Annotated in this window: 40 protein-coding genes (1 of these 40 cut by a window edge); 31 read left to right on the top strand and 9 right to left on the bottom strand. The window is 59.0% G+C overall.

Annotation, left to right across the window (positions count from 1 at the left end):
• Positions 1-567: 567 nt before the first annotated feature.
• The 25 genes from rpmH (at position 568) to ACA049_RS30685 (ending at position 26,066) form a co-directional block, all read left to right on the top strand.
• Positions 568-702 carry a 50S ribosomal protein L34 gene (gene rpmH / locus ACA049_RS30805; protein ID WP_003213577.1) on the top strand — a complete coding sequence of 45 codons (135 nt, stop codon included), beginning with the start codon at positions 568-570 and terminating at the stop codon, positions 700-702.
• A gap of 16 nt (positions 703-718) precedes the next feature.
• The gene (rnpA, locus tag ACA049_RS30800) at positions 719-1,120 is read left to right on the top strand and encodes a ribonuclease P protein component (RefSeq protein WP_010465490.1); all 402 of its coding nucleotides are present in this window, start codon (positions 719-721) and stop codon (positions 1,118-1,120) included.
• Complete coding sequence (yidD, locus tag ACA049_RS30795) at positions 1,113-1,358, top strand: membrane protein insertion efficiency factor YidD (RefSeq protein ID WP_052966011.1); 246 nt, start codon at positions 1,113-1,115, stop codon at positions 1,356-1,358. The genes rnpA and yidD overlap by 8 nt, the downstream gene beginning before the upstream one ends.
• Positions 1,359-1,360: 2 nt before the next feature.
• Positions 1,361-3,046 (top strand): membrane protein insertase YidC, encoded by a 1,686-nt coding sequence (gene yidC / locus ACA049_RS30790; RefSeq protein WP_497332141.1) that lies wholly within the window; start codon positions 1,361-1,363, stop codon positions 3,044-3,046.
• Positions 3,047-3,125: 79 nt separating this feature from the next.
• Positions 3,126-4,496, top strand: coding sequence for a tRNA uridine-5-carboxymethylaminomethyl(34) synthesis GTPase MnmE (gene mnmE / locus ACA049_RS30785; RefSeq protein ID WP_497332139.1), 1,371 nt, complete (start codon positions 3,126-3,128; stop codon positions 4,494-4,496).
• Positions 4,497-5,047: 551 nt separating this feature from the next.
• On the top strand, positions 5,048-6,946 hold the full coding sequence (gene mnmG / locus ACA049_RS30780; protein WP_109626982.1) for a tRNA uridine-5-carboxymethylaminomethyl(34) synthesis enzyme MnmG: 1,899 nt from the start codon (positions 5,048-5,050) through the stop codon (positions 6,944-6,946).
• Positions 6,943-7,587 carry a 16S rRNA (guanine(527)-N(7))-methyltransferase RsmG gene (gene rsmG / locus ACA049_RS30775; protein ID WP_102594524.1) on the top strand — a complete coding sequence of 215 codons (645 nt, stop codon included), beginning with the start codon at positions 6,943-6,945 and terminating at the stop codon, positions 7,585-7,587. Before mnmG ends, rsmG begins: the two co-directional genes overlap by 4 nt.
• An 18-nt stretch (positions 7,588-7,605) precedes the next feature.
• On the top strand, positions 7,606-8,403 hold the full coding sequence (locus ACA049_RS30770) for a ParA family protein (RefSeq protein WP_090177596.1): 798 nt from the start codon (positions 7,606-7,608) through the stop codon (positions 8,401-8,403).
• A 9-nt stretch (positions 8,404-8,412) separates the two neighbouring features.
• Positions 8,413-9,285, top strand: coding sequence for a ParB/RepB/Spo0J family partition protein (locus ACA049_RS30765; protein ID WP_008027541.1), 873 nt, complete (start codon positions 8,413-8,415; stop codon positions 9,283-9,285).
• A 148-nt stretch (positions 9,286-9,433) separates the two neighbouring features.
• Positions 9,434-9,841, top strand: coding sequence for a F0F1 ATP synthase subunit I (locus ACA049_RS30760; protein ID WP_010465473.1), 408 nt, complete (start codon positions 9,434-9,436; stop codon positions 9,839-9,841).
• A gap of 16 nt (positions 9,842-9,857) precedes the next feature.
• On the top strand, positions 9,858-10,727 hold the full coding sequence (atpB, locus tag ACA049_RS30755) for a F0F1 ATP synthase subunit A (RefSeq protein WP_010465471.1): 870 nt from the start codon (positions 9,858-9,860) through the stop codon (positions 10,725-10,727).
• Positions 10,728-10,860: 133 nt separating this feature from the next.
• Positions 10,861-11,118, top strand: a complete 258-nt coding sequence (gene atpE / locus ACA049_RS30750) for a F0F1 ATP synthase subunit C (protein ID WP_002555987.1) — start codon at positions 10,861-10,863, stop codon at positions 11,116-11,118.
• Between the two features lie 56 nt (positions 11,119-11,174).
• Positions 11,175-11,645 carry a F0F1 ATP synthase subunit B gene (locus ACA049_RS30745; RefSeq protein WP_007948090.1) on the top strand — a complete coding sequence of 157 codons (471 nt, stop codon included), beginning with the start codon at positions 11,175-11,177 and terminating at the stop codon, positions 11,643-11,645.
• A gap of 12 nt (positions 11,646-11,657) precedes the next feature.
• Positions 11,658-12,194: a F0F1 ATP synthase subunit delta gene (locus tag ACA049_RS30740; protein WP_109626976.1), complete on the top strand. Its 537-nt coding sequence runs from the start codon at positions 11,658-11,660 to the stop codon at positions 12,192-12,194.
• A gap of 21 nt (positions 12,195-12,215) precedes the next feature.
• Positions 12,216-13,760 (top strand): F0F1 ATP synthase subunit alpha, encoded by a 1,545-nt coding sequence (atpA, locus tag ACA049_RS30735; protein WP_008007884.1) that lies wholly within the window; start codon positions 12,216-12,218, stop codon positions 13,758-13,760.
• Positions 13,761-13,810: 50 nt separating this feature from the next.
• The gene (atpG, locus tag ACA049_RS30730) at positions 13,811-14,671 is read left to right on the top strand and encodes a F0F1 ATP synthase subunit gamma (RefSeq protein WP_109626974.1); all 861 of its coding nucleotides are present in this window, start codon (positions 13,811-13,813) and stop codon (positions 14,669-14,671) included.
• A gap of 27 nt (positions 14,672-14,698) precedes the next feature.
• Positions 14,699-16,078: a F0F1 ATP synthase subunit beta gene (atpD, locus tag ACA049_RS30725; protein WP_008155715.1), complete on the top strand. Its 1,380-nt coding sequence runs from the start codon at positions 14,699-14,701 to the stop codon at positions 16,076-16,078.
• Between the two features lie 45 nt (positions 16,079-16,123).
• Positions 16,124-16,549, top strand: coding sequence for a F0F1 ATP synthase subunit epsilon (locus tag ACA049_RS30720; RefSeq protein ID WP_007969909.1), 426 nt, complete (start codon positions 16,124-16,126; stop codon positions 16,547-16,549).
• 116 nt (positions 16,550-16,665) lie between these two features.
• Positions 16,666-18,033 carry a bifunctional UDP-N-acetylglucosamine diphosphorylase/glucosamine-1-phosphate N-acetyltransferase GlmU gene (gene glmU, locus ACA049_RS30715; protein WP_497332137.1) on the top strand — a complete coding sequence of 456 codons (1,368 nt, stop codon included), beginning with the start codon at positions 16,666-16,668 and terminating at the stop codon, positions 18,031-18,033.
• 246 nt (positions 18,034-18,279) lie between these two features.
• Positions 18,280-19,056: a DeoR/GlpR family DNA-binding transcription regulator gene (locus tag ACA049_RS30710; protein WP_497332135.1), complete on the top strand. Its 777-nt coding sequence runs from the start codon at positions 18,280-18,282 to the stop codon at positions 19,054-19,056.
• A 1-nt stretch (position 19,057) separates the two neighbouring features.
• Positions 19,058-20,890: a glutamine--fructose-6-phosphate transaminase (isomerizing) gene (glmS, locus tag ACA049_RS30705; RefSeq protein ID WP_497332133.1), complete on the top strand. Its 1,833-nt coding sequence runs from the start codon at positions 19,058-19,060 to the stop codon at positions 20,888-20,890.
• A gap of 211 nt (positions 20,891-21,101) precedes the next feature.
• The gene (locus ACA049_RS30700) at positions 21,102-22,301 is read left to right on the top strand and encodes a Fic family protein (protein WP_497332131.1); all 1,200 of its coding nucleotides are present in this window, start codon (positions 21,102-21,104) and stop codon (positions 22,299-22,301) included.
• Between the two features lie 10 nt (positions 22,302-22,311).
• Positions 22,312-23,214 (top strand): LysR family transcriptional regulator, encoded by a 903-nt coding sequence (locus ACA049_RS30695; protein ID WP_497332129.1) that lies wholly within the window; start codon positions 22,312-22,314, stop codon positions 23,212-23,214.
• 131 nt (positions 23,215-23,345) lie between these two features.
• Positions 23,346-23,972, top strand: a complete 627-nt coding sequence (locus ACA049_RS30690; protein WP_497332127.1) for a glutathione S-transferase family protein — start codon at positions 23,346-23,348, stop codon at positions 23,970-23,972.
• A 63-nt stretch (positions 23,973-24,035) separates the two neighbouring features.
• On the top strand, positions 24,036-26,066 hold the full coding sequence (locus ACA049_RS30685; protein WP_497332125.1) for a pyridoxamine 5'-phosphate oxidase family protein: 2,031 nt from the start codon (positions 24,036-24,038) through the stop codon (positions 26,064-26,066).
• A gap of 123 nt (positions 26,067-26,189) precedes the next feature.
• On the opposite strand, the gene ACA049_RS30680 is transcribed toward ACA049_RS30685, so the two are convergent.
• Genes ACA049_RS30680 through ACA049_RS30645 form a run of 8 tightly spaced genes read right to left on the bottom strand, consistent with a single transcriptional unit; the run spans position 26,190 to position 35,176 of the window.
• Positions 26,190-27,320, bottom strand: a complete 1,131-nt coding sequence (locus ACA049_RS30680; RefSeq protein WP_497332123.1) for a glycosyltransferase family 4 protein — start codon at positions 27,318-27,320, stop codon at positions 26,190-26,192.
• Between the two features lies 1 nt (position 27,321).
• On the bottom strand, positions 27,322-28,452 hold the full coding sequence (locus ACA049_RS30675; RefSeq protein WP_497332121.1) for a glycosyltransferase family 4 protein: 1,131 nt from the start codon (positions 28,450-28,452) through the stop codon (positions 27,322-27,324).
• Positions 28,436-29,803, bottom strand: a complete 1,368-nt coding sequence (locus tag ACA049_RS30670; protein ID WP_497332119.1) for a glycosyltransferase family 4 protein — start codon at positions 29,801-29,803, stop codon at positions 28,436-28,438. Before ACA049_RS30670 ends, ACA049_RS30675 begins: the two co-directional genes overlap by 17 nt.
• Positions 29,800-31,050 carry an ABC transporter ATP-binding protein gene (locus ACA049_RS30665; protein WP_497332117.1) on the bottom strand — a complete coding sequence of 417 codons (1,251 nt, stop codon included), beginning with the start codon at positions 31,048-31,050 and terminating at the stop codon, positions 29,800-29,802. The genes ACA049_RS30670 and ACA049_RS30665 overlap by 4 nt, the downstream gene beginning before the upstream one ends.
• Positions 31,050-31,847, bottom strand: a complete 798-nt coding sequence (locus ACA049_RS30660) for an ABC transporter permease (RefSeq protein ID WP_497332115.1) — start codon at positions 31,845-31,847, stop codon at positions 31,050-31,052. Before ACA049_RS30660 ends, ACA049_RS30665 begins: the two co-directional genes overlap by 1 nt.
• Entirely contained in the window at positions 31,848-33,290 is a 1,443-nt protein-coding gene (locus tag ACA049_RS30655; RefSeq protein ID WP_497332113.1) for a mannose-1-phosphate guanylyltransferase/mannose-6-phosphate isomerase, read from the bottom strand. It abuts the gene before it with no gap.
• A gap of 3 nt (positions 33,291-33,293) precedes the next feature.
• Positions 33,294-34,265, bottom strand: coding sequence for a GDP-mannose 4,6-dehydratase (gene gmd, locus ACA049_RS30650; protein WP_090177662.1), 972 nt, complete (start codon positions 34,263-34,265; stop codon positions 33,294-33,296).
• Positions 34,262-35,176 (bottom strand): GDP-mannose 4,6-dehydratase, encoded by a 915-nt coding sequence (locus ACA049_RS30645; RefSeq protein WP_497332111.1) that lies wholly within the window; start codon positions 35,174-35,176, stop codon positions 34,262-34,264. The genes gmd and ACA049_RS30645 overlap by 4 nt, the downstream gene beginning before the upstream one ends.
• Positions 35,177-35,605: 429 nt before the next feature.
• Between ACA049_RS30645 and ACA049_RS30640 the strand changes: the two genes are divergently transcribed.
• From ACA049_RS30640 to ACA049_RS30615, 6 genes are all read left to right on the top strand, one after another.
• Positions 35,606-37,183, top strand: coding sequence for a glycosyltransferase (locus ACA049_RS30640; protein ID WP_497332109.1), 1,578 nt, complete (start codon positions 35,606-35,608; stop codon positions 37,181-37,183).
• Positions 37,177-38,475, top strand: a complete 1,299-nt coding sequence (locus ACA049_RS30635; protein WP_497332107.1) for a glycosyltransferase — start codon at positions 37,177-37,179, stop codon at positions 38,473-38,475. The genes ACA049_RS30640 and ACA049_RS30635 overlap by 7 nt, the downstream gene beginning before the upstream one ends.
• Positions 38,476-38,527: 52 nt before the next feature.
• Entirely contained in the window at positions 38,528-39,685 is a 1,158-nt protein-coding gene (locus ACA049_RS30630) for an acyltransferase family protein (RefSeq protein WP_497332105.1), read from the top strand.
• Positions 39,679-40,506 (top strand): class I SAM-dependent methyltransferase, encoded by an 828-nt coding sequence (locus ACA049_RS30625; protein WP_497332103.1) that lies wholly within the window; start codon positions 39,679-39,681, stop codon positions 40,504-40,506. The genes ACA049_RS30630 and ACA049_RS30625 overlap by 7 nt, the downstream gene beginning before the upstream one ends.
• A gap of 171 nt (positions 40,507-40,677) precedes the next feature.
• Positions 40,678-41,874 (top strand): DUF3142 domain-containing protein, encoded by a 1,197-nt coding sequence (locus tag ACA049_RS30620; RefSeq protein ID WP_497332101.1) that lies wholly within the window; start codon positions 40,678-40,680, stop codon positions 41,872-41,874.
• Positions 41,861-43,981, top strand: coding sequence for a hypothetical protein (locus ACA049_RS30615; RefSeq protein WP_497332099.1), 2,121 nt, complete (start codon positions 41,861-41,863; stop codon positions 43,979-43,981). The genes ACA049_RS30620 and ACA049_RS30615 overlap by 14 nt, the downstream gene beginning before the upstream one ends.
• A gap of 3 nt (positions 43,982-43,984) precedes the next feature.
• On the opposite strand, the gene ACA049_RS30610 is transcribed toward ACA049_RS30615, so the two are convergent.
• Positions 43,985-44,227, bottom strand: partial view of a LysE family translocator gene (locus ACA049_RS30610; RefSeq protein WP_497332097.1) — the 3' end only. Its footprint extends 387 nt past the window's final position; the window shows 243 of its 630 coding nt (coding positions 388-630); its start codon lies beyond the right edge, outside the window; it ends in the stop codon at positions 43,985-43,987.

Below are 44,227 nucleotides of genomic sequence, written 5' to 3'. Positions count from 1 at the left end.
GGATATCCCCTAAGTTGAAAGCCGGTGAGGCAAAAACAAGCGGCCATTGTAGCGGCCAGACGCCCACTTATCCACATGCAGGTTGCGCACAGACCATGATTTATCAACGCGTTAACCGCCAAAAAGACGACCAATGGTATGTGCATAAGCTCTGTGGATAACCGCCCATGAGGGCACTGGACAAGTGGGGGCGAAACTCGGTGGATAACCTGCCTGTGGATAACTGGTCATTCCACACACAGCTTATCCGACAGCACAGCACAGGCTGCCCCCTGTTTTCCACCGTAGTTGTCATTCTCTGTACAGCACGAGATAGAAGGGCCGAAGGCAGTTATCCACAGATGATCGCCTCCCTAGATTTTATAAGCTTTACAGAAAAGCTTTAAATAACTTCCTTCTTTATTTCTATATCTAGCGAAGGACCGTCGGACGAGAAAACCCCTGGAGATCTATTTATAAGGAAACGTTGGTTGGAAATTGACCTAGAGGCTTGCTTTCTCTAGAATCCCCGGTCTCTTAAAACGGGGGCCATTCCGGCCCGTTGTGGACGAACCAGGTAACACGACAATGAAACGTACTTTCCAACCAAGCACTATCAAACGCGCTCGTACCCACGGTTTCCGTGCTCGCATGGCTACCAAAAACGGTCGTGCCGTCCTGTCGCGTCGTCGCGCCAAAGGTCGTGCGCGTCTGGCAGTTTGATAATCCGGCACTGGAGGTGAGTCAGGACTTCAGTCGGGAAAAGCGTCTGCTTACCCCCCGGCATTTCAAGGCAGTCTTTGACTCCCCTACCGGCAAGGTTCCGGGGAAAAATCTCCTGCTCCTTGCGCGCAACAACGATCTCGATCACCCCCGTCTTGGGCTGGTTATCGGGAAAAAGAGCGTAAAGCTCTCCGTCGAGCGCAATCGCCTCAAACGTCTGATGCGCGAATCGTTTCGCCTGAACCAGGATTCACTGGTCGGATGGGACATCGTTATCGTCGCGCGCAAAGGTTTGGGTGACGTAGAAAACCCCGAATTGATTCAGCATTTCGGCAAACTCTGGAAGCGTCTGGCACGTAGCAAGCCGGTACCAGCAGTCAAAACCGAAACTGTAGGGGTAGACAGTCCCGATGCGTAAACTGGCACTCGTTCCGATCCAGTTTTATCGCTATGCCATTAGTCCCCTGATGGCCAGTCACTGTCGTTTCTACCCCAGTTGTTCCTGCTACGCGTATGAAGCCATAGAAAATCATGGCCTTCTGCGCGGTGGCTGGCTGACCTTTCGTCGTTTAGGTCGCTGTCATCCGTGGAATCCCGGTGGTTATGACCCGGTTCCATCTATCCCTACCTCCCGTTCTTCTTCGATGGCCGAGTAATCATGGATATCAAACGCACGATCCTGATCGTCGCCCTGGCAATCGTGTCCTACGTTATGGTTCTTAAATGGAACCAGGACTATGGCCAGGCTGCCCTGCCGACTCAGAATGTTGCTTCCAGTACTACCGCACCGGGCCTACCGGACACGGCGACTGGCAATAATGCTTCTGTCAGTGACGACATTCCACGCGCCGCAAGTGATACCAGTGCAACTGCACCTGCTGAAACACCAGTAGCTGTAAGCAAAGACCTCATCCAGATCAAAACGGATGTGCTCAACCTGGCTATCGATCCACAGGGTGGCGATGTTGCCCAGCTGACGTTGCCGCTGTATCCACGTCGCCAGGACCATCCGGAAATTCCATTCCAGTTGTTCGATAACGGCAACGAGCGGACTTATCTGGCCCAGAGCGGTTTGATCGGCACCGACGGTCCGGACGCAAGTCCAGCTGGTCGTCCGGTTTACTCCTCGGAGAAGAAGATTTACCAACTGGCTGACGGTCAGGACCAATTGGTCGTAGACCTCAAGTTCAGCAAGGACGGCGTCAACTACATCAAGCGTTTCACCGTGAAACGTGGCCTGTATGACGTAACCGTTTCCTACCTGATCGACAACGAAAGCGCCAAGCCTTGGTCGGGTGCGATGTTCGCCCAGCTGAAGCGTGACGCCAGCTCCGATCCTTCTTCCAGCACTGCCACCGGCACCGCGACTTACCTGGGCGCCGCCCTGTGGACAAGTAACGAGCCGTACAAGAAAGTGTCGATGAAGGACATGGACAAGGCTCAGCTGAAAGAAACCGTTAACGGTGGTTGGGTTGCCTGGTTGCAACACTACTTCGTGACCGCGTGGATTCCGGCGAAGGGCGAAAACAACGTCGTCCAGACCCGTAAAGACAGCAAAGGCAACTACATCATCGGCTACACCGCTCCGGCAGTGACCGTTGCACCAGGTGCAAAAGCTGAAGTCAGCGCTGTTCTGTACGCCGGTCCGAAAAGCCAGGCTGTGCTGAAAGAGTTGTCCCCAGGTCTGGAATTGACCGTCGACTACGGCATTCTGTGGTTCATTGCCCAGCCAATCTTCTGGCTGCTGCAACACATCCACGCGCTGGTCGGTAACTGGGGCTGGTCGATCATCTTCCTGACCATGCTGATCAAAGGGATTTTCTTCCCACTGTCGGCTGCCAGCTACAAATCCATGGCGCGCATGCGTGCAGTGGCACCGAAACTGGCCGCGCTGAAAGAGCAACATGGCGATGACCGGCAGAAAATGTCGCAAGCCATGATGGAGCTGTACAAGAAAGAGAAGATCAATCCGCTGGGTGGTTGCTTGCCAATCCTCGTGCAGATGCCGGTTTTCCTTTCGCTGTACTGGGTTCTGCTGGAAAGCGTTGAAATGCGCCAAGCGCCGTTCATGCTGTGGATTACTGACCTGTCGATCAAGGATCCGTTCTTCATTCTGCCGATCATCATGGGTGCAACCATGTTTATCCAGCAGCAGTTGAACCCTACTCCTCCGGATCCGATGCAGGCCAAGGTGATGAAGCTGATGCCAATCATCTTCACCTTCTTCTTCCTGTGGTTCCCGGCTGGTCTGGTGCTGTACTGGGTAGTCAACAACTGCCTGTCCATCGCCCAACAGTGGTACATCACTCGTAAAATCGAAGCGGCTACCAAAGCAGCTGCCTGATTTACACTGTGGATAACCACTCAAAACGCCCCCTAGTGGGGCGTTTTGCTATCTGTCACTTTTGTCTGGATACCGGTTTATGAGCGTTCCTCGGGAAACCATCGCAGCTGTCGCCACCGCTCAAGGTCGCGGTGGTGTGGGCATCGTCCGTATTTCCGGGCCGTTGGCGAGCATTGCGGCAAAAGCGATCAGCGGTCGCGAACTGAAGCCCCGATTTGCCCACTACGGCCCCTTTCTCAATGAAAACGAAAGGGTGCTGGACGAAGGCATCGCCTTGTATTTCCCGGGACCGAACTCTTTTACCGGCGAAGACGTGCTTGAACTGCAGGGGCATGGCGGGCCGATCGTTTTGGACATGTTGCTCAAACGTTGCCTGGAACTGGGCTGTCGTCTGGCACGACCAGGTGAATTCAGTGAGCGCGCCTTCCTCAATGACAAACTCGACCTGGCCCAGGCGGAAGCCATTGCCGACTTGATCGAGGCCAGTTCCGCACAGGCTGCCCGGAACGCGTTGCGCTCCTTGCAGGGCGCCTTCTCCCAGCGTGTGCATAACCTCACCGAGCAGTTGATCGGGCTACGCATCTACGTCGAGGCGGCCATCGATTTCCCGGAAGAAGAAATCGACTTCCTGGCTGACGGCCATGTACTGGCGATGCTCGATAAAGTGCGTGATGAATTATCCACAGTGCTTCGCGAAGCCGGGCAAGGTGCCTTGCTGCGCGATGGGATGACCGTGGTCATTGCCGGCCGGCCGAATGCCGGCAAGTCCAGCTTGCTGAATGCCTTGGCCGGTCGAGAAGCTGCGATCGTCACCGAGATTGCCGGTACTACCCGGGACATTCTTCGTGAACATATCCACATCGATGGCATGCCGTTGCATGTGGTCGACACCGCCGGCCTGCGGGATACCGATGACCAGGTGGAAAAAATCGGCGTCGAAAGGGCACTGAAAGCCATCGGCGAGGCTGATCGCGTGCTGTTGGTGGTCGATGCGACTGCTCCTGAGGCACTTGACCCATTCGCGTTATGGCCGGAATTCCTCGAAATCCGCCCGGATCCGGCCAAAGTCACGCTGATTCGTAACAAGGCTGACCTGACCGGTGAAGCGATTGCCCTGGAAGTCAGTGACGATGGCCACGTCACCATAAGCCTCAGTGCGAAATCCGCCGGCATGGGACTGGAACTGCTGCGCGAACATCTCAAGGCCTGCATGGGCTACGAGCAGACCTCGGAAAGCAGCTTCAGTGCTCGAAGGCGTCACCTTGAGGCACTGCGACATGCCAGCGCATCCCTTGAGCATGGCCGTGCACAGCTGACCTTGGCGGGGGCCGGTGAACTGCTGGCCGAAGATTTACGCCAGGCTCAGCACTCTTTGGGTGAAATTACCGGAGCGTTCAGTTCAGATGACCTGTTGGGACGCATCTTTTCCAGCTTCTGCATCGGTAAATAGTCCTTCCGTTGTACACAGACAGGCCATTCGCGCCTGTCTGTTCCCTCCCTTCTCTTGGATTTTCCTCCAGTGCTGAGCAGATTCTTTCTGCTTGAGCGGATTTTCCGTGTGCGGAACAGGCTCGTTCAACGCTTTTCTGTGGATTAAGCCCTGTGAGTAACTGCCACTAAGGGCAGTTGATAACAGGGCCTGAAAACTGAAGATAACCACCCCTGTGGATAACCACCCCTTTCATCCACAGGCTTAAACCGGTTATCCAAGGGCCTCCTTGGCACATGACCACAGGGTTTTGAATCTCTGTACATATTGAATATAAAGGCCTGTAGAGATCTATCCACAGAAAGTAGGCTCAGTAGAAATAAACATAAAAACAAAGATTTAATAAATTTCTCTCTTTTTAATTTCTATAACCCCGACTTCTCCACAGCTGGTTAAATTTTGTGCAAAGGGTTCTTTAGGAAGGGCGAAGTCCCTATACTTGCCGACCAGGTATAGAAACCTGAGCTCAAACTATTCCTGATTACCTGACTGAAGCAGGCACGAGGTGCGTGGTGGATTTCCCTTCCCGTTTTGAAGTGATCGTCATCGGCGGCGGTCATGCCGGTACCGAGGCAGCACTGGCCTCAGCACGTATGGGTGCGAAAACCCTGTTGCTGACGCATAACGTGGAAACCCTCGGTGCCATGAGTTGCAACCCTGCCATTGGCGGGATCGGCAAAAGCCATCTGGTTAAAGAAATCGATGCCCTCGGCGGCGCGATGGCCATGGCTACCGACAAAGGTGGTATTCAATTTCGCGTATTGAACAGCCGTAAAGGCCCGGCCGTGCGTGCTACTCGCGCTCAGGCAGACCGGGTTCTGTACAAGGCCGCTGTCCGCGAAGCACTGGAAAACCAGCCGAACCTGTGGATATTTCAACAAGCAGCTGATGACCTGATCGTCGAGCAGGAACAAGTGCGTGGTGTTGTCACCCAAATGGGCCTGCGTTTCCTCGCGGATTCCGTGGTGTTGACCACTGGCACCTTCCTCGGTGGACTTATCCACATAGGCATGCAGAATTATTCCGGCGGCCGCGCCGGCGATCCGCCATCGATCGCCCTGGCTCACCGCCTGCGTGAATTGCCACTGCGGGTTGGTCGTCTGAAAACCGGTACACCTCCGCGGATCGACGGTCGTTCTGTGGATTTCTCCGTGATGACCGAGCAAGCAGGCGATACACCGATCCCGGTGATGTCGTTCATGGGTTCCAAAGAGCAGCATCCGAAACAGGTGAGCTGCTGGATTACCCACACCAATGCCCGCACCCACGAAATCATTGCCGCGAACCTCGACCGTTCGCCGATGTATTCCGATGCAGGGCAGATCGAAGGCATCGGCCCGCGGTATTGCCCGTCGATCGAAGACAAGATCCACCGGTTTGCCGACAAGGAAAGCCACCAAGTCTTCATCGAACCGGAAGGTTTGACGACGCACGAGCTGTACCCGAACGGGATATCCACATCCCTGCCGTTCGATGTGCAATTGCAAATCGTGCAATCGATCCGCGGCATGGAAAACGCGCACATTGTTCGTCCGGGCTACGCCATCGAATACGATTACTTCGACCCGCGTGACCTGAAGTACAACCTCGAAACCAAGGTCATCGGCGGTCTGTTTTTCGCCGGACAAATCAACGGCACCACCGGTTACGAAGAAGCCGGTGCCCAGGGTTTGCTGGCCGGCGCCAACGCCGCACTGCGTGCGCAGGGCAAAGACGCCTGGTGCCCGCGTCGCGACGAGGCATACATCGGGGTGTTGGTCGACGACCTGATTACCCTCGGTACCCAAGAGCCATACCGGATGTTCACATCCCGTGCCGAATATCGCCTGATCCTGCGTGAAGACAATGCCGACCTGCGCCTGACCGAAAAAGGTCGGGAGCTGGGTCTGGTGGATGACGCGCGTTGGGCGGCGTTCTGCAAGAAGCGCGAAAGCATCGATCTCGAAGAGCAACGCCTGAAAAGTACCTGGGTTCGCCCGGGCACCGAGCAGGGCGATGCGATTTCCGAGAAATTCGGTACGCCGCTGACCCATGAATACAATTTGCTCAACCTGCTGAGCCGTCCGGAAATCGACTACGCTGGTCTGATCGCCGTCACCGGTGGGGGTGCAGAAGATCCACAGGTCGCCGAGCAGGTCGAAATCAAGACCAAATACGCCGGTTACATCGATCGTCAGCAGGATGAAATCGCTCGTCTGCGGGCTAGCGAAGATACAAAACTGCCTGTGGATATCGATTACACGAACATTTCCGGTCTCTCCAAAGAGATCCAGAGCAAGCTCGGCGCGACCCGTCCAGAGACATTGGGCCAGGCATCACGAATCCCGGGCGTCACGCCGGCAGCGATTTCGCTGTTGATGATTCATTTGAAAAAACGCGGCGCGGGCCGTCAGTTGGAGCAAAGCGCTTGAGTTCGTTGGTCACCTCGCAACATGCCGAAGAGTTATCCACAGGTGCCCGCCAGCTCGGTGTCACGCTGACAGAAGCCCAGCACGCCCAGCTGCTGGGTTATCTGGCCCTGTTGATCAAATGGAACAAGGCTTACAACCTGACTGCCGTGCGCGATCCGGACGAAATGGTCTCCCGTCACCTGCTCGATAGTTTGAGCGTGATGTCGTTCGTCGAGAACGGTCGTTGGCTGGACGTCGGCAGCGGCGGCGGCATGCCGGGTATTCCGTTGGCCATCCTGTTTCCAGAGTCGCAAGTGACCTGCCTGGACAGCAACGGCAAGAAAACCCGCTTCCTGACCCAGGTCAAACTCGAACTCAAACTGGATAACCTGCAAGTTATCCACAGCCGTGTCGAAGCGTTTCAGCCTGCCCAGCCATTCAACGGGATCATTTCCCGGGCGTTCAGCAGTATGGAAAACTTCAGTAACTGGACTCGCCACTTGGGCGACGCCGATACACGCTGGCTGGCAATGAAGGGCGTTCATCCGGCCGATGAGCTGGTAGCATTGCCGGCAGACTTCCACCTCGATAGCGAACACGCCCTGGCCGTACCTGGTTGCCAAGGCCAACGCCATCTGCTGATACTGCGCCGCACGGCATGATTGGGAACACAAGCAAGAATGGCTAAGGTATTCGCGATAGCGAACCAGAAAGGTGGTGTGGGTAAAACCACCACCTGCATCAACCTCGCAGCTTCCCTGGTCGCTACCAAGCGCCGGGTGCTGTTGATCGATCTCGATCCACAGGGCAACGCCACCATGGGTAGCGGTGTGGATAAACACGGGCTGGAAAACTCGGTCTACGACCTGCTGATCGGCGAGTGCGACCTGGCCCAGGCCATGCACTACTCCGAGCACGGCGGTTACCAGCTGTTGCCGGCCAACCGCGACCTGACGGCTGCGGAAGTGGTTTTGCTGGAAATGCAGATGAAGGAAAGTCGCCTGCGCAGTGCGCTGGCGCCGATCCGTGAAAACTACGATTACATTTTGATCGACTGCCCACCGTCGCTGTCGATGCTCACATTGAACGCTCTGGTCGCGGCTGACGGGGTGATTATCCCCATGCAGTGCGAATACTTTGCGCTAGAAGGCTTGAGCGACCTTGTGGATAACATCAAGCGCATCGCTGAATTGCTCAACCCGAACCTGAAAGTCGAAGGTCTGTTGCGGACCATGTATGACCCGCGCCTGAGCCTGATGAACGATGTGTCGGCGCAGCTCAAGGAACACTTCGGCGAGCAGCTGTACGACACCGTCATCCCGCGCAACATCCGCCTGGCCGAAGCACCCAGTTACGGCATGCCGGCACTGGCTTACGACAAAGCATCGCGTGGCGCTATCGCCTATCTGGCCTTGGCCGGCGAGCTGGTTCGTCGTCAACGCAAAAACTCACGCACCGCCGCCGCTCAGGCAACTTAAGGAATCCCCATGGCCGTCAAGAAACGAGGTCTCGGACGTGGACTGGATGCACTGCTGAGTGGTCCGACTGTCAGCTCGCTGGAAGAACAAGCGGTGCAGGCCGATCAGCGTGAGCTGCAGCACCTGCCCCTGGACCTGATCCAGCGCGGCAAGTACCAGCCGCGTCGGGACATGGACCCTCAGGCCCTGGAAGAGCTGGCGCAGTCGATCAAGGCCCAGGGCGTGATGCAACCGATCGTGGTTCGTCCGATCGGCAGCGGTCGCTTCGAAATCATCGCCGGTGAACGCCGCTGGCGCGCCAGTCAGCAGGCTGGCCAGGAAACCATCCCGGCGATGGTTCGCGATGTGCCGGATGAAACCGCGATCGCCATGGCGCTGATCGAAAACATCCAGCGTGAAGACCTCAATCCGATCGAAGAAGCCGTGGCCCTGCAGCGTTTGCAGCAGGAATTCCAGCTGACTCAGCAACAAGTGGCCGAAGCTGTGGGCAAATCCCGCGTGACCGTGGCCAACCTGCTACGCTTGATCGCGTTGCCGGAAGTTATCAAAACCATGCTGTCGCACGGCGACCTGGAAATGGGTCATGCGCGTGCTTTGCTCGGTTTGCCGGAGAATCAACAGGTTGAAGGGGCGCGACATGTTGTCGCACGGGGGCTGACTGTGCGCCAAACTGAGGCACTGGTTCGCCAGTGGTTGAGTGGCAAACAGGAGCCTGCCGAACCGGTGAAACCGGACCCGGATATCGCCCGACTCGAGCAGCGCCTGGCCGAACGCCTAGGCTCTGCGGTGCAGATCCGCCACGGAAAGAAGGGGAAAGGGCAGTTGGTCATTGGTTACAACTCCCTCGATGAGCTTCAGGGTGTGCTCGCGCACATTCGCTGAAACATTTCCTCATGTAGCGTGCAGTCGGAAATCACTACCTGACAGTTGAATAGGGGCTGAACCGCCCCTATACTCTGCGCGCATTTTGTCGGCACAAATTATGCCAAGTTATTGAATTCTGGCAGCCGACCATTGGGGAGTAATTGTGATGGAAAGCCGCACGCCAAACCGCTTGCCGTTCCATCGCCTGGCAGTTTTTCCGGTGTTAATGGCTCAGTTTGTCGTTTTGCTGATCGCCGCTTTGGCGCTCTGGCAATGGCACGGAGTCGTTGCCGGGTACTCAGGACTCTGCGGAGGCCTGATAGCCTTGCTGCCCAATGTTTATTTCGCTCACAGGGCATTTCGGTTTTCCGGCGCCCGAGCAGCCCAAGCCATCGTCCGGTCTTTTTATGCCGGTGAGGCGGGCAAACTGATTTTGACGGCAGTGCTCTTTGCATTGACGTTCGCAGGTGTGAAGCCATTGGCGCCGCTAGCTGTATTCGGCGTCTTCGTGTTGACCCAACTGGTCAGCTGGTTCGCGCCCCTGCTGATGAGAACAAGACTTTCGAGACCTTAGGGCGTTTGAGGCAACCATGGCAGAGACAACCGCTTCGGGCTATATCCAGCACCACTTGCAGAACCTGACCTTCGGTCAGCACCCAACTGGCGGGTGGGGTTTTGCCCACACCGCAGCAGAAGCCAAAGAAATGGGCTTCTGGGCTTTCCACGTCGATACCCTCGGCTGGTCGGTTGCGTTGGGTCTGATCTTCGTTCTTCTTTTCCGCATGGCGGCAAAGAAGGCGACTTCCGGTCAGCCTGGTGCTTTGCAGAACTTCGTTGAAGTATTGGTCGAATTCGTCGATGGCAGCGTGAAAGACAGCTTCCATGGCCGTAGCCCGGTGATTGCACCGCTGGCACTGACCATCTTCGTCTGGGTCTTCCTGATGAACGCCGTCGACCTTATCCCGGTCGACTGGATTCCTCAGCTGGCCATCCTGATCACTGGTGATGCGCACATTCCATTCCGTGCCGTATCGACCACTGACCCGAACGCTACCCTGGGCATGGCCCTGTCGGTGTTCGCGTTGATCATTTTCTACAGCATCAAGGTCAAGGGCATCGGCGGCTTCATCGGCGAACTGACCCTGCACCCTTTCGGCAGCAAGAACATCTTCGTTCAAGCCCTGCTGATTCCGGTGAACTTCCTGCTGGAGTTCGTGACACTGATCGCCAAGCCTATCTCGCTGGCACTGCGTCTGTTCGGCAACATGTACGCCGGCGAACTGGTCTTCATTCTGATTGCTGTGATGTTCGGCAGCGGTCTGCTCTGGCTTAGCGGCCTGGGCGTAGTTCTGCAGTGGGCGTGGGCTGTGTTCCACATCCTGATCATCACCCTGCAGGCGTTTATCTTCATGATGCTGACCATCGTTTACCTGTCGATGGCGCACGAAGAGAACCATTAAGACCAGTCTCGACTAGTCTGATGTCCCACCCGGTCAAACGGGTGGGTGCCCGAACAGGGCTATGAAACGATTTGTTTTACCGCTTTAAAATCTAAAAAACCTAAACCATACGACGTAAAAGTCGGGAGGAAAGATGGAAACTGTAGTTGGTCTAACCGCTATCGCTGTTGCACTGTTGATCGGCCTGGGCGCACTGGGTACCGCAATTGGTTTCGGCCTGTTGGGCGGCAAGTTCCTGGAAGGCGCAGCGCGTCAGCCAGAAATGGTTCCAATGCTGCAAGTTAAAATGTTCATCGTTGCCGGTCTGCTCGACGCCGTAACCATGATCGGTGTTGGTATCGCTCTGTTCTTCACTTTCGCGAACCCATTCGTTGGTCAACTCGCTGGCTAATTACTCGAACCTTCGAGTAATTGGTGTGATGTGCAACGAACGAGCGAGGTGTTGGCGTGAACATTAATGCAACCCTGATTGGCCAGTCCGTTGCGTTCTTCATTTTTGTACTGTTTTGCATGAAGTTCGTGTGGCCTCCGGTCATCGCGGCTTTGCACGAACGTCAGAAGAAGATCGCGGATGGACTGGACGCTGCCGCCCGAGCAGCTCGCGACCTGGAGCTGGCCCAAGATAAAGCGGGTCAGCAACTGCGCGAAGCAAAAGCTCAGGCAGCCGAAATCATTGAGCAAGCCAAGAAACGCGGTAACCAGATCGTTGAAGAGGCTGTTGAAAAAGCCCGTATCGACGCTGACCGTGTGAAGGTTCAGGCTCAGGCCGAGATCGAGCAGGAACTGAACAGTGTCAAAGACGCGCTGCGTGCCCAACTGGGTAGCCTGGCAGTCTCTGGCGCCGAGAAGATCCTGGGTTCCACAATCGATCAAAACGCGCACGCGGAGCTGGTAAACAAACTGGCTGCTGAAATTTAAGCGAGGGCGATCATGGCAGAATTGACCACGTTGGCCCGACCTTACGCTAAGGCAGCCTTCGAGCACGCCCAGGCCCACCAGCAACTGGCCTCTTGGTCAGCCATGCTCGGCCTGGCTGCAGCAGTGTCGCAAGACGACACCATGCAGCGCGTGCTCAAGGCCCCGCGACTGACGAGCGCAGACAAGGCCGCCACGTTTATTGACGTGTGCGGCGACAAGTTTGATGCCAAGGCACAGAACTTCATTCACGTCGTTGCCGAAAACGACCGTCTCCCGCTTCTGCCGGAGATCGCCGCTCTGTTTGACCTGTACAAGGCCGAACAAGAGAAATCGGTAGACGTTGAAGTGACCAGTGCTTTTGCATTGAACCAAGAACAGCAAGACAAACTCGCCAAGGTTCTCAGTGCACGACTCAACCGGGAAGTGCGCCTGCAAGTCGAGGAAGACAAATCCCTTATCGGGGGCATTGTCATCCGCGCCGGCGACCTGGTTATCGATGGCTCGGTTCGCGGCAAACTCGCGAGCCTTGCCGAAGCATTGAAATCTTGAGTTTGAAGGGGCAGCAGAGCAATGCAGCAACTCAATCCTTCCGAAATAAGTGAAATTATCAAGGGCCGCATCGACAAGCTCGATGTGACCTCCCAAGCCCGTAACGAAGGCACTGTCGTCAGCGTATCTGACGGTATCGTGCGGATTCACGGTCTGGCCGACGTCATGTACGGCGAGATGATCGAGTTTCCGGGCGGCGTCTTCGGTATGGCTCTCAACCTGGAGCAAGACTCCGTAGGTGCCGTTGTATTGGGCTCCTACCAGTCTCTGGCTGAAGGCATGAGCGCCAAGTGCACCGGCCGCATCCTCGAAGTTCCGGTTGGTAAGGAACTGCTGGGTCGCGTAGTCGACGCACTGGGTAACCCAGTTGACGGCAAAGGTCCGCTGAACAACACCGAGACCGATGCGGTCGAGAAAGTTGCTCCAGGCGTGATCTGGCGTAAGTCGGTAGACCAGCCTGTACAGACTGGCTACAAGGCTGTCGATGCCATGATCCCTGTCGGCCGTGGCCAGCGTGAGCTGATCATCGGTGACCGTCAGATCGGTAAAACCGCTCTGGCGATCGACGCGATCATCAACCAGAAAGACAGCGGCATTTTCTGCGTCTACGTGGCAATCGGTCAGAAACAATCGACCATCGCCAACGTGGTTCGCAAGCTGGAAGAAAACGGCGCACTGGCTAACACCATCGTCGTGGCAGCGAGCGCTTCGGAATCTGCAGCACTGCAATTCCTGGCACCGTACTCCGGTTGCACCATGGGTGAATTCTTCCGCGACCGCGGTGAAGACGCGCTGATCGTTTATGACGATCTGTCCAAGCAAGCAGTGGCTTACCGCCAGATTTCCCTGCTGCTGCGCCGTCCACCGGGCCGTGAAGCTTACCCAGGCGACGTGTTCTATCTCCACTCCCGTCTGCTGGAGCGCGCATCCCGCGTTTCGGAAGAATACGTAGAGAAGTTCACCAACGGCGCAGTGACCGGCAAAACCGGTTCCCTGACCGCACTGCCGATCATCGAAACCCAGGCTGGCGACGTTTCCGCGTTCGTTCCGACCAACGTGATTTCCATCACCGACGGTCAGATCTTCCTGGAATCGGCCATGTTCAACTCCGGGATCCGTCCTGCTGTGAACGCCGGTGTTTCGGTATCCCGTGTGGGTGGTGCCGCTCAGACCAAGATCATCAAGAAGCTCTCCGGTGGTATCCGTACCGCTCTGGCTCAGTACCGTGAACTGGCGGCATTCGCCCAGTTCGCTTCTGACCTGGACGAAGCGACCCGTAAGCAACTTGAGCATGGTCAGCGCGTTACCGAGCTGATGAAGCAGAAGCAATACGCACCAATGTCGATCGCTGACATGGCGCTGTCGCTGTATGCCGCTGAGCGTGGGTTCCTGACTGACGTCGAAATCGCCAAGATCGGCAGCTTTGAACAAGCGCTGATTGCTTTCTTCAACCGCGATCACGCCGATTTGATGGCGAAGATCAACGTGAAGGGTGACTTCAATGACGAAATCGACGCTGGCATGAAAGCCGGTATCGAGAAGTTCAAGGCCACCCAAACCTGGTAAGCCGCAGCGGGAGCCGCAAGGCTCCCGCTTGCTAACCTGATAGGTGTTACATGGCAGGCGCAAAAGAGATTCGCAGTAAGATTGCGAGCATCAAAAGCACGCAAAAGATTACCAGCGCCATGGAAAAAGTGGCGGTCAGTAAAATGCGCAAGGCACAAATGCGCATGGCTGCTAGCCGTCCTTATGCGGAGCGCATCCGCCAGGTTATTGGCCATCTGGCCAACGCCAACCCGGAATATCGCCACCCGTTCATGCTCGACCGTGAAGTAAAGCGCGTCGGTTATGTCGTGGTGAGCAGTGACCGTGGTCTGTGTGGTGGCTTGAACACCAACCTGTTCAAGGCTTTGGTCAAGGACATGGCGGTAAACCGCGAAAACGGCGTCGAGATCGATCTGTGTGTTGTTGGTAGCAAGGGTGCGGCTTTCTTCCGCAACTTCGGCGGTAACGTCGTAGCAGCTATCAGCCACCTGGGTGAAGAGCCGTCGATCAATGACCTGATCGGCAGCGTCAAGGTGATGCTGGATGCCTACCTGGACGGCCGTATTGACCGCCTGTCCGTGGTGTCCAACAAGTTCGTCAACACCATGACGCAAACGCCTACCGTGGAGCAGTTGATTCCGCTGGTGGCAACCCCGGATCAGGAACTCAAGCACCACTGGGATTATCTGTACGAACCGGACGCCAAAGAGCTGCTTGACGGCTTGATGGTCCGTTACGTGGAGTCGCAGGTCTACCAGGCGGTGGTCGAGAACAACGCGGCTGAACAAGCTGCGCGGATGATCGCGATGAAGAACGCTACCGACAACGCCGGTGATTTGATCAGCGATTTGCAGCTGGTCTACAACAAGGCGCGTCAGGCTGCGATCACCCAAGAGATCTCGGAAATCGTCGGCGGCGCTGCCGCGGTTTAACGGTTCAAATATTCAGAGGATCCAGCTATGAGTAGCGGACGTATCGTTCAAATCATCGGCGCCGTTATCGACGTGGAATTTCCACGCGACAGCGTACCGAGCATCTACAACGCGCTGAAAGTAGTGAGCGCGGCTGAAACCACCCTCGAAGTTCAGCAACAGCTGGGCGACGGCGTGGTTCGTACCATTGCGATGGGTTCCACCGAAGGCTTGAAGCGCGGTCTGGAAGTCACCGACTCTGGCGCTGCCATCTCCGTACCGGTCGGTAAAGCGACTCTGGGCCGGATCATGGACGTTCTGGGCAACCCGATCGACGAAGCTGGCCCGATCGACACCGAAGAGCGCTGGGGCATTCACCGTCCTGCGCCAACCTTCGCTGAACAAGCGGGCGGCAACGACCTGCTGGAAACCGGCATCAAGGTTATCGACCTGGTTTGCCCGTTCGCCAAGGGTGGTAAAGTCGGTCTGTTCGGTGGTGCCGGTGTAGGCAAAACCGTAAACATGATGGAACTGATCCGTAACATCGCCATCGAGCACAGCGGTTATTCCGTGTTCGCCGGTGTGGGTGAGCGTACTCGTGAGGGTAACGACTTCTACCACGAGATGAAGGATTCCAACGTTCTGGACAAAGTGGCACTGGTTTACGGTCAGATGAACGAGCCGCCGGGTAACCGTCTGCGCGTAGCACTGACCGGCCTGACCATGGCCGAGAAGTTCCGTGACGAAGGTAACGACGTTCTGCTGTTCGTCGACAACATCTATCGTTACACCCTGGCCGGTACTGAAGTATCCGCACTGCTGGGCCGTATGCCTTCCGCAGTAGGTTACCAGCCGACCCTGGCCGAAGAGATGGGTACTCTGCAAGAGCGTATCACTTCGACCAAGAACGGTTCGATCACCTCGATCCAAGCGGTATACGTACCTGCGGATGACTTGACTGACCCGTCGCCAGCGACCACCTTCGCCCACTTGGACGCCACCGTCGTTCTGTCCCGTGACATCGCTTCCCTGGGTATCTACCCGGCGGTCGATCCACTCGACTCGACTTCGCGCCAGCTGGACCCGAACGTAATCGGCCAGGACCACTACGACACCGCTCGCGGCGTACAGTATGTTCTGCAACGTTACAAAGAACTGAAGGACATCATTGCGATCCTGGGTATGGACGAGCTGTCGGAAGCCGACAAGCAGTTGGTAAACCGTGCTCGTAAGATCCAGCGTTTCTTGTCGCAGCCGTTCTTCGTGGCTGAAGTCTTCACCGGTGCATCGGGTAAATACGTTTCCCTGAAAGACACCATTGCTGGCTTCAAAGGCATCCTCAACGGTGACTACGACCACCTGCCAGAACAAGCGTTCTACATGGTCGGCGGCATCGAAGAAGCGATCGAGAAAGCCAAGAAACTGTAATCCCGGCGCCCGGCAACGGGCGCTAATTTAGGTTGAGGCAATCAGATGGCTATGACAGTCCATTGCGATATCGTCAGCGCGGAAGGGGAAATCTTTTCCGGTCTGGTCGAGATGGTGATTGCGCACGGTGCACTGGGTGATCTTGGTATCGCCCTGGGTCACGCGCCGTTGATCACTAATCTCAAGCCGGGCCCGATCCGCCTGGTCAAGCAGGGCGGGGAAGAGGAGGTGTATTACATCTCTGGCGGTTTCCTCGAGGTTCAGCCGAACATGGTCAAGGTTCTTGCCGACACCGTGCAACGTGCAGCCGACCTGGATGAAGCCTCCGCTCAGGAAGCCGTTAAGGCTGCCGAGAAGGCCTTGCATGAACGTGGTGCAGAATTCGATTACGGTTCTGCTGCCGCACGTCTGGCCGAGGCTGCAGCTCAGCTGCGCACCGTCCAGCAGATCCGCAAGAAGTTTGGCCACTAATAGGCCATTGCTTGTTGCGCGATTGATTAAAAAGGGTAGCCTCGGCTACCCTTTTTTCTTTTCCGATTTTCATAACCTGGTCGCAGCCGCTGACCACCCAGGATTGGTAGCCAGTCATGTCTCTTGAAATCGTTATCCTCGCTGCCGGCCAAGGCACTCGCATGCGTTCGGCGTTGCCGAAAGTGCTGCATCCGATCGCCGGCAACTCGATGCTGGGCCATGTTATCCACAGCGCCCGTCAACTTGATCCACAGCGCATCCACGTGGTGATCGGCCATGGTGCCGAAGCGGTGCGCGAGCGTCTGGCCGCGGACGATCTGAATTTCGTCCTGCAGGACAAGCAGCTGGGGACCGGTCACGCAGTGGCTCAGGCCGTGCCGTTCATCGAGTCCGACACCGTTCTGATCCTGTACGGCGACGTACCGTTGATTGAAGTCGAAACCCTGCAACGCCTGCTCAAGAAAGTCGCGCCGCAGCAACTGGGCCTGCTCACCGTCGAGCTGGATGACCCGACCGGTTACGGCCGCATCGTCCGCGATGCCGCCGGCAAGGTCACGGCCATTGTCGAGCAGAAAGACGCCAACGAGTCCGAGCGCGCGATCACCGAAGGCAACACCGGCATTCTGGCGCTGCCTTTCGCACAGCTGGGTGGTTGGATGAGCCGTCTCTCGAACAACAATGCTCAAGGCGAGTACTACTTGACTGACGTGATTGCGATGGCGGTCAGCGATGGTCTGGTGGTGGCCACCGAGCAACCCCATGACGCCATGGAAGTGCAGGGCGCCAATGATCGCAAGCAGCTCGCTGAACTCGAGCGTCACTATCAGTTGCGTGCCGGTCGCCGTTTGATGGCTCAAGGCGTGACCCTGCGCGACCCGGCGCGTTTCGATGTCCGCGGTGAAGTCACCGTCGGCCGCGACGTGCTGATCGATATCAACGTGATCCTCGAAGGCAAGGTCGTCATTGAAGATGACGTGGTGATCGGTCCGAACTGCGTGATCAAGGACAGCACCCTGCGCAAAGGCGTGGTGATCAAGGCTAACAGCCATCTCGATGGCGCGATCCTGGGCGAAGGCAGCGATGCCGGTCCATTCGCTCGCCTGCGTCCAGGCACGGTGCTTGAGGCTCGCGCGCATGTGGGTAACTTTGTCGAGCTGAAGAATGCTCATCTGGGTGAAGGCGCCAAGGCCGGTCACCTGACCTACCTGGGCGACGCCGAAATCGGTGCGCGCACCAACATTGGCGCGGGCACCATCACCTGCAATTACGACGGCGCCAACAAGTGGAAAACCGTGTTGGGTGAGGATGTGTTCATCGGCTCCAACAACTCGTTGGTGGCGCCTGTGGATATCTCTTCCGGTGCGACGACGGCGGCCGGTTCGACCATTACCCAGAATGTGGATAACGCACAGTTGGCGGTGGCTCGGGCACGTCAGAAGAACATCGATGGCTGGAAACGGCCGGTGAAGATCAAGAAGAGCTGAGTTATCCACAACGATTTGATCAGGTTTGAGATATTCACAGCCTGATCTATCGTATTCGCGAGCAAGCCCGCTCCCACATGAGATCGTCAGCGCACACTGCCTTCGTGTTCGACACAGATCCAATGTGGGAGCGGGCTTGCTCGCGAATGGGTTATCCACACATATTTTTTCTTGCACAGCTTGACGAAGTTTCGCCGATAGGTTTTGATTGCTTCCGTTATCTTTCGAATCGAAACTTATCAGCTCATGTCGAAACGCAATACTCCCCAGCGCCGCCACAACATCCTCGCCTTGCTCAATGAGCAGGGCGAAGTCAGTGTGGATGAACTGGCCAAGCGCTTCGAAACTTCGGAAGTTACGGTTCGCAAGGATTTGGCCGCGCTTGAAAGTAATGGCCTGTTGCTGCGCCGTTATGGCGGAGCGATCACGATGCCTCAGGAGCTGGTCGCCGACATCGGCCAACCCGTCTCCAAATACAAGCAGGCCATCGCCCGCGCCGCCGTCACGCGGATTCGCGAGCATGCGCGGATCATCATCGACAGCGGCAGCACCACCGCCGCCATGATCCCGGAACTCGGTCAACAACCGGGGCTGGTGGTGATGACCAATTCCCTGCATGTGGCCAATGCGTTGAGCGAACTCGAACACGAGCCGGTGCTGTTAATGACCGGCGGCACCTGGGACCCGCATTCCGAGTCCTTTCAGGGGCAGGTCGCCGAGCAAGTACTACGCTCTTACGACTTCGATCAGTTGTTCATCGGTGCCGATGGCATCGATCTGGTTCGCGGTACCACCACCTTCAACGAACTGCTGGGTTTGAGCCGAGTCATGGCTGACGTCGCCCGCGAAGTGATCGTGATGGTGGAGGCCGACAAGATCGGCCGCAAGATCCCCAACCTGGAACTGCCCTGGAGCAGCGTCCATACCCTTATTACCGATGATCGCCTACCCGTTGCGGCACGCGATCAGATTCAGGCCCGCGGCATCAATTTGATTTGCGCGGCTGTCAGTCAGGAGAAATAGCATGTGTGGAATTGTCGGCGCAGTCGCAGAACGTAACATCACCGCCATCCTGCTCGAAGGCCTCAAGCGCCTGGAATACCGTGGCTATGACAGCGCCGGTGTGGCGGTCTTCACCAACGACGAGAAGCTTGAGCGCATGCGTCGCCCAGGCAAGGTCAGCGAACTGGAACTGGCCCTTGAAGCCGAACCGCTGATCGGTCGCCTTGGCATCGCCCACACTCGCTGGGCTACACACGGCGCACCGTGCGAGCGCAACGCGCACCCGCATTTCTCCGGCGACCTGGCCGTGGTGCACAACGGCATCATCGAGAACCACGAAGCCCTGCGCGAACAGCTGAAAGCACTGGGTTACGTGTTCACCTCGGACACCGACACCGAAGTCATCGCTCACCTGTTGAACCACAAACTCAAGGACCTGCGCGATCTGACCGTGGCCCTCAAAGCTACTGTTAAAGAGCTGCACGGTGCTTACGGCCTGGCTGTTATCAGCGCCGATCAACCGGATCGCCTGGTTGCAGCGCGCAGTGGCAGTCCGTTGGTGATCGGTTTGGGCCTGGGTGAAAACTTCCTCGCGTCCGATCAGTTGGCCCTGCGTCAGGTTACCGACCGTTTCATGTACCTGGAAGAAGGCGATATCGCCGAAATCCGCCGCGACAGCGTGCACATCTGGGACGTCAACGGCCAAGCCGTCGAGCGTGAAACCGTGCAGTATCGCGACGGCGCCGAAGCGGCCGACAAGGGCGAGTTCCGCCACTTCATGCTCAAGGAAATCCACGAGCAACCGGCCGTGGTTCAACGCACCCTCGAAGGTCGCTTGAGCCCGAACGGTGTGCTGGTACAAGCATTCGGTCCACAGGCCGCCGAGCTGTTCGCCAAAGTACGTAACGTGCAGATCGTCGCCTGCGGCACCAGCTACCACGCCGGTATGGTTGCCCGTTACTGGCTCGAAGAACTGGCCGGTATCCCGTGCCAGGTCGAAGTCGCCAGCGAATTCCGCTACCGCAAAGTCGTGGTGCAGCCAGACACCCTGTTCGTCACCATCTCCCAGTCCGGCGAAACCGCCGACACCCTGGCCGCCCTGCGCAACGCCAAGGAACTGGGTTTCCTCGCCAGCCTGGCAATCTGCAACGTCGGCATCAGCTCGCTGGTGCGTGAATCCGACCTGACCCTGCTGACCCAGGCCGGTCGCGAAATCGGCGTGGCCTCGACCAAAGCCTTCACCACCCAATTGGTCGGCCTGCTGTTGCTGACTCTGTCCCTGGGTCAGGTTCGCGGCACCTTGGCCAAAGGCGTCGAAGCCACGCTGGTCGAAGAGCTGCGTCGCCTGCCAACCCGTCTGGGCGAGGCCCTGGCCATGGACAGCACCGTGGAGAAAATCGCCGAGCTGTTCGCCGAGAAGAACCACACCCTGTTCCTCGGTCGTGGCGCGCAATTCCCGGTAGCGATGGAAGGGGCCCTGAAACTTAAGGAAATCTCCTACATTCACGCTGAAGCCTACCCGGCGGGCGAACTGAAGCACGGCCCGTTGGCGCTTGTGGATAACGACATGCCCGTGGTCACCGTGGCGCCGAACAACGAACTGCTGGAGAAGCTGAAGTCCAACCTCCAGGAAGTCCGCGCCCGTGGCGGCCAACTGATCGTCTTCGCAGACGAAAAGGCTGGCATGACCAATGGCGAAGGCACCCACGTTGTCCACATGCCGCACATCCACGACATCCTGTCGCCAATCCTCTACACCATCCCGCTGCAGTTGCTCTCGTACTACGTGGCGGTGTTGAAAGGCACGGACGTTGACCAGCCGCGGAACCTGGCGAAGTCGGTGACGGTGGAGTAAATCGAAGGACGCGGGAGCATGATGAGTGCTCCTGCGTCTTTGTTTCCCCATGAAACGCCAGACAATGCTCGAAATGTTGTAAGAAAAATCCCTGAAAAAATCCGCGAAAAACCGTCAATCCAACAAAATCAAACACACTGTAAGATAGGTAAATAAAGGCTTTAAAGGTAGTCTGGAATCCGCGAAAAAATCCGCGAATTTCGGAGGCCTCATGAGTGCTGAGTTCGTCACGGGAATCAACTGGCTAGAACCTCTCATGCCATCGTTTCCGGCTGAAATTCTACAGTTGGCAGAACAAGTACCGTTCCAGGCTGGAAAGCTGAGCGCCATGGTTGCGCCACAGATGATCCAGCGAGTCGGCGGCTTGTTGCGCGTGACCAGTAGTTTCTACAGCAACCTGATCGAAGGCCAGTTCACCGAGCCTGTCACCCTCGCGCCGTCCGCTCCCAAGCGTAATCGAAAGGAACTGAATGAGCTTGCGATGACGCATATCGGGACCCAGCACGCTTTCGAGAGAGCGCTGACATGGCACAGCCAACTGCCATGGGATTCGCTATTCAGCTCGACATTTGTTTCTCGTGTCCATAAACGACTATTCCATGGCGCCTCGGATGAACAACTGCGCTTGAGTGATGACAGCCGGTTTATTCCTGGTCAGTTACGCGATGTCTCAGGTAAAGACGTCTTGGTAGGAAATCATGCGGCGCCTTCCTGTAAGGCGGTCACGCCGATGCTTGACCGGATGCAGCAGGTATATGGACGATTGCCCGATGCACGCAGCCGATTGATTGCAATCATGGCTTATCACCATCGATTAGCTTGGGTGCACCCTTTCGCAGACGGTAATGGTCGTACGGTGAGGCTGGTTACTCACTTGCAGTTGCATAAGTTAGGCCTTGTTTCACCGCTTTGGTCGTTGTCTCGTGGCCTCGCCAGGCAGCAGGACCTTTATTACGCCCGTCTGGCCAATGCGGATAAAACTCGTCGGGGCGATCTCGATGGTCGGGGACAGCTGACTCAAGCCGGATTGTTCGAGTTCGTTGGATTTATGCTGGAAACCTGTCTGGATCAAATGAGCTATACCGAGCAGGCACTTAATATTTCGAACATGCGCGAAAGGCTTCACACGATATTTGCTTGGGACGAGCGGATAAAAAGATCCGGCCTGAAACAAGAGGCTGCACGAGCACTGCATATCCTGTTGACGCAAGGTACGGTCAGCCGAGCCGATTTCAAGATTTTTACCGGTTTGCCTGATCGAGTGGCGACTGATCAGCTTAGAAGCCTTGTTCAACTTGGACTGGTTGAGAGTCCAACACCCAAGGCCCGTGACCTGTATCCAGGATTGCCAATCTGGTTTGCACAGCTGCTGTTCCCAGATTTGCACCAGCGAATGGTCACCGCCCATTAGGAGTTAACTCATGGACCGATTCCAGGAAATGCAGGTCTTCGTCGCCGTCGCCCAGGACCAAGGCTTCTCCGCGGCAGCGAGGCGTTTGGGGATGTCGGCCGCCAGTGTCACCCGGGCGGTGGCGGCGCTGGAGACGCGCATTGGCACGCAGTTGCTGACGCGGACCACCCGCAGCGTGCATTTGAGCGAGGCGGGGCAGCGTTTTCTGGAAGATTGTCGGAGGATTCTCGCCGAGGTGCAGGAAGCCGAGGATTCGGCGGCCGGCAGTCATGCGCAACCTCGTGGGCAACTGACGATTACAGCACCGGTATTGTTCGGTGAGTTGTTCGTCACGCCGCTCACGGTCGGTTACCTCAATCAGTTTCCTGAAGTCACCATCAACGCGTTGCTTGTCGACCGGGTGGTGAGCATGGTCGAGGAGGGCATCGATGTGGCGGTGCGCATCGGTGAGTTGCCTGACAGCAACCAGCATGCGATTCGTGTGGGCGAGGTGCGGCGGGTGATTTGCGCCTCTCCGGCGTTTCTGGCGAAACGCGGCAAGCCTCTGCACCCGAATGATTTAAACGGTGCGCCGATTATTGCCACCTCGTCCATTGGCCAACTGAGAACCTGGCCATTTCTTGAGGCGGGGGGGCCGCTGAGTGTTCGCCCGGAACCACGGCTTGTGGTCACAGCCAATCAGGCAGCCATTACCGCCGCGAGCCTGGGGCTGGGCCTGACCCGAGTCCTGTCGTATCAAGTGGCGAGCAAGGTTGCCGCTGGTGAGCTGGAAATCGTGCTGGCTGACTTCGAGCTGCCGCCATTGCCCATTCATGTGGTCTACCAGGGTGGGCGCAAGGCGCCGGTGCGGGTCCGTAGTTTTGTGGACTTCGCCGTGAAGGAGCTGCGAGAGCACCCGGCCTTGCACGGCTGACGGGTTATTGCACTGGCTGAAATAATGGATTGCGTTTGCTGGTTATTCTGTTGTTTTGGATGAGAGGGGAAGATAGCTCCCCATCGGCGCTGATCTTCCCTGAATGGCGCCACCACCCAGCGGAGTCGACCATGCAAGCCATCAAATTCTACAACTTCCCACGCTCTGGCCATGCTCACCGTGTAGAGCTGATGCTGTCCCTGCTGCAACTTCCGACCGAGGTGATCTTTGTCGATCTGGCCAAAGGCGCGCACAAGCAGCCGGATTACCTGGCACTCAATCCGTTTGGTCAGGTGCCGGCGATTGATGATCAAGGCGTAGTGCTGGCCGATTCCAACGCGATCCTGGTTTACCTCGCGCAGAAATACGGCAACGGTCGCTGGTTGCCAGCCGACCCCGTCGGTGCGGCCAGGGTTCAGCGTTGGTTGTCGGTCGCCGCCGGGCCGATTGCCTTTGGCCCTGCAAGAGCCAGGTTGATCACAGTGTTTGGCGCGTCTTACAACGCCGAAGAAGTGATCGCTTACTCCCACACCTGGCTCAAAGTGATCGATCAGGAACTGGCCTCCACCCAATACCTTGTCGGCAACGAGCCGACCATCGCCGATGTCTCGGCCTACAGCTACATCGCCCATGCTCCGGAAGGCAATGTGTCGCTGGATGACTACGCCAACATCCGCGCCTGGCTGGCACGCATCGAAGCCTTGCCAGGGTTTGTCGGCATGCCGCGCACCGTCGCCGGTTTGCAAAAAACTGCCTGATGTTTACGGCCCGACTCGATCGGGCCGTTCTTGTTGCGCGATAAGCGCAGGGGAGAAGCCGTTATGGACCGTTCACCTTGGCACGCTGGCGAAAAACAGTTGCAGGCTCACGTGGGTGTGGCCGAGCGAATGGACACATTGGGTCGTAGGGTGATTCGCGGCGAGATGCCGGATCAGCACCGCACGTTCTATCAGCAACTGCCGTTTATGCTGTACGGCGCGGTGGATGCTGACGGCAACCCGTGGGCCAGCATTCTTGAAGGGCCGCCGGGTTTTGCTCATTCCCCAGAGCCTGCGTTGTTACAGTTCGCCAGCCTGCCCGGCAACGACGACCCTGCGCAGTTGCAAGAAGGCGCGGCGATCGGTCTGCTCGGCATCGAGCTGCACACCCGGCGCCGCAACCGCATGAATGGCCGAGTCGGCGCTGTCACCGCGCACGGCTTCGGGGTGACGGTGGAGCAATCATTCGGCAATTGCCCGCAATACATTCAACTGCGCCAGTTTCGCTCGGTGCCCTTGGCGGATCCGGCCACCCGTGTCGCGCAGCACCTCAATGGGCTGGACGACGCGGCCCAGGCCATGATCGCCGGCGCCGATACTTTCTTTGTCGCCAGTTATGTGGACGTTGAAGGCCAACGCTCGGTGGACGTTTCTCATCGGGGTGGCCAGGCCGGTTTCGTACAGGTGGAAGGCAATCGCCTGACCATTCCGGACTTCGCCGGCAACCTGTTCTTCAACACCTTGGGCAACCTGCTGATCAACCCTCGGGCCGGTTTGCTGTTCATCGATTTCAATACGGGCGAACTGCTGCACCTCAGCGGTCGCGCGCACGTCATCCTCGAAGGCCCGCAGGTCGAAGCCTTCCAAGGGGCCGAGCGGCTGTGGACCTTCGACGTGGAGCGCGTGGTGCGTCGGCCTGCGGCGCTGGCCTTGCGCTGGCGCTTTGACGGCGTGTCGCCCACCAGTTTGCTGACCGGCACCTGGGCGCAGGCGAACGCACGCCTGCAAGCCAAGGCTTTGGGCGATCACTGGCGGCCGCTGCGGGTGGCGCGCATCGAACAGGAGAGCCACACCATCCGTTCGATCTATCTGGAGCCTGCCGATGACGCCGGGTTGCCGGTGTTTCAGGCCGGGCAGCATTTGCCGCTGCGATTCAACATTGCCGGCGATGTGCATATCCGCACGTACAGCCTGTCGAGCGCGCCGTCCGATGACTTTTTTCGCATTAGTGTGAAGCGTGACGGGTTGGTGTCTTCGCACCTGCACGAACACATTCGCGTCGGCGATCTGCTGGAAGCTCGCGCACCTCAGGGGCATTTCACCGTGGCAGCCAATGAACGTCGGCCGCTGGTGCTGTTAGCCGCTGGCGTCGGCATCACGCCGCTGCTGTCGATGGTGCGTGAGGTGGTTTACCAAGGGCTGCGCACGCGGGGCATCCGCCCGACCTGGTTTTTCCAGAGTTCGCGAACCTTGGCCGATCAACCGTTTCGTCCTGAGTTGGACCGTTTGTTTGATGGCCTCGGTGATGCGGTGCGCGTGCTGCGGTTGCTCAGCCAACCGGAGCCGGAGGCCCTCGAAGGCGAGGATTTCGACCTGACCGGGCGGATTGACGGTGACCTGCTCAAGACGATGCTTGAGGTGGAAGACTACGACCAAGTGGATTTTGTCCTCTGCGGCCCGGGCAGTTTTACCCAAGGGCTGTACGACACCCTGCGGGACATGGACATTCGCGACTCGAGGATTCATGCCGAAACCTTTGGGCCTTCGACGTTGCATCGCACGCCGGACCCGGACGCCGTGGTCATCGAGCAACCACCGGCCGCCACGGTTTCGGTGCCCGTCGTGTTCCAGCGTTCGGCCAAAGAGGCGCGCTGGCAGCCGGAGGGCGGCAGTTTGCTGGAACTGGCGGAAAGCCGTGGCTTGCGCCCGGAATTCAGCTGCCGCGGAGGTTCATGCGGGACCTGCAAGACCCGCCTGATCAGCGGGGAGGTGAATTATCCACAGCCCCCGGCGGAAGTGCCCGATGCGGGAGAGGTGCTGATTTGTTGTGCGGTACCGGCGCAAGGATCGCAACCGTTGGTGTTGGATCTGTAACCAATCGGGAATGCACAGGAGATCCCTCTGTAGGAGCGAGGCTTGCCCGCGAAGGCGGCATGTCGGTCGACATCAATGTTGAATGACACGCCGCCTTCGCGGGCAAGCCTCGCTCCTACAGGTTCAGGCGTAGGACAGGGATTTTTCTTCGAGCAGCTCTTCGTACAACGCGGTCCACTTGCGGCCCATTTCATCGGCTGTGAATAACTGCCGATACCGCGCTTCAGCCTTCACGCCCATTTCCGCTGCACGCGTCGGGTTTTCCCACAGCGTGCGCATCGCTTCGCGGAATGCCTGTGGATTACTCGGCGGCACCACCAGCCCGGTTTCGTTGTGGATGTTGATGTAGCTGGTGCCGGTGCCGATTTCGCTGGAGATCATCGGCTTGCCGTACATCGCGCCTTCGAGCAGCGAGATGCCGAACGCTTCGGAGCGCAGGTGCGACGGAAACACCACCGCGTAACTCAACTCCAGCAACGCCACTTTGTCCTCGTCACCCAGACGTCCCAGGAAGTGCAGATTCTGCAGGCCCAAGGCCTTGGCCTGAGCATGCAGTTCAGCTTCCAGTGGTCCGGCCCCGACGATGACTACCGGATAATTCAGCCCTTGCATCGCGTCCAGCAGAATATGCAGCCCCTTGTAGTAGCGCATGACGCCGACGAACAGAAAGAACCGGTCACCCAACTGTTTGCGCCAGCGTTCGGTGCGTTCCGCGTCGGGCTGTGGATAACCTGACTTGTCCAGCCCGTAGGTGATGACGCGGGTTTTCTCGCGGTACTCCTGAAGCACATCACTGGTATGAAGGTAGTTGGGGGAGGCCGCGACGATTCGGTCGGCGCTGTCGAGGAAACGGCGCATCAATGGACGGTAGAGCTTGAGCAAATGGCGCTGGCGAATGATGTCCGAGTGGTAGCTCACCACGCAGGGTTTTTTAGTGGCGCTGAGAAAATGCACCAGGTCCATGAAGGGCCAGGGGAAGTGGTAATTGACCACGTCGGCCTCAGCCGCCAGCTCACGAAACTGCTTGAAGACGCTGTAGGAAAAACCCGTGGAGGCCATCTGAAAATCCATCCTGGCCTGATGAACCTGATGCTGACGGATCTGTATCGCACCAGGCGCCGGATTGTTGCTCAACGTCAGTACCGTGCTGTCGACCGAGTGCCGCGCACCGCTCTCGCACAGCTGAAAAATGACCTGTTCGATGCCACCCATCGAGTCCGGCAGGTAAGTCTTATAAAAGTGCAGTACGCGCATATCAGTCTCCCATAGCCTGGCGGTAAGCGCGGGCCGTGGCCTTCGCACAACGCTCCCAGGAAAAAAGCTTCGCTTGTTGCAAACCGGCTTCGCGACAGACCTGCCAATGCAGCGGGTCGTCGATGAGGCGGCTCATGGCATCGCGCAAGTTGTCTGGATCGTCCGGCGTTACGTAGCTGCCTGCGGCGCCCGCGACCTCCGGCATGGCCGAATGATTGGTCAGAATCACCGGTGTGCCGCTGGCCATGGCTTCCAGGACGGGCAGGCCGAACCCTTCGTACAACGAGGGAAAGATCAATGCCCGGGCGCCGGCCAGTAGCTGTGCCAGTGTTTCATCAGGCAGATACCCCAGCAGGCACACATCGCCGGTGGCCAGGGCGGCGCGCAACTCATCACTGAACTGTTCGCCCTGCCAACCGGCCATGCCGGCGATCAGCAGGGGAAAACGCTGGCGCACCGCTTCCGGTAATCGGGCGTGGGCGCGCAGGGCCAGCGTCAGGTTCTTGCGCGGTTCCAGGGTGCCGACACAAAGGAAATATTCCCGCGCCTCGACGCCATGGGCCTTGAGCACCGCGTCGATGGCTTCAGGTTCCCGCGGATGGAAACGTGCGGCCACGCCCAGCGGCGCGACGACAAAACGCTCGGCCGGCAGCGCGAAATACGCCTGGGCTTCGTCGGCAATGCACTGCGAGTCGGTAAGAATCAGACTCGCCCGGTGCACGCCGTCGGCCAGCCGCCGCTCGATTTCTCGCAAGCGCGAAGGTGGCTGCGTCTCGGGGTAATGCAAGTGCGTGAGGTCATGCAGGGTGATGACTGTCGGGCCGTCGAACGACAGCGGCCACAGGCTCGGTTCGTGATAGAGGTCGATGGTCTGCGAGCGACCCTGATCGAAGCGTTTCTGCTCCAGCCAGCGCCGCGCCTGATAAGCCCCCGGAATTTGCCGCAGCAACGGCGTCAGTCGCGAATAACCGGGCATGGCGGCTTCCGGCAAGTCCGAACTCCAGCCCCAACCGTGGAACAGCGTCAGTTCGACATCGGGCTCATCAGCCAGGGCGGTCGCCAGTTCGGCGACGTAATGGCCGATGCCGGTGCGCGGGGCTTGCAGGATCCGGGCGTTAAGGGCAATTCGCATGTTGCCTCTCTTGCACGACCGGCGCCTCTACCAGATTGCGCAGGGTTCGCTCGGCCAGTTGCGCGCTGGCTTCACGCCAGCCGATCCACTGCCAGTCCGCGACGTTGCGAGCTGCGGGGAATTGCCCGGAACGTTCGAAATCGGTGACCAGGTTTGCCAGGCTTTGCGGTTCGGTGAGGTCAAAGTACGTCATGAACTCGCCACCGATTTCGCGAAAGATCGGAATATCGCTGCCCATGGCCGGCAAACCACGCTGCATCGCTTCGACCAGGGGCAGGCCAAAACCCTCGACCCAGGACGGAAACACCAGTGCGCTGGCGTGGGAATAGGCGTGTTCAAGACTGGTGTCGCTCAGGTCGTTGAACATGAACAGGCGCTGGTTCAGCTGCGGGTGGTTGCGCACGCGGGCGAGCAGGGCATCGCACTTCCAGCCGATGCGCCCGGCGATGCACAGGCGGGCTTGCGAACCTGAGGCCCAGGCGCGTTCGAAAGCGTCGAGCAGGTAATCGTGGTTCTTGCGCGGCTCGATGGTGCTGACCATCAAGAACACCGGTTCCGGTGTTGTGAACACGCGGGTCAGTCGCGGCTCGACGGTAGCGGTGGCTTCGCTCAGGTCCAGCTCGGAGCCGAGGTGAAAATAATCGAACCACAACGTATTGGCTTTGGCCGGGCCCAGCCGACGCTGCAACTCTTCACGCACCTGATCGCGCACCGTCGCGGAAATCGCCACGTAGCCGTCGGCGGTTTGGGTGACCCAGTTGAACCACTCGTTGAAAATCTGCACCAGCCGCGTGTCGTAGAACTGTGGGTGAGTCAGCGGGATGAGGTCGTAGATCACCGAAACGATGCCCACGCCTTCACGCTTGAGCTGTTCGGCAAACGGGAAGAAATCGCTGTGCCAGGAAGAGTCCAGCAACACCAGTTGATCGCCCGGCTGATGCTGCAGCGGCGAGCAGCGTTTGGGCAGTTGATACTGGTTGATGGCCTCGATCAGCCGTATCGGCAGGCTGAAACAGGTGATTGCCGTGAGACGGTAGGCCACGTGCAGCAGGCGCTTGACCACTCGCGAGTGGCTGCGATTGTGCAAACGTTGATGCAGTTGCCAGAAACGATGAGCCAGCCGCCCCAGGCGTCCGCCAAAGGTCATCAAGCCATCGAAAAACGGGATGTTCAACGCGCCGAGTTTCAGCACCCGATAGAGCTTGCCCTTGAGCATCACCACCGGGATGCACTCGACACCGTCGACAGTGTCCGGCAGCTGATTGATGACGTTGCGCACCACCCGCTGAATGCCCGAATTGACTTTGGGGTGCTGGAATACGTGGGTGCACTCCACCAGAAGACGGGTCATGGCGTGCGCTCCGAAACAGTCGATTCGGAGCGGGTAATGGTGGTTTTCGCCGCCAGCCACGAGCAGCCGACGAAGTCTTCATGCCGGTTGTTGATCACATGGAACACCAACCCGTAATCGCGCCATTCGTAGTTGCGGTCCAGATGAGAGTCCAGCCGCGACAGGCTCAGGGACACGGAATAGTTGCCCTTGCCCAGGCCCATGACGAAGGCAAAACGGTAGGTGTAGCGTTCTCCGGCGTGCAGATCGGTCAGGGCCTTGTCCTGACGATGGGTGTTGATGCCATACATCATCTGACCCAGGCGGTCCTTGAGGATGAAGCCAAGCACCAGGCGCTCGATGTCCTGACGGACTTCGACCTGGACTTCCAGCACCACGGGCTGACCGACCTCGGCGGCGTCGATGGAACGGTCATTCTCGTCCAGCAACCGCACGCTGAGGATGCCCGCTTCACCGGTGCCGGAAATCGTTTGCACTTCCCCGTCCGCGAGCATTTCCTGACGCACGATCTGGCCTTCACGTTCGGCCATCATCGCGTTGTAGTAGTCCAGGACCGCTTCGGGTTTACCGTGCATGGCCATGCGGCCGTCCTTGAGCAGGATGGCCGAATCGCAAATCGCCTGGATGGCCGAGCGGTCGTGGGACACGATCAGCAGGGTGGTGCCGGCCTTGCGGAAGCTGCGGATGCGTTCGAAGCTCTTGTGCTGGAAGTAGGCATCGCCCACGGACAGCGCTTCGTCGACGATCAGGATGTCCGGACGCCGAGCGGTGGCCACGCTGAACGCCAGGCGCATCTGCATGCCGCTGGAGTAGGTGCGCACCGGATGGTCGATGGCTTCGCCGATCTCCGCGAAATGTTCGATCTCGGGCATCAACGCTTCAATGTCATCGACCTGCATGCCCAGCAATTGTCCGGCCATGATTGCATTCTGTCGGCCGGTAAAGTCCGGGTGAAAGCCCATGCCCAGTTCCAGCAGCGCCGCCACCCGGCCTTCGAGTTCAATCTTGCCGCAGGTCGGTTGGGTGGTGCCGGTGATCATTTTCAACAAGGTGCTTTTGCCCGCACCGTTGACCCCGACGATGCCCACCGCTTCACCGGGGGCGATCTCGAATTCGACGTCTTGCAGCACCCAGTGCTGGTGGTGGCGCTTGGGCGAAAACGGAATCAGCCACTCGGCCAGTCGGCTCCAGCGGTTCGGGTATTGCTTGTAGGCCTTGCCCAGGCCGGTGACGCGAATATGCCCCATCAGAGTTCATCCACCATTTCACCGACGCGCTGGCGAAACAGACGCAGCCCGATCAGACAGAACACCACGCCGGTGACAAAAATCGGCAGCAGCGAACTCCAGACCGGCCATTGCCCGTAGAGAAACATGTTTTGATAGCTGACGATCAGGTTGGTCAGGGGGTTGAGTTGCAGCAGGCGCTGAACCCAGTCCGGCAGGATGCTCATGGGGTACACAATGGGCGTCAGCCAGAACCAGAATTGCAGGCAGATGCCGAAGAGTTGCCCGACATCACGGAAGAACACATTCAACACGCCGAGTACCATTCCCAGCCCGGCACAGAACATCATTTGCAACGCCATCAGCGGTATCAACGCCAGCAACGCCATGCCCGGCCAACGTCCCGTGACCAGCAGAAACCCCAGGAACAAGCCGATGATGATCGCGAAATTGATGCCGGCGTTGATCAAGACAATCACCGGCAGACAGACCCGCGGGAAGCTGATTTTCTTCAACAGGTTGGCGTTTTCCAGAAACATGTTCTGGCTGCGCAGGGTGATTTCCGCAAACAGTCCCCAGGCCAGCAAGCCGCCGCACAGGTACACGCTGTAGGCCATGCTGTCGTCCACGCCCGGCAGGCGGGCGCGCATGATGTGAGAAAAAATCACGGTGTAGACGACGATCATCGACAGTGGATTGAGTACGGGCCACAGGGCTCCGAACAGCGAATTTCGGTAACGCGCCTGAAACTCTCGCTGGACGCTACCGAGGATGAACCCTCGGTGGCTGCACAGTGAGCGGTATAGGGAAAGCAGCATTCAAACCGTCCTGCCATATTGGTCTTCGAAGCGAACGATATCGTCCTCTCCCAGGTATTCGCCGCTTTGCACTTCAATGATCACCAGATCGATCACGCCCGGGTTTTCCAGGCGATGCTTGTGGCCGGCGGCAATGAAAGTCGATTCGTTCTTGGCCACCAGGTGGGTGCCGGTGCCATTGTTGGTGACCTTGGCCATGCCTTCGACGACCACCCAGTGTTCATTGCGGTGGTGGTGCATTTGCAGTGACAACTTGGCGCCGGGCTTGACCACGATGCGCTTGATCTTGAAGCGCGGGCCTTCTTCGAGCACGGTGTAGGTGCCCCAAGGCCGACTGACCGTACGGTGCAGGCGATAGGCCTCGTGTTTTTTGTCCTTGAGCTGCTTGGCCACCCGGCGCACATCCTGGGCGCGATCGGCGTGGGCCACCAGCACCGCGTCGGCGGTGTCGATGATGATCAAGTTATCCACACCCACCGCCGCCACCAGCCGGTCTTCGCTCTGGACAAAATTGTTGTGGCTGTCGATGAATACCGCGTCGCCGGTGGCGCGGTTGTTTTGCGCATCCGCCGGCACCAGCGTGGCGACCGCGCCCCAGGAGCCGATGTCGCTCCAGTCGAAACCGGCGGGTACCACGACCACTTTGTCGGAGCGTTCCATCAAGGCGTAGTCGATGGAAATGTCAGTGATCTCGGCGAACAGCGCCGGGGACAATTCCTGTTGCAGGCACCCGGCCGTTTCAACGGGGGCGCTTTGCGCCATGCAGGTTTGCGTCTGCTCCAGCAGCTCTGGGGCGTGGATCTGCAATTCGGCCAGCACAGTCGAGACGCAGAAGCAGAACATCCCCGAGTTCCACAGGAACTTGCCGCTTTCCAGGTAATGTGTGGCGGTTTGCAGATCCGGTTTTTCGACGAAACGCTGGACCTTTGCGGCGCCTTTTCCGTCCAGCGCCGCGCCGGTTTCTATGTAGCCGAAACCGGTCTCCGGGGCGGTCGGCACCACGCCGAACGTCACCAGGAATCCATCCTTGGCCAGTGCCACGGCGTGTTCAACCGCCGTTTTCAAGGCGTCTTCGTTGAGGATCAAATGGTCGGCGGGCATCACCACCATGATCGCTTCATCGCCGTGCAGGGCTTGCAGTGACAGGGCCGCGGCGGCGATGGCCGGGGCGGTATTGCGACCTGTCGGCTCCAGCAGAAAGTGCCCGCGATGGCGACTTAGCTGCGCCTCCTGATAGTGATCCTTGCTCTGGAAGTAGTAGTCGCGGTTGGTCACCGTGACGATATCGCCCCAGCCATCAAGCAGCCCGGCCGCCCGCCGATAGGTCTTGCCCAGCAGCGACTGGCCGTCGGGCAGGGTCATGAACGGCTTGGGATGGCCCTCGCGGGACACCGGCCACAGGCGAGTACCGGCACCGCCGGAGAGAATCACAGGAATCAGCATGGCCTACTCCTTGGCGACGCGTTTCATGTCCGCATCCATCATCATGCGGATCAAGGTATCCAGATCGGTTTTTGGCTTCCAGCCCAATACACGCTGGGCTTTGGCCGGGTTGCCGAGCAGCACTTCGACCTCGGCCGGGCGGAAGAACGCCGGGTCTATTTTCACGAAGTCGCGGTAGTTGAGGCCGACGTGATCGAAGGCGATGCGGCACATTTCACGCACGGTGGTGGTCACGCCGGTGGCGACCACGAAGTCGTCGGGCTTGTCCTGTTGCAGCATCAACCACATGGCTTCGACGTAGTCGCCGGCAAACCCCCAGTCGCGTTTGGCGTCGATGTTGCCCAGGCTCAGTTCCTGCTGTTTGCCCTGCTTGATGCGGGCGGCGGCGTCGGTCACTTTGCGGGTCACGAACTCGATGCCGCGCAGCGGTGATTCGTGGTTGAACAGGATCCCGCTGCTGGCGTGCAGGTTGAAGCTTTCGCGGTAGTTCACGGTGATCCAGTGCCCGTACAGCTTGGCCACGCCGTAAGGGCTGCGCGGGTAGAACGGGGTGTTCTCGTCCTGTTGCTCGGCCTGGATCAGGCCAAACATTTCGCTGGTCGACGCTTGATAAAAACGCGTGTGCGGACTGAACTGGCGGATCGCTTCTAGCAGGTGGGTCACGCCCAGCCCGTCGACGATGCCGGTGGTGACCGGTTGATCCCAGGAGGCCGCGACAAAACTTTGCGCCGCCAGGTTATAGATTTCGTCCGGGGCGGACTTGATCACCGCACGCTGCACTGAGCAGGCATCGGCCATGTCGCCGTCCAGGTAAATGATGTCGCCCTCGACCCCCATCTCACGCAGACGCCAGCGCGCATCGCTGCTGCGCCGTGCCACCAGGCCGTGGACCTTGTAGCCCTTGTCGAGCAGCAGTTTGGCCAGATACGCGCCGTCCTGACCGGTGATCCCCGTGATCAATGCACTTTTTGTCATTCTTCTTTCACTCGCTTCTCCCAGTCGGACAGGATCGCCCGCAGGGATTGTTGTGTTGTGATTTCAGGCGTCCATCCTGTGGTCTGGGCAAGCTTGGCAGAGCTGCCACAAACGCGACGCTGATCCGCGCGGCGAAGGCGCGCCGGATCCTGAATCAATTGCATGTTGACCTGGGCGAGGTCCCCCAGTTGTTCGATCAGGCTGCGAATGCTCTGCTCGCGCCCCGAGCAAATGTTGTAGACCTGCCCCGACGTGCCCTTTTCCAACAGCGCCAGATAGGCCGACACGACATCGTCCACATCGAGGAAATCGCGTGTGACGTCGATGTCACCGACTTCCAGTTGCGGGGCTTGCAGGCCTTGTTTGATACGGTTGATCTGCCGCGCGGCGCTGGCGATGACAAAGCTGTCTTTCTGACCGGTGCCGATGTGGTTGAACGGGCGGGCGACCACCACCGGCCAGCCTTCACTCAAGCCCCATTGCAGACTGAGGAACTCGGCCGACAGTTTGCTCACCGCATAGGGATTGCGCGGGCAGGGCGGCTGGAGTTCGGTAATCGGCAGGTCCGACTCCATCACTTGGCCGTAGACGTCGCCGGAGCTGACGTACAGGAACTTACCTTTAAACCCCCGCGCCTTGAGTGCCTGAAGCAGGTTCAAGGTGCCGAGCAGGTTGATCGTCAGCGTGCGTGCCGGGTCGCGGAAGGCTTCGGGAACGAAGGTCTGGCCGGCCAGGTGAATGACCGCGTCGGGCATCTCGGGCCAGAGGCCGTCGAGAGTGCCGGGCTCAGCGAGATCGTAACGGGCGGCGACAGGCAGAAGCTCCCATTCCGAGGCATCGGCCTGCAGGCGGGATTGGATGTGTTGTCCTACGAATCCACTGAGACCCGTAACGAACAGACGCTTTTTCAAACAGCGGCCCCTTGGTCATAAAACTTCGTCCATTCCCCACAGGCTCTATGGAAATGTCTGACAGACCGGGTGGATTCCTTGGTCGAAAGACAGGCGAAGTCGTTGTTGTAGTTGTTTGGTAGCCAATCTGTGCCAATTGCGCGGCAATTTCAACAGGTCCCACCGTGACCGGTCAGTTCTCGTTAGCGTAGCCCGATTTATTCTCGCCGGGCGGTTCACGAATCCTCAGCGGATGTGTTTAGAATGCCCCTCGTCACGATTACCCAGGGTTCGGCCGGGTGGTATTCACACCCCGCGAAACTGACCATTAAAACAAGAACGTAGACGGGCAAGAAGACGATGGACGACGACCGGCAAACCCCGGGTCGATCCGTGGCTTTGCCGTCATAGAGTGGGGCTGCCGGGATGGCGGTTTCATCGTGGGATGCCATGAATTTCATTCTTTACTCGGACGTCAACGACAGCTCCATCAGCCAGAGCCTCGGTCGTCCCGAATACAGTTACTACTTCGTGCTCAAGGCGTATCGCCCGGTGCTCGAAAGCCTCGGGCGGGTGCATGTGGTGTCCTCCACCGCCGAGGTCGATCCTCTCTATCGCCAATTGCTGGCCGCCGGCCAGGACAGCCTGTTCCTGTCCTTTACGCCGCCGCAGAAAACCCCGAACGATCTTGAATGCCCGACGATCTGCGTGGTGGCCTGGGAGTTTGACTCGATTCCCGATGAGCAATGGGACAACGACCCGCGCCAGGACTGGACGCAGATGCTGGCACGCCAGGGCCGGGTCATCACGCTGTCCAGCCACACCGCCCGGGCGATTCGGCGGGCCATGGGTGAAGACTTTCCTGTGCTGGTTTTGCCCACGCCGCTGTGGGAGAACTTCGCGGCCATTCGCAGCAACCACACCAGCGTCCCGGTCAATGGCGGTTCGACACTGGAGATCAAGGGCTGCATTTTCGACACCCGTACCCTCGGGCTCAGCGCCGACGCACTGATCCCTGTCGTGCCCACGGCCGAAGAAATCGCCGCGCGAGAGGCTGCAGCGGAAGCCGCGAAGCCACCGCCGCTGACCTTGAAACGCCGCTTCGTCATTGCTCGCCATTACCTGCACCTGTGGCGCCGGGACATGGGCAAAACCCTGCCCGTCCCGGTGCATCGCACGCACTTTCTGAGCCAGTGGTATTGGGAAGGCATTCGCGACCTTCTTTCAGAGACCGCCCATGAACGGCTTGCCGGATTCTTGCCGGCCATCGCTGGCCCGCAGACGATGGCCGTGCATGAGCCTGAACCGCGTCAATGGCCGGACACCACCGGCCAGGTCGAGACTCAGGTCGACGGCGTGGTGTACGTCACGGTGTTCAACCCCCGGGACGGTCGCAAGAACTGGCATCAATTGATCACCGCCTTCTGCTGGGCCTTCCGCGAAACGGAGGACGCCACGCTGGTGCTGAAGATTACTCAAAGCGACCTGTCGTCCTATTACGACGAACTGATGACCTTGCTCGCGCAACTCTCGCCGTTTGCCTGTCGGGTGGTGGTGATGCACGGTTACCTGGACGATCCGCAATACGCCCGGCTGTACGAAGCGGCCAGTTATTACGTCAACGCGTCACGCTGCGAAGGCCTGTGCCTGCCGCTGATGGAGTTCATGGCCAGCGGTAAACCGGTGATCGCCCCGGACCACACCGCCATGGAGGATTACATCGATGAGCGTGTGGCGTTTGTGGTCAAGTCCAGCGAAGAGCTGACCATCTGGCCCCAGGACACACGGATCATCTATCGGACCCTGCGTTATCGACCGGACTGGGGTTCGCTGAAAATCGCCTACGAAAACAGCTACCGGATGGCCAAGGAGCAACCGCTGGCGTACCAGCGCATGTCTGCCGACGCCGTCGAGCGCATGCACGACTACTGCGCCTTCGCCCCGGTGCAGAAGCGCCTGGCGGATTTTTTCGGGCTGACGCCGCAGGTTTTGCCGGCAGCGGCCGTGACGGATAGCGCCTCATGCTGATCATCATTCATTCGGAAACCAACCAGCACACCATCGCCCAGAACCTCGGTCGTTCGGAGTACAGCTATTACTTTGTGCTCAAGGAATACCGGCCGGTGCTGGAGCGATTGGGTCGTGTGGTGGAAGTCAGGGACCCGCAGAGCGAAGTCGATGCCTTGTACCTCGACGCGCAGTCCCGTGGTGAAGACTGCGTGTTCCTGTCGTTCTCGCCGCCGCATTGCACGCCGGTGCACTTCGCCTGTCCGACCTTGCCGGTGTTCGCGTGGGAATTCAGCACCATTCCCAACGAACCCTTTGCCGGCGAACCGCGCAATGACTGGCGCACGGTTTTGCGTGCTTCAGGCGCGGCGATTACCCATTCCGGCTATACGGTGAACGCCGTGCGCGAGGCGATGGGTGCCGACTATCCGATCGTCGCGGTACCGGCACCGGTGTGGGACCGATTCTCGGCGCGTGGCGCCCAGTTGCAGCGTCAACCGCTGGCCAGTGAGGTGCGACTGAAGATCAAAGGCCTGGTAGCGGACAGCCGCACGCTGGACTTGCGGGCCTTTGGGCCGGCGCAGTTACGCGAAGGTGAAGGTATTGATTTCGAGGCGCCGCCCCGTGAACACGAGTTGGTGCTCGACGGCGTGATCTACACCTCGGTGTTCAACCCCGGTGACGGGCGCAAGAATTGGGAAGACATGCTCAGTGCCTTCTGCGTGACCTTCCGCGAGGTCGATGACGCGACGCTGGTGCTCAAACTGACCCACCACGATGCCGAAGCGGCGCTGACCGACATCCTTCACCATTTGTACAAAAACCAGTCTTACCGCTGCCGCATCGTGCTGATTTACGGCTACCTCGCGGATGCGGACTACGAGCAACTGGTGCAGGCAACCAGCTACGTGGTCAACACCTCCTACGGCGAAGGCCAGTGCCTGCCGCTGATGGAGTTCATGTCCTGTGGCAAACCGGCGGTGGCGCCACGCACCACGGCGATGATCGATTACCTGGATGCCGATAATGCGTTCCTGATCGACTCCACCGACGAACTGACGGCCTGGCCTCATGACCCGCGCAGGGCATTCCGGACCCTGCGTTACGTGACGAACTGGGCGTCGTTGTGCCGCGCTTATCGCGCCAGTTATGACGTCGCCAAAAACGATGCCGAGCGTTACGCGCAGATGTCCGCGCATTCGGTGGCCAGCCTGGAAAAATTCTGCAGCCAAGCCATCGCCGAGCAACGACTGAAAGCCTTCTTCGCGCAGCTCCTTGAAACCCGCGTCGCCTTGGATACCCCCGAAGCATGATCCGCCCAGCGTTGACGCGAGTGGATAGCGCAGCAGCGTCCAGGAGGACGACATGAGTAACGACCGACGGATCATGGACATCGAGTTGCTGCGCGGCATTGCGGTGCTCGGCGTGTTGTTCCATCACCTGCAAGACAGCCTGTTTGCGGCCCCGGTGCCGCTGTTGCAAGCCATCACCGCGTGGGGGCAGCCGTGGTGGGGCGTCGATCTGTTTTTCGCCATCTCCGGATTTGTCATCGCGCGCAGCCTGATCCCTGCTTTGCAGGGTTGCAGCACGCGTCAGGAATACTGGCAGCAGACGCGCAACTTCTGGCTGCGCCGAGCCTTTCGATTATTGCCGTCGGCGTGGTTGTGGCTGGCGCTGATGTTGCTCGGCTGTATTTTTCTGAATCGTTCCGGGGCGTTCGGCACGCTGCACGCCAACCTGCAAGCAACCCTGGCCGGGGTCGCGCAGTACGCCAACTTCCGGTTCGCCGACAGCTTCTATAACTATGAATACGGCACCAGTTTCGTGTACTGGAGCCTGTCGCTGGAGGAGCAGTTTTATGTGCTGTTCCCGCTGCTGATTCTGATCTGTCGCAAACACCTGGTCTGGGCCTTGCTGGCGTTGGTCGCGGTGCAGTTGTTCACGTTGCGCACGCCGATCCTGATGGTGGTTCGCACCGATGCGCTGGCACTCGGTATCTTGCTGGCGATGTGGAGTGCGCAACCTTCGTATCTGCGGTGGGAGCCGACGTTCTTGCGCCGTCCATGGGCCGGTGTGACGGCGCTGGTCGTGCTGTCGCTGGTGCTCAGTTTCATGGCGACGGATCGCTTCACGTTCACGAATTACCGCATCGGCACGATTGCCGTGTTGTGCGCGGTGCTGGTCTGGATCGCTTCCTACAATCGCGATTACCTGCTGCCACGGGGCGTGTTCAAGAATGTGATGACGTGGGTCGGCAGCCGCTCCTACGGGATCTACCTGATCCACATTCCGGCTTATTTGCTGGTGCGCGAATTCACCTTCCGCTTGCAGGGCGCTGGTCTGCCCAACCCGGCCGGTCACCCGATTCTGACGCTGATGATTGCTGGCGGGTTGATCGCCTTGTTGAGTGAACTCAACTACCGCTTTATCGAAATGCCCATGCGCAACCGCGGTGCCTCGCTGGTCAAACGCCTGGGCACGTCCCGAACAGCCGCCCAAACCTCTGGAGCTACCTCATGCTGAGCCTTTTGAAGAAACTCACGGCGGGTACGCCCGCTCCCGTGACGCCTGTGGCGGACACGGTCGAGAAGGTCGATCCGTACATGCTCGGCCTGCACGACGCGATGCTCAGCGGCTGGTTCAATCAGCAAACCGGCGAGCTGTTCACCGGGTTCCCGGTGACCGCCGAAGACACGCTGCTGGACGTCGGCTGCGGTGATGGCGGCAACGTGCATTTCTGCGGCATGCGCGGGGCGAAGATCATCATCGCCGACATCGACGCGGACAAGGTTGAAGCCACCCGCCAGCGCCTGAGTGACACACCGGCGCGTGACGTCGAATGCCACGTCACCGACTGCAATCCGCTGCCGATTGCCGATGCCACGGCCACCCGCGTGGTGTCCACCGAAGTCATCGAACACGTGGACGACCCGGCGCAGTTCCTCGCTGAGCTGGTGCGTGTCGGCAAACCGGGCGCGCTGTACTTGCTCAGCGTCCCGCACCCGAGCTCCGAAGACCTGCAAAAAGACATCGCGGCGCCTGAGTATTTCCAGAAGCCCAACCACATTCGCATCATCAGCGAAGAGCAATTCAAGGCGATGGTCAGCGACGCCGGCCTGGAAGTGCTCAGCCACAGCCAGTACGGGTTTTACTGGTCGATGTGGATGCTGTTGTTCTGGGAAGCCAAGGTCGATTTCAGCAACCCCGACCACCCGTTGCTCAACCACTGGGCCGACACGTGGCAGGCCATCCTGGCGTCGCCTCGTGGTGCGCAGATCAAGCAGGCGCTGGATGCAGTCGTGGCGAAAAGTCAGGTGATCATTGCCCGCAAGCCATTGGTGTAGGCACTCTCTGTAGCAGCTGCCGAGCAGCGCGAGGCTGCGTTCGGCTGCGAAGCAGTCGTAAAATCAGGCGACGCGGTTTTTCAGATAAATCGTGCATTCAGGGTTTACGACTGCTGCGCAGCCGAACGCAGCCTCGCGCTGCTCGGCAGCTGCTATAGAGAAAGGGGATTCATGGATTTTTTTGTTCGTCTGGCAGCGGTGCTTGCCGCGTTGGTGCTGCTTAACGGTTGCGAGCAAAAGGACGCGCCACCGCTCGATCAGCAACTCTACGTCTGGCAACGGCAATGGACGTCGGCGCATGACGCCGCCCTGCAAGACAGTCGCGCGGACTTCTCAACCTTGCGGGTGCTGGCCTTGCAGGCATTTCCTCAGGCGGGCTGGAGCCGGGCGCGGATCGATCCGGCGTTGCTCAAACGGGATGGCCGGCCGCTGATTGCGGTGATCCGTCTCGATGGCCAGCTCCAGGCGCTGGATCAGGACGACGTCACGGCGCACATCCAGCAAGTGCTCAACGACTGGCAAGGGCAGGGACTGACGCTCTCCGGCGTGGAAATCGACCACGATGCCGGTAGCGCCCGGCTACCGGCTTACCGCGAATTTCTCACGCACCTGCGCGCGGCTATACCCGCCGCTTTGCCGTTAAGCATCACCGCATTACCTGCATGGATCGACAGCCCTGAATTGCCGGCACTCTTGGCGACTGTCGACAGCAGCGTCTTGCAGGTGCACGCGGTGAGCGATCCGCGCCGTGGGTTGTTTGATCCCGATCAGGCCAGGCTATGGGCCAAGGCCTGGAGCCGCATCACCTCGAAACCCTTTTACTTGGCGCTGCCCGCCTATGGCGTGGCCCTGTTGCCGGGCGCCAGCGGAGCCCCCGTCGTTGAAAGCGAAGTGCCTGTCGGGCGAACCGGCAAACGTCGGGAATTGCTGGCGGACCCTTTGCAGCTGAGCACGCTCGCCGCCGAACTGCGCGCCGATCCACCGGCGCATCTGGCCGGCCTGATCTGGTTTCGTCTACCGCTGGCGGGTGATCGCCGGGCCTGGAGCCTGAACACACTCGGCGCTGTCGCTCGCGGAGATTCGCTCGACAGTCGCTTGAGTTTGAAACTCAGCGCGCAGGACGACCTCTATGACATCAGCGTCAGCAATCACGGCAACCTCGACAGCGCCTGGCCCGAACGCGTAACACTGGCGGTTCGCGGCTGCGATGGCGCCGACGCGCTGGCCGGTTATGCGTTGCAACAAAGCCCGGATCTGCTTACCTTCACCCGCCTGCGCGACGGTCGAATACCGGCCGGCGAGCAGCGCGCCATCGGTTGGGCACGCTGCGCACACATTGATCAAGGAGGTTCGAATGTTCACCCGTAACTGGCCCCGCCATTTGCTTTGCCTGAGCCTCAGCCTGCCGCTGGGTTCAGCGCTGGCCTGCGGGCCGGACTTTCCGATGCGTTTGCTGGACAATCGCGCCCAGTCGCTGGCGGAGCTGCCGGAAGGCAACTTCCAATTCGAGATCAATCGCCTTGGGCATGTGATCGCAGGGCTCAAGAACGTTGAGACGTCCCCTTACAGCATGGAGTTGACCGACTACGCCGAGCAGCGGGACAAGGCCGAACAGGCCGGATTGACCGAGCAGCAGCAAGCCCTGGTCAAACAACTGCGCGCGCTGACTGATGCCCATCAAGTCGAAACCGAGGGCGCGAGCCTGCCGGCCGAGCTTCGGTTCTACCTGGCGGGTGCGGTGGCGTTCAACGCCGGTGATCACGCCCTGGCCGCCGAATACTTCCAGAAAGTGCTGGCGCTGCCGGCGGATCAGCGCGCCTTGCGCAGCACCTGGGCGGCTTATTCGCTGGGCCGGACGCTGTTTGCCATGAGCGCCGAAGCGGACGCGGCGTCCGACCTGTTGGCGCAGTCGGAAAAAGCCTTCGAACAAGCCCTTCAGCTGAGCATCGAGGGTTTCAACGACCCGCTGGAACTGGGTGTCGCCAGCCTCGGCGAACAAGCTCGCGTGGCGCGCACCGCTGGCGACTGGAACCGCGCGATCAATCTGTACGCCACGCAAAATCGTCACGGTTCGGCGGTGGGTTACACCTCGCTGAAGCTGTTGATGGCAGACCTGCTGGCGATGCCCGAAGATCAATTGACCGGGCTGCTCAAGGGCAAACCGGTGCAGCAACTGGTGACCGCGTCGCTGATCAGCCGCTTGGGCTGGTCATTCGGTGATCAACCGCCGAACGAACTGAAACTGATCAAACTCCTGCAAAGCAGCACGCGCGGCAGTCTGGACAACGCCGACCGGTTGGCGGCGATGAATTATCAACAGGGCGATTACGCCAGCGCCAAAGCATTCCTGGAACATGCCGGAGACGGTGGTCTGGCGTGGTGGCTGCGGGCGAAACTGGCGCTGCGTGACGGCGATAAAAACGCAGCGGCTGCGGCGTATGCCAAGGCTGCCCAAGCCTTCCCGCAGAACGAGTCGTGGGGCGAGCGACGCACGCCCGACTACGATTTCGAAAGCCTGCAACCCAAGTGCCGGGTCGAAGGTGAAAGCGCGATCCTGGCGCTGCAACGCGGGGATTACCTGCAAGCGTTCGATCAGCTTTATCGCAGCCAAAGCATCTATTGGTTCGACGCCGCGACCGTTGCCGAACGCGTGCTGACTGTCGATGAACTCAAGCATTACGTCGACACCCAGGTGCCGGCGCCGCCAGTGCTGAGTCAGCAGGATCGTGACAACTACGTGCCGTTGCCGGTGGCGGCACAACTGCGCAATTTGCTCGGGCGTCGGTTGTTACGCGAGGAGCGCTACGACGAAGCGTTGGTGTACTTCGACAATCCCGACCTACAGAAAAAAGCCCGGTTATATGCGCAGCAGCGGCAGTTGGCTGATGCGGCGTGGTGGCCGACCAAGCGCGCGGCGGCTTTGTTCAACGCAGCCTGGACGGCGCGCGAGTGGGGCATGGACATTCTGGGTTATGAAATGGCCCCGGACTACGCCACGTTTGGCGGCAATTACAGCCTGGAGACGGCTGAACTGAAGGTCGGCCCATTGGTGGCCGAAGGTGAAGTCCAGCGCCAGCAAGCCAGCGCCGCGAAGCCTGACGAGCGCTATCACTATCGATTCGTCGCAACGGCCTTGGCCAACCGCGCCGCCGATAACCTGCCTCACACCAGCCAGGCCTTTGCAGCGGTATTGTGTTCGGCGGCAGGGTGGAACAGCAGTCTTGAAGACCAAAGTGCGCTGTACCAGCGCTATGTCAAAGAAGGTCCTTACGTGGAGTGGGCGGTGGATTTTGGCCACCAGTGCCCGTATCCCGACTTCGAGAATGCGAGCAAACGTTATGTCACCCAGGTGACTGACGCCACGCGTTCGGTGCTGCGGCCGTACAAGTGGCCGTTGCAGATCGGCGGGGTTATCGCGGTGGTTGCCGTGGCGCTGTTGTTGATCAACCGGCGCCGCGGTCGCAAGGCGCAGTAAGGTTCAGGCCTGTTGAACAAAGGTCAGCCGCAGGGCGAAGCCGATCAACAGGCTGCCGAACAACCACTGTTGCAGGCGCTGGGCCGAAGGACTGCGTTGCAGCCAGCGGCCCAGTGCGGCGCCGGTCAAGGCGTAGGCGCTGTCGAACAGCAAACCGACACCGACCAGCAGCACTCCCAATACCGCAAACTGCGCGAGCACAGGTCCTGCGTGAGGGTTGATGAACTGCGGCAGCAAAACCGAACA

The organism is Pseudomonas sp. LBUM1662, from assembly GCF_059695915.1.
The sequence above is the reverse complement of the archived record's forward strand: the minus strand, read 5'-3'. Positions and strand labels throughout refer to the sequence as shown.

Excerpts from the sequence above, each read along its gene's own strand:
- rpmH (WP_003213577.1), top strand. The coding sequence starts at position 568 with ATGAAACGTACTTTCCAACCAAGCACTATCAAACGCGCTCGTACCCAC.
- yidD (WP_052966011.1), top strand. The coding sequence starts at position 1,113 with ATGCGTAAACTGGCACTCGTTCCGATCCAGTTTTATCGCTATGCCATT.
- yidC (WP_497332141.1), top strand. The coding sequence starts at position 1,361 with ATGGATATCAAACGCACGATCCTGATCGTCGCCCTGGCAATCGTGTCC.
- mnmE (WP_497332139.1), top strand. The coding sequence starts at position 3,126 with ATGAGCGTTCCTCGGGAAACCATCGCAGCTGTCGCCACCGCTCAAGGT.
- ACA049_RS30770 (WP_090177596.1), top strand. The coding sequence starts at position 7,606 with ATGGCTAAGGTATTCGCGATAGCGAACCAGAAAGGTGGTGTGGGTAAA.
- ACA049_RS30765 (WP_008027541.1), top strand. The coding sequence starts at position 8,413 with ATGGCCGTCAAGAAACGAGGTCTCGGACGTGGACTGGATGCACTGCTG.
- ACA049_RS30760 (WP_010465473.1), top strand. The coding sequence starts at position 9,434 with ATGGAAAGCCGCACGCCAAACCGCTTGCCGTTCCATCGCCTGGCAGTT.
- atpB (WP_010465471.1), top strand. The coding sequence starts at position 9,858 with ATGGCAGAGACAACCGCTTCGGGCTATATCCAGCACCACTTGCAGAAC.
- atpE (WP_002555987.1), top strand. The coding sequence starts at position 10,861 with ATGGAAACTGTAGTTGGTCTAACCGCTATCGCTGTTGCACTGTTGATC.
- ACA049_RS30740 (WP_109626976.1), top strand. The coding sequence starts at position 11,658 with ATGGCAGAATTGACCACGTTGGCCCGACCTTACGCTAAGGCAGCCTTC.
- atpA (WP_008007884.1), top strand. The coding sequence starts at position 12,216 with ATGCAGCAACTCAATCCTTCCGAAATAAGTGAAATTATCAAGGGCCGC.
- atpG (WP_109626974.1), top strand. The coding sequence starts at position 13,811 with ATGGCAGGCGCAAAAGAGATTCGCAGTAAGATTGCGAGCATCAAAAGC.
- atpD (WP_008155715.1), top strand. The coding sequence starts at position 14,699 with ATGAGTAGCGGACGTATCGTTCAAATCATCGGCGCCGTTATCGACGTG.
- ACA049_RS30720 (WP_007969909.1), top strand. The coding sequence starts at position 16,124 with ATGGCTATGACAGTCCATTGCGATATCGTCAGCGCGGAAGGGGAAATC.
- glmU (WP_497332137.1), top strand. The coding sequence starts at position 16,666 with ATGTCTCTTGAAATCGTTATCCTCGCTGCCGGCCAAGGCACTCGCATG.
- ACA049_RS30710 (WP_497332135.1), top strand. The coding sequence starts at position 18,280 with ATGTCGAAACGCAATACTCCCCAGCGCCGCCACAACATCCTCGCCTTG.
- glmS (WP_497332133.1), top strand. The coding sequence starts at position 19,058 with ATGTGTGGAATTGTCGGCGCAGTCGCAGAACGTAACATCACCGCCATC.
- ACA049_RS30700 (WP_497332131.1), top strand. The coding sequence starts at position 21,102 with ATGAGTGCTGAGTTCGTCACGGGAATCAACTGGCTAGAACCTCTCATG.
- ACA049_RS30695 (WP_497332129.1), top strand. The coding sequence starts at position 22,312 with ATGGACCGATTCCAGGAAATGCAGGTCTTCGTCGCCGTCGCCCAGGAC.
- ACA049_RS30690 (WP_497332127.1), top strand. The coding sequence starts at position 23,346 with ATGCAAGCCATCAAATTCTACAACTTCCCACGCTCTGGCCATGCTCAC.
- ACA049_RS30685 (WP_497332125.1), top strand. The coding sequence starts at position 24,036 with ATGGACCGTTCACCTTGGCACGCTGGCGAAAAACAGTTGCAGGCTCAC.
- ACA049_RS30680 (WP_497332123.1), bottom strand. The coding sequence starts at position 27,320 with ATGCGCGTACTGCACTTTTATAAGACTTACCTGCCGGACTCGATGGGT.
- ACA049_RS30675 (WP_497332121.1), bottom strand. The coding sequence starts at position 28,452 with ATGCGAATTGCCCTTAACGCCCGGATCCTGCAAGCCCCGCGCACCGGC.
- ACA049_RS30670 (WP_497332119.1), bottom strand. The coding sequence starts at position 29,803 with ATGACCCGTCTTCTGGTGGAGTGCACCCACGTATTCCAGCACCCCAAA.
- ACA049_RS30665 (WP_497332117.1), bottom strand. The coding sequence starts at position 31,050 with ATGGGGCATATTCGCGTCACCGGCCTGGGCAAGGCCTACAAGCAATAC.
- ACA049_RS30660 (WP_497332115.1), bottom strand. The coding sequence starts at position 31,847 with ATGCTGCTTTCCCTATACCGCTCACTGTGCAGCCACCGAGGGTTCATC.
- ACA049_RS30655 (WP_497332113.1), bottom strand. The coding sequence starts at position 33,290 with ATGCTGATTCCTGTGATTCTCTCCGGCGGTGCCGGTACTCGCCTGTGG.
- gmd (WP_090177662.1), bottom strand. The coding sequence starts at position 34,265 with ATGACAAAAAGTGCATTGATCACGGGGATCACCGGTCAGGACGGCGCG.
- ACA049_RS30640 (WP_497332109.1), top strand. The coding sequence starts at position 35,606 with ATGAATTTCATTCTTTACTCGGACGTCAACGACAGCTCCATCAGCCAG.
- ACA049_RS30635 (WP_497332107.1), top strand. The coding sequence starts at position 37,177 with ATGCTGATCATCATTCATTCGGAAACCAACCAGCACACCATCGCCCAG.
- ACA049_RS30630 (WP_497332105.1), top strand. The coding sequence starts at position 38,528 with ATGAGTAACGACCGACGGATCATGGACATCGAGTTGCTGCGCGGCATT.
- ACA049_RS30625 (WP_497332103.1), top strand. The coding sequence starts at position 39,679 with ATGCTGAGCCTTTTGAAGAAACTCACGGCGGGTACGCCCGCTCCCGTG.
- ACA049_RS30620 (WP_497332101.1), top strand. The coding sequence starts at position 40,678 with ATGGATTTTTTTGTTCGTCTGGCAGCGGTGCTTGCCGCGTTGGTGCTG.
- ACA049_RS30615 (WP_497332099.1), top strand. The coding sequence starts at position 41,861 with ATGTTCACCCGTAACTGGCCCCGCCATTTGCTTTGCCTGAGCCTCAGC.